51 protein-coding genes and 1 tRNA gene (1 of these 52 cut by a window edge) are annotated in these 57,671 nt (G+C 33.5%); 25 read left to right on the forward strand and 27 right to left on the reverse strand.

What is annotated here, in order from left to right; genetic code table 11:
* Nucleotides 1-10 precede the first annotated feature (10 nt).
* Nucleotides 11-1,396, reverse strand: coding sequence for a class II fumarate hydratase (gene fumC / locus EDB96_RS07155; protein ID WP_134139919.1), 1,386 nt, complete (start codon nt 1,394-1,396; stop codon nt 11-13).
* A 340-nt stretch (nt 1,397-1,736) separates the two neighbouring features.
* Here fumC and EDB96_RS07160 point away from each other — a divergent pair, with 340 nt between their 5' ends.
* Entirely contained in the window at nt 1,737-1,916 is a 180-nt protein-coding gene (locus EDB96_RS07160; protein WP_057116719.1) for a hypothetical protein, read from the forward strand.
* Between the two features lie 259 nt (nt 1,917-2,175).
* On the opposite strand, the gene EDB96_RS07165 is transcribed toward EDB96_RS07160, so the two are convergent.
* A complete protein-coding gene (locus tag EDB96_RS07165) occupies nt 2,176-4,668 on the reverse strand; it encodes a TonB-dependent receptor domain-containing protein (RefSeq protein WP_134139920.1) in 2,493 nt (830 codons plus the stop codon).
* 92 nt (nt 4,669-4,760) lie between these two features.
* Complete coding sequence (arsC, locus tag EDB96_RS07170; protein WP_134139922.1) at nt 4,761-5,105, reverse strand: arsenate reductase (glutaredoxin); 345 nt, start codon at nt 5,103-5,105, stop codon at nt 4,761-4,763.
* A 115-nt stretch (nt 5,106-5,220) separates the two neighbouring features.
* On the opposite strand from arsC, the gene EDB96_RS07175 reads away from it, so the two are divergent.
* Complete coding sequence (locus EDB96_RS07175; protein ID WP_134139923.1) at nt 5,221-6,153, forward strand: CPBP family intramembrane glutamic endopeptidase; 933 nt, start codon at nt 5,221-5,223, stop codon at nt 6,151-6,153.
* Between the two features lie 4 nt (nt 6,154-6,157).
* On the forward strand, nt 6,158-7,201 hold the full coding sequence (locus EDB96_RS07180; protein ID WP_134139924.1) for an AMP-binding protein: 1,044 nt from the start codon (nt 6,158-6,160) through the stop codon (nt 7,199-7,201).
* Nucleotides 7,202-7,411: 210 nt separating this feature from the next.
* On the opposite strand, the gene EDB96_RS07185 is transcribed toward EDB96_RS07180, so the two are convergent.
* From EDB96_RS07185 to EDB96_RS07200, 4 genes are all read right to left on the reverse strand, one after another.
* Nucleotides 7,412-8,626, reverse strand: a complete 1,215-nt coding sequence (locus tag EDB96_RS07185; RefSeq protein WP_057116714.1) for an RsmB/NOP family class I SAM-dependent RNA methyltransferase — start codon at nt 8,624-8,626, stop codon at nt 7,412-7,414.
* A gap of 136 nt (nt 8,627-8,762) precedes the next feature.
* On the reverse strand, nt 8,763-10,736 hold the full coding sequence (locus EDB96_RS07190; protein ID WP_057116713.1) for a KUP/HAK/KT family potassium transporter: 1,974 nt from the start codon (nt 10,734-10,736) through the stop codon (nt 8,763-8,765).
* A 130-nt stretch (nt 10,737-10,866) separates the two neighbouring features.
* Nucleotides 10,867-12,150, reverse strand: coding sequence for a hypothetical protein (locus tag EDB96_RS07195; RefSeq protein WP_134139925.1), 1,284 nt, complete (start codon nt 12,148-12,150; stop codon nt 10,867-10,869).
* A gap of 116 nt (nt 12,151-12,266) precedes the next feature.
* Nucleotides 12,267-12,782: a hypothetical protein gene (locus EDB96_RS07200; RefSeq protein ID WP_134139926.1), complete on the reverse strand. Its 516-nt coding sequence runs from the start codon at nt 12,780-12,782 to the stop codon at nt 12,267-12,269.
* 109 nt (nt 12,783-12,891) lie between these two features.
* Here EDB96_RS07200 and EDB96_RS07205 point away from each other — a divergent pair, with 109 nt between their 5' ends.
* On the forward strand, nt 12,892-13,953 hold the full coding sequence (locus tag EDB96_RS07205) for a hypothetical protein (RefSeq protein ID WP_057116710.1): 1,062 nt from the start codon (nt 12,892-12,894) through the stop codon (nt 13,951-13,953).
* A 74-nt stretch (nt 13,954-14,027) separates the two neighbouring features.
* Here the strand turns inward: EDB96_RS07205 and EDB96_RS07210 are convergent, their stop codons facing one another.
* The 4 genes from EDB96_RS07210 to EDB96_RS07225 form a co-directional block, all read right to left on the reverse strand.
* Entirely contained in the window at nt 14,028-14,486 is a 459-nt protein-coding gene (locus tag EDB96_RS07210) for a hypothetical protein (protein ID WP_057116709.1), read from the reverse strand.
* Between the two features lie 28 nt (nt 14,487-14,514).
* A complete protein-coding gene (locus EDB96_RS07215) occupies nt 14,515-14,934 on the reverse strand; it encodes a hypothetical protein (protein ID WP_134139927.1) in 420 nt (139 codons plus the stop codon).
* 33 nt (nt 14,935-14,967) lie between these two features.
* Nucleotides 14,968-15,510 carry an RNA polymerase sigma factor gene (locus EDB96_RS07220; protein WP_057116707.1) on the reverse strand — a complete coding sequence of 181 codons (543 nt, stop codon included), beginning with the start codon at nt 15,508-15,510 and terminating at the stop codon, nt 14,968-14,970.
* A 76-nt stretch (nt 15,511-15,586) separates the two neighbouring features.
* The gene (locus tag EDB96_RS07225) at nt 15,587-16,741 is read right to left on the reverse strand and encodes an SRPBCC family protein (protein WP_134139928.1); all 1,155 of its coding nucleotides are present in this window, start codon (nt 16,739-16,741) and stop codon (nt 15,587-15,589) included.
* 455 nt (nt 16,742-17,196) lie between these two features.
* Between EDB96_RS07225 and EDB96_RS07235 the strand changes: the two genes are divergently transcribed.
* Nucleotides 17,197-17,577, forward strand: coding sequence for a nucleoside triphosphate pyrophosphohydrolase family protein (locus tag EDB96_RS07235; protein WP_057116704.1), 381 nt, complete (start codon nt 17,197-17,199; stop codon nt 17,575-17,577).
* Nucleotides 17,578-17,804: 227 nt separating this feature from the next.
* Here EDB96_RS07235 and EDB96_RS07240 read toward each other — a convergent pair whose 3' ends face one another.
* Entirely contained in the window at nt 17,805-18,875 is a 1,071-nt protein-coding gene (locus tag EDB96_RS07240) for a branched-chain amino acid aminotransferase (protein ID WP_134139930.1), read from the reverse strand.
* Nucleotides 18,876-19,179: 304 nt separating this feature from the next.
* Between EDB96_RS07240 and mnmD the strand changes: the two genes are divergently transcribed.
* Nucleotides 19,180-19,842, forward strand: a complete 663-nt coding sequence (gene mnmD, locus EDB96_RS07245; protein ID WP_057116702.1) for a tRNA (5-methylaminomethyl-2-thiouridine)(34)-methyltransferase MnmD — start codon at nt 19,180-19,182, stop codon at nt 19,840-19,842.
* Between the two features lie 165 nt (nt 19,843-20,007).
* Nucleotides 20,008-20,205, forward strand: coding sequence for a hypothetical protein (locus EDB96_RS21195; RefSeq protein WP_057116701.1), 198 nt, complete (start codon nt 20,008-20,010; stop codon nt 20,203-20,205).
* 30 nt (nt 20,206-20,235) lie between these two features.
* Here the strand turns inward: EDB96_RS21195 and EDB96_RS07255 are convergent, their stop codons facing one another.
* A complete protein-coding gene (locus EDB96_RS07255; RefSeq protein ID WP_134139931.1) occupies nt 20,236-21,180 on the reverse strand; it encodes a LysR substrate-binding domain-containing protein in 945 nt (314 codons plus the stop codon).
* 106 nt (nt 21,181-21,286) lie between these two features.
* Here EDB96_RS07255 and EDB96_RS07260 point away from each other — a divergent pair, with 106 nt between their 5' ends.
* From EDB96_RS07260 to can, 4 genes are all read left to right on the forward strand, one after another.
* The gene (locus tag EDB96_RS07260; protein ID WP_134139932.1) at nt 21,287-21,766 is read left to right on the forward strand and encodes a Dps family protein; all 480 of its coding nucleotides are present in this window, start codon (nt 21,287-21,289) and stop codon (nt 21,764-21,766) included.
* Between the two features lie 122 nt (nt 21,767-21,888).
* On the forward strand, nt 21,889-22,173 hold the full coding sequence (locus EDB96_RS07265; RefSeq protein WP_241774348.1) for a hypothetical protein: 285 nt from the start codon (nt 21,889-21,891) through the stop codon (nt 22,171-22,173).
* Between the two features lie 86 nt (nt 22,174-22,259).
* On the forward strand, nt 22,260-23,906 hold the full coding sequence (locus EDB96_RS07270) for a SulP family inorganic anion transporter (protein ID WP_134139933.1): 1,647 nt from the start codon (nt 22,260-22,262) through the stop codon (nt 23,904-23,906).
* 112 nt (nt 23,907-24,018) lie between these two features.
* Nucleotides 24,019-24,654: a carbonate dehydratase gene (can, locus tag EDB96_RS07275; RefSeq protein ID WP_057116696.1), complete on the forward strand. Its 636-nt coding sequence runs from the start codon at nt 24,019-24,021 to the stop codon at nt 24,652-24,654.
* Nucleotides 24,655-24,692: 38 nt separating this feature from the next.
* Here the strand turns inward: can and EDB96_RS07280 are convergent, their stop codons facing one another.
* The gene (locus EDB96_RS07280; RefSeq protein WP_057116695.1) at nt 24,693-25,895 is read right to left on the reverse strand and encodes an LETM1-related biofilm-associated protein; all 1,203 of its coding nucleotides are present in this window, start codon (nt 25,893-25,895) and stop codon (nt 24,693-24,695) included.
* Between the two features lie 107 nt (nt 25,896-26,002).
* Nucleotides 26,003-26,530 carry a superoxide dismutase family protein gene (locus EDB96_RS07285; RefSeq protein WP_057116694.1) on the reverse strand — a complete coding sequence of 176 codons (528 nt, stop codon included), beginning with the start codon at nt 26,528-26,530 and terminating at the stop codon, nt 26,003-26,005.
* Between the two features lie 213 nt (nt 26,531-26,743).
* Between EDB96_RS07285 and EDB96_RS07290 the strand changes: the two genes are divergently transcribed.
* The 3 genes from EDB96_RS07290 to EDB96_RS07300 all read left to right on the forward strand — a co-directional run bounded on the left by EDB96_RS07290 (nt 26,744) and on the right by EDB96_RS07300 (nt 28,300).
* Entirely contained in the window at nt 26,744-27,181 is a 438-nt protein-coding gene (locus tag EDB96_RS07290; RefSeq protein WP_134139934.1) for an META domain-containing protein, read from the forward strand.
* A gap of 4 nt (nt 27,182-27,185) precedes the next feature.
* Entirely contained in the window at nt 27,186-27,704 is a 519-nt protein-coding gene (locus tag EDB96_RS07295; RefSeq protein WP_134139935.1) for a DUF4251 domain-containing protein, read from the forward strand.
* Between the two features lie 110 nt (nt 27,705-27,814).
* Complete coding sequence (locus EDB96_RS07300) at nt 27,815-28,300, forward strand: hypothetical protein (RefSeq protein WP_057117011.1); 486 nt, start codon at nt 27,815-27,817, stop codon at nt 28,298-28,300.
* 70 nt (nt 28,301-28,370) lie between these two features.
* On the opposite strand, the gene EDB96_RS07305 is transcribed toward EDB96_RS07300, so the two are convergent.
* The 8 genes from EDB96_RS07305 to EDB96_RS07340 all read right to left on the reverse strand — a co-directional run bounded on the left by EDB96_RS07305 (nt 28,371) and on the right by EDB96_RS07340 (nt 38,167).
* Nucleotides 28,371-29,387 carry a glycoside hydrolase family 18 protein gene (locus EDB96_RS07305; RefSeq protein ID WP_243839316.1) on the reverse strand — a complete coding sequence of 339 codons (1,017 nt, stop codon included), beginning with the start codon at nt 29,385-29,387 and terminating at the stop codon, nt 28,371-28,373.
* 293 nt (nt 29,388-29,680) lie between these two features.
* Nucleotides 29,681-31,486, reverse strand: coding sequence for an acyl-CoA dehydrogenase family protein (locus EDB96_RS07310; protein ID WP_134139937.1), 1,806 nt, complete (start codon nt 31,484-31,486; stop codon nt 29,681-29,683).
* Between the two features lie 46 nt (nt 31,487-31,532).
* Nucleotides 31,533-31,883 (reverse strand): four helix bundle protein, encoded by a 351-nt coding sequence (locus EDB96_RS07315; RefSeq protein WP_134139938.1) that lies wholly within the window; start codon nt 31,881-31,883, stop codon nt 31,533-31,535.
* A gap of 127 nt (nt 31,884-32,010) precedes the next feature.
* Complete coding sequence (locus EDB96_RS07320; RefSeq protein ID WP_134139939.1) at nt 32,011-33,192, reverse strand: thiolase family protein; 1,182 nt, start codon at nt 33,190-33,192, stop codon at nt 32,011-32,013.
* Nucleotides 33,193-33,281: 89 nt separating this feature from the next.
* Complete coding sequence (locus EDB96_RS07325; protein ID WP_134139940.1) at nt 33,282-35,672, reverse strand: 3-hydroxyacyl-CoA dehydrogenase/enoyl-CoA hydratase family protein; 2,391 nt, start codon at nt 35,670-35,672, stop codon at nt 33,282-33,284.
* Between the two features lie 53 nt (nt 35,673-35,725).
* Nucleotides 35,726-36,184, reverse strand: a complete 459-nt coding sequence (locus EDB96_RS07330) for a MarR family winged helix-turn-helix transcriptional regulator (RefSeq protein ID WP_057116687.1) — start codon at nt 36,182-36,184, stop codon at nt 35,726-35,728.
* 221 nt (nt 36,185-36,405) lie between these two features.
* Nucleotides 36,406-37,443 carry a helix-turn-helix transcriptional regulator gene (locus EDB96_RS07335; protein ID WP_134139941.1) on the reverse strand — a complete coding sequence of 346 codons (1,038 nt, stop codon included), beginning with the start codon at nt 37,441-37,443 and terminating at the stop codon, nt 36,406-36,408.
* 109 nt (nt 37,444-37,552) lie between these two features.
* A complete protein-coding gene (locus EDB96_RS07340; RefSeq protein WP_134139942.1) occupies nt 37,553-38,167 on the reverse strand; it encodes a hypothetical protein in 615 nt (204 codons plus the stop codon).
* A 286-nt stretch (nt 38,168-38,453) separates the two neighbouring features.
* On the opposite strand from EDB96_RS07340, the gene EDB96_RS21030 reads away from it, so the two are divergent.
* The 10 genes from EDB96_RS21030 to EDB96_RS07385 all read left to right on the forward strand — a co-directional run bounded on the left by EDB96_RS21030 (nt 38,454) and on the right by EDB96_RS07385 (nt 49,519).
* Nucleotides 38,454-38,571, forward strand: a tRNA-OTHER gene (locus EDB96_RS21030).
* Between the two features lie 234 nt (nt 38,572-38,805).
* Nucleotides 38,806-41,046, forward strand: coding sequence for a hypothetical protein (locus tag EDB96_RS07345; protein ID WP_134139943.1), 2,241 nt, complete (start codon nt 38,806-38,808; stop codon nt 41,044-41,046).
* 414 nt (nt 41,047-41,460) lie between these two features.
* Entirely contained in the window at nt 41,461-42,882 is a 1,422-nt protein-coding gene (locus EDB96_RS07350; RefSeq protein WP_134139944.1) for an RtcB family protein, read from the forward strand.
* Nucleotides 42,883-43,155: 273 nt separating this feature from the next.
* Nucleotides 43,156-43,956 (forward strand): TatD family hydrolase, encoded by an 801-nt coding sequence (locus EDB96_RS07355; RefSeq protein ID WP_134139945.1) that lies wholly within the window; start codon nt 43,156-43,158, stop codon nt 43,954-43,956.
* A 144-nt stretch (nt 43,957-44,100) separates the two neighbouring features.
* The gene (locus EDB96_RS07360; RefSeq protein ID WP_057116680.1) at nt 44,101-44,850 is read left to right on the forward strand and encodes a DNA polymerase beta superfamily protein; all 750 of its coding nucleotides are present in this window, start codon (nt 44,101-44,103) and stop codon (nt 44,848-44,850) included.
* A gap of 29 nt (nt 44,851-44,879) precedes the next feature.
* On the forward strand, nt 44,880-45,449 hold the full coding sequence (locus tag EDB96_RS07365; protein ID WP_057116679.1) for a peptidylprolyl isomerase: 570 nt from the start codon (nt 44,880-44,882) through the stop codon (nt 45,447-45,449).
* Between the two features lie 15 nt (nt 45,450-45,464).
* Entirely contained in the window at nt 45,465-46,523 is a 1,059-nt protein-coding gene (locus EDB96_RS07370) for a DNA polymerase beta superfamily protein (protein ID WP_134139946.1), read from the forward strand.
* A 269-nt stretch (nt 46,524-46,792) separates the two neighbouring features.
* Complete coding sequence (locus tag EDB96_RS07375; protein ID WP_134139947.1) at nt 46,793-47,062, forward strand: hypothetical protein; 270 nt, start codon at nt 46,793-46,795, stop codon at nt 47,060-47,062.
* A gap of 1,277 nt (nt 47,063-48,339) precedes the next feature.
* The gene (locus EDB96_RS07380) at nt 48,340-48,843 is read left to right on the forward strand and encodes a hypothetical protein (protein ID WP_134139948.1); all 504 of its coding nucleotides are present in this window, start codon (nt 48,340-48,342) and stop codon (nt 48,841-48,843) included.
* A 130-nt stretch (nt 48,844-48,973) separates the two neighbouring features.
* Nucleotides 48,974-49,519, forward strand: a complete 546-nt coding sequence (locus EDB96_RS07385; protein ID WP_134139949.1) for a 3'-5' exonuclease — start codon at nt 48,974-48,976, stop codon at nt 49,517-49,519.
* A gap of 55 nt (nt 49,520-49,574) precedes the next feature.
* Here the strand turns inward: EDB96_RS07385 and EDB96_RS07390 are convergent, their stop codons facing one another.
* The 3 genes from EDB96_RS07390 to EDB96_RS07400 form a co-directional block, all read right to left on the reverse strand.
* A complete protein-coding gene (locus EDB96_RS07390) occupies nt 49,575-51,353 on the reverse strand; it encodes an AMP-dependent synthetase/ligase (protein ID WP_057116673.1) in 1,779 nt (592 codons plus the stop codon).
* A gap of 178 nt (nt 51,354-51,531) precedes the next feature.
* Nucleotides 51,532-51,966 (reverse strand): hypothetical protein, encoded by a 435-nt coding sequence (locus EDB96_RS07395; protein ID WP_057116672.1) that lies wholly within the window; start codon nt 51,964-51,966, stop codon nt 51,532-51,534.
* Nucleotides 51,967-52,100: 134 nt separating this feature from the next.
* Nucleotides 52,101-54,512, reverse strand: coding sequence for a TonB-dependent receptor domain-containing protein (locus tag EDB96_RS07400; RefSeq protein ID WP_134139950.1), 2,412 nt, complete (start codon nt 54,510-54,512; stop codon nt 52,101-52,103).
* Nucleotides 54,513-54,755: 243 nt separating this feature from the next.
* Between EDB96_RS07400 and EDB96_RS07405 the strand changes: the two genes are divergently transcribed.
* Entirely contained in the window at nt 54,756-55,037 is a 282-nt protein-coding gene (locus EDB96_RS07405) for a hypothetical protein (protein ID WP_128414959.1), read from the forward strand.
* 221 nt (nt 55,038-55,258) lie between these two features.
* On the opposite strand, the gene purL is transcribed toward EDB96_RS07405, so the two are convergent.
* Nucleotides 55,259-57,671 carry the 3' portion of a phosphoribosylformylglycinamidine synthase gene (purL, locus tag EDB96_RS07410; protein WP_134139952.1) on the reverse strand. 1,241 nt of this gene lie beyond the right edge of the window, so 2,413 of the gene's 3,654 nt are visible here — the last part of the coding sequence; the start codon falls outside the window, past its right edge; it ends in the stop codon at nt 55,259-55,261.

A 57,671-nucleotide genomic window follows, 5' to 3' on the forward strand; every position in this document is an offset into this window, starting at 1 on the left:
CATCAAAAATTTAAACCATCTCCTCAGGTTTCACCCAAGCATCAAAATCTTCTGGAGTTACGTAGCCTAAACGAACTGCTTCATCTTTTAGAGTAGTTCCGTTTTTGTGTGCGGTTTGTGCGATTTCGGCAGCTTTGTAGTAACCGATTTTAGTATTTAAGGCCGTAACCAGCATCAATGAATTGTCTACTAATTCTTTAATGCGTTTGTGATTCGGTTCGATACCTTGTGCACAATGTTCGTCAAAAGAAACACAAGCGTCGCCTAATAATTGTGCCGATTGTAAAAAGTTAGCTGCCATAACAGGTTTGAAAACGTTCAATTCATAATGTCCCTGCATTCCTCCAACGGCAATTGCCATATCATTTCCGATAACTTGTGCGCAAACCATTGTAAGAGCTTCACATTGCGTAGGATTTACTTTTCCGGGCATAATAGAAGAACCTGGCTCATTTTCAGGGATATGGATTTCTCCAATTCCAGAACGTGGACCAGAAGCTAACATTCTTATATCATTCGCAATTTTATTTAAAGAAACGGCTAATTGTTTTAAAGCTCCGTGAGTTTCAACAATTGCATCGTGTGCAGCAAGAGCTTCAAATTTGTTTTCTGCTGTTACAAACGGATGATTCGTAAATTTTGCAATGTATTCTGCAACTTTTACATCGTAGCCTTTTGGTGTGTTTAGTCCTGTTCCAACCGCAGTTCCGCCCAATGCGATTTCAGATAAGTGCGATAAAGTATTTTTTAGAGCTTTTAAGCCAAAAGCTAATTGCGCGGCGTAACCAGAAATTTCCTGGCCTAAGGTTAATGGTGTTGCATCCATTAAATGTGTACGGCCAATTTTTACAACATCTGCAAATTCTGCTGCTTTTTTAGCTAAAGTAGCATGCAGTTTTTCTACACCAGGAATGGTTGTTTCTACAACCATTTTATAGGCTGCGATATGCATTCCGGTTGGGAAAGTATCATTGGATGATTGTGATTTATTTACATCGTCGTTAGCTTTTATGAATTGTTCGCCTTCGCCAATTTCAAAACCTTTGAGAACTTGTGCGCGATTTGCAATGACTTCATTAACGTTCATGTTACTTTGCGTTCCAGAACCTGTCTGCCAGATTACCAGAGGAAATTGATCATCCAGTTTTCCTTCTAGAATTTCATCACAGACAGCAGCAATGGCGTCTCTTTTTTCTATTGGCAGAACTCCTAAATCGTAGTTGGCATAAGCTGCAGCTTTTTTAAGATAAGCAAACCCTTCTATAATTTCTTTTGGCATAGATGCCGATGGTCCGATTTTAAAATTGTTTCTAGAACGTTCTGTTTGTGCACCCCAATATTTATCAGCTGGGACTTGAACTTCGCCCATGGTGTCTTTTTCTATTCTGTATTTCATTTTTTTGTTTGTAAAATGTTATTTGAAAAATGTGAAATGTTATTTATAAAATTGAAACTTCTTTTGAAAATGAGTGACCTAGCCCTGATGGAAGCGGCATCCTTTTTGTTTTTTCTTTAAAAACAAAAAGATACAGCGGACAGCAGGATACAGCTCCTGAAAATTATTATGATTTGAAATGAACTCTTTATTTAAAAGGTTTCACGTTCAAAAAAAAGCTTATTTAAAATGAGTATAAATATACGGATAAATGTTATTTAACGAAAATTGATTTAGATTTTATTGCTGAGAAAAAATATATACCCTACATTTGTCGTAACATTCAAAAATTCCGGAAAACATGTTTGAATTTTCACAGTACTTAGGCTTTTTACTTTTCTTAACCATACTAACTATAGGGTTTTGGTTAATGTTTTTCTTAGTTGGTTTCGTATCTTATTGGGTTACGGGAGCAAGCTGGGAAATGTTCAAAGAAAAGAGAGCTAAAAAAAGACAAGAAGAACAATCTATTAAATACTAGATTGATGTCATAAGAAAAGAACCCTTTTGGGTTCTTTTTTTTTGTTGCACAAAAAAAATAAATTCCAATACTAAAAAATCCAACTTCCAATTTCATTTGGAAAATTCCAATTCTTGAAATTCTAAATTCCAAATATAAAAGGTTAAATAAAAAAAATCCCAAATCCCAATCTTATAAATTGGAATTTGGGATTTTTACTATTATAATTTATCTCAAAGAGATTGGAATTTGGAATTTAAATTTTGGAATTTAACTAATGTTATCCAGGAAATTCTCCACCGCCTTCTCCACCGCCTTCATTGTTTTTTGGTATATTTTTATCTCTTTCACCTTTTGCTTTGTTGAAACGGTAAGTGAATGACAAATTAAATTGACGTTTACGAAATTGGAATTCGCTGTATGAATTTACATTATCCAAATACGTATAAGATCTCATTTTTCTAGAATTAAAGATGTCGCTGATATTGAATGCAATTGTAGCTTTATCTTTTAATACATCTTTGCTTAAAGCAGTATTCATTCCGAACATTCCTAAATTTTTACCTTGAGCTGTTTTTTGTTCGCCATTGTACATAGCTGTCAATTGCCAGTCAATTTTGTATGGAAGCGTTATTTTAGAGTTGATTCTTGCAAACCAAGAATTAGCCTGATTGTCTAAATTTTGAACAATTTCGTTTCCTTGTGTATCGGTATAACTGTTTTCTCCAGTTGTTTTTACGTTGAAAAAGTTGAAATTACTGTTTAATTTCCACCATTTGAATGGAGTATAGTTAAATGTAAATTCGAAACCAAATTTTTGTTCTCTTCCTAAGTTGATAGGAGAACTTTTGATTACGGGAGTACCAATAACTGTTTCACCTGGTGCAGGGGTTACCACTTCACCGTCTGGAGTTACAACGTCACCAGTAGGAGATCTTACAAAACTAAAAACGTCTTTTGTGCTTTCAAAATACGCTGAGGTGTTAAATGTTACTTTATCCCATCTTTTGATATAACCTATGTCATATTTATCTGTTAAAGAAGGATCTAAATCTGGATTTCCTTGAAATATGTTAATGTTACTTGCGTAATTTACAGCTGGATTCATAAAACGTCCTCTTGGTCTGGATAAACGTTTGCTGTAACTTGCAGAGAAATTACTTTGGTCTGAAATTTCGTAACTAACAAAAGCGCTTGGAAATAAATTGTTGTATTTTTTAGTGTTAAAATCGCTGTTATCTAATAAGTTAACCTCAATATTAGTGTCTTCCCATCTTAGACCAAATAAATAAGAGAATTTATTTACTTTGAAACCATATTGCGTATAAAGGGCATTAATGTTTTCTTTATACTCTAATGTGTTTGATAAATTAGGATTTGGAACTGTACCATTTGTAACATCATAAACGTTGTTCAAATCACCAAAACTTCCTTTATAACCTGCTTCAAATTGACTGCCTTCGCCTAATGGCAATACATAATCTGCCTGAAATAAAACTTGTTTTTGTACTTGGTTGTTTAATGTTGTGTCAAAATTTGGTGAATCAGTAATAGTACTATTACTGTCATCTGTATTTCTTGAAACAGAAAGATCTGCAGTAAGTTTGTGTCCTTTATCGTTAAAATTTTTAATTAAGTTTGAAGTAAACTCAATATTTTCGCTCCCAGTATCTGCGTTGTTTAAACGATAAGTTGTTCCTGTAAAATTACGGCCGGCATCATAATTATAATAATTAATCAAATCTCGATCGTCACCAGTGTTCTTTTGATAATTAATGGCGTTTGTCCAGAAAGTCGTTGGAGTAACTGTCCATTCAAATCCAGCTCTTCCGTTAAATCCGTTTCGGGTACGTTTAGTATCACGATCTTCATCCAAGAAACTTTTTGTTGTTCCGTCTGGATTAAGGTATTCTGAATTTGTTTTACCAGCTCCTTCGTTTGTTCTGTAGTTGTACCCCGCAGTTGTGAAGTAGTTTAGTTTTTCAGTTTTATAATTCACATTGGCACTTAAACCATAAGTTTCTGGTAAACCTGTAGAAGCAATTAAAGTTCCGTTAAAACCTTGATTTTTCCCTTTTTTAAGAATAATATTGATAATTCCAGATCCGCCTTCGGCATCATAACGAGCTGATGGATTAGTGATTACTTCAACTTTATCAATTGCATCAGCAGGAAGCTGTCTTAGGGCTTCTGCCATATTTATAGCTTGAGAAGGTCTTCCGTCAATTAAAATACGAATGTTGTCGCTTCCTCTTAAACTTACATTTCCTTCTGTATCAACAGAAACAGATGGAACATTGTCTAAAACATCGCTTACGCTTCCACCTTTTACAATCATATCTTGACCAACGTTGTAGACTTTTTTATCTAATTTTATTTCTACAGATGATTTTTCTGCACGAACTACAACTTCATTTAATTGTGCTGCATCTTCAGATAAATTTACTACGCCCAAATTTGTGTCGTCTTGAATACTCTTCTGCTTGATCTCTGTTGATTTAAAAGAAATAAATTCCACTTTTATGTCGTAAGTTCCAGGCGCAACAGCAACCTCAAATTCTCCTTTTGGATTTGTAATACCACCAGCAATAACTTTAGTGTCATTTGGGGCAGTAATAGAAATTGTAGCATACTCCAAAGGTTGTTTGCTTACTTTTTCATAAACTTTTCCTGTGACTTTAACTTTGTTTTTGCCACCCGGACCTTGCTGAGAGTAATTGTAAAAACTTGTAAGTAAGAATACAAGTAATACGGCAAATTTGATTTTTTTCATTTTTTTTGGTTTCTTTTTCTCTTTAGACGGCAAATGTAGTTTTTGGTTTAAAGCAAGAACTCACAAAAAAATGTTAATAAGGTATTTTAGAATCAATCTAAAAAAGAAGCTACAAGGTCTGGATCCCTGCCAATGATAGCTTTTCCGTCTTTTACAACAATTGGTCTTTCTATCAAAATTGGATTTTCTACCATTGCGTTAATAATTTGATCATCGCTTAAAGTATTGCCTTTAAAATTTTCGATCCAGATTTTTTCTTTGGTTCTAATTAATTGAATAGGCTCAAGATTAAGTTGTTTCAGTAAAGTTTTAAGTTCATCAAAGGATGGAGTTTGTGTTAAATAAGGTATGATTTCAAATTCTTGGTTGGATTGTTCTATAAATGCAAGGCAGTTTCGTGATTTTCCGCATCTCGGATTGTGGTAGATTTGTATCATTTTGTTATATTTAAACGTTTCAATATTCGTAAAATAAAAAAGAGGTATTTTAGCTATACCAAAAGTAAGATTAACTTATCGAATTTGAATTCTCATTTTTTAAAATTTAAAATTTATGTTTTTAGAGCAAGGAATTAAACCTGAAAATAAGTTTTGGAAATATCTTGTAGGATCTGTTTTTATTATTGCAGCTTCTTTCGTCGGACAAATTCCAATTACGGCCGCGGTGTTTTATAAAACTTTTTCAGAGAAAAAAGCTTTTCCAACGACCAATGAAGGAGTTATGAAAATGTTTGAGTCCAATACAACGCTTTTTTTGGTAATGATCTCGTTTATTTTTGCTTTTGCTGGAATTTATTTTGTTGTAAAATATATTCACCACCAAACATTATTGTCAGTAACAACTTCAAGGCCAAAAGTAGATTGGAGCCGAATTTATTTTTCTTTTTTCTTGTGGACATTCTTTTCTTTATTGAGTTTTTTATTTGTTTATCTAAGAGCACCAGAACAGTTTGTATTGAATTTTAAATTAATTCCATTTCTGATTTTAGTTGTTTTGGGTTCTATTTTAATTCCTATTCAGACTAGTACAGAAGAATATGTTTTTCGTGGATATTTGATGCAGGGATTTGCTAATCTGGCTCGAAATAGATGGTTTCCGCTGCTTATGACCTCAGTTATTTTTGGATCAATGCATTGGGCAAATCCAGAAGTGGCTAAAATGGGAAATGTTATAATGATCTATTACATAGGAACAGGACTTTTCTTAGGAATTATCACCTTAATGGATGAAGGCATGGAGCTGGCTCTTGGGTTTCATGCTGCTAATAATCTCGTAGGAGCATTATTGGTTACTTCAGATTGGTCGGTTTTTCAAACACATTCTATATTTAAAGATCTTTCGGAGCCTTCAGCAGGAATTGATGTTATTTTGCCTGTTGTAGTTATTTATCCTATTCTGCTTTTTATTTTCAGTAAAAAGTACGGCTGGACAAATTGGAAAGAAAGATTAACAGGAGATATTAATAAAATTGAAGTAATAAATTAAAATCATGTCAAATTTAACCCATAAAAATGTTCACAATTATTTTAAGTTAAATGGTTATCATTTAAACGCAAAAGATTTGTGTCGTGTCGCTTATAGTTTTATCAAAGAAGGAGATGCTTACGAACAATCAATAGGAGAGTTCTTTTTGGATTGGTTTGATAAAAAAGAATATATCGAAATGACAACTTCAGGAACCACTGGTCTTCCTAAATTAGTTCGACTGCAAAAACAGGCAATGATTCATTCTGCTCTAGCAACAGGTGATTTCTTCGACTTAAAACCTGGAGATAAAGCTTTATTGTGTCTTCCAACTCAATTTATTGCGGGAAAGATGATGCTGGTGCGCAGCCTAATTTTAGGATTAGAACTTGACGTAGTTTCGCCAAGTCTTCATCCGCTGGCTTTAAATTCTAAAACTTATGATTTTGTTGCGATGGTTCCGCTTCAGGTTCAAAATTCGATAAAAGAACTCTCAAAAGTTCGTAAGCTGATAATCGGTGGTGCAAAAATGGATTCTTCTCTTGAGGAACAACTTTTACCGCTTAAAACCGAAATCTACGAAACTTATGGAATGACGGAGACAATTACTCATATTGCAGCAAAACGTCTTGGAGATTCTGTTTTTTCAATTCTGCCAAACGTAAAAATATCTCAAGACGAACGTCAATGTCTAGTAATTAATGTTTCTACAATTTCTGATGAACCGATTGTCACTAATGATCTGGTAGAATTAGTAAATGAACAGCAATTTATTTTTCTAGGAAGAATTGATAATGTAATTAATAGTGGAGGAGTGAAGCTGATTCCAGAACAGATTGAAGCTAAATTGATCGGCAAAATAAATAACAGATTTTTTGTAACTGGACTTCCTGATACTGTTTTAGGAGAGAAATTAGTTTTGGTTATTGAAGGGGAAAAACAAGACTTTCCAGCCGATTTCTTTGATGTTTTGGGAAAATATGAAAAACCGAAAGAAATTGTGTTTGTTTCAAAATTTAAAGAAAACGAAAACGGAAAGTTACTGCGAAAGCCGACCTTGCAATCTTGAAGAAATTCCAAATTAAAAATTCCAAATTTCAATACTTTGAGTTTAGAATTTTGTCAAGTTTTAAACTTTGTCAAAATTAGACAACGAAGTACCAATGTCAGAAATTAAAAAAATCCAAATTCCAAGTTTAAGATTGGAATTTGGATTTTTAAATATTGAGTTATTCCGTAAATAATTGGAATTTGGAATTTAAAAATATTGGAATTTAAATTAAGCTTTACGTTCCAAAAGTGCCATGTAGAATCCGTCAAAACCAGATTCTGAAGCCAGCATTTTACGGTCTTCAACAAAAGTAAATTGTTGTCCGATTTCTGTTTTTAAGAATTTCTCTACCTGCTCCTGATTTTCTGATGGTAATATAGAACAAGTTGCGTAAACTAATTTACCGCCTGGTTTTACAATTTTAGAATAGTTTTCTAAAACTTCACTCTGTACTTTACGAATATTGTCAATAAATTCAGGCTGTAATTTCCATTTAGAATCTGGATTTCTCTTTAAAACTCCTAAACCGCTGCAAGGTGCATCAATTAAAACACGGTCTGCTTTCTCGTGTAGTTTTTTAATCACTTTTGTGCTGTCGATAATACGGTACTCAATATTAAAAGCGCCGTTTCTTTTAGCTCTTAGCTTTAGTTGTTTTAATTTGCTTTCGTATAAGTCCATTGCAATCAACTGACCTTTATTTTCCATTAAAGAAGCCATATGCAATGTTTTTCCTCCAGCTCCAGCACAAGTGTCAACAACACGCATTCCAGGTTTTACATCCAAAAATCCTGCAACTAATTGCGAATTGGCATCTTGAACTTCAAAAAGACCTTGTTTAAAAGCATCTGTTAAAAATACGTTTGCTCTTTCTTTTAAAACAAGAGCTTCTGGCTGATCTTTTAAATATTCTGTTTCAATATTTAAATCCATCAGAGTATTTCTAAGGTTTTCTTTAGTACCTTTTAAAGTATTGGTTCTAAGAATAACTTTTGCCGGCTGATTTTGTGCGGCAATTTCTTTTGCCCACACTTTTTCACCCAATTCTTTAACTCCTAATTCGTCCATCCAATCTGGAATAGATTCTTTTAAAGCTCTATTTTTAGATAATTCGTCAAAACGACCTTTTATTTTTCTTTCAGGAGTTCCTTCCAATTGTCTCCAATCAGGAATTGGATAACCGCGAAGAACAGCCCAAACGGCAAACATCCTCCATAAATTATCTCTGTCATAAGGTTCCTTAACATCTGCAATTTCTGCGTACAATCTTTTCCAACGAACAATTTCGTATATCGTTTCAGCAACAAACTTCCTGTCAGAACTTCCCCAACGTTTGTCTTTTTTTAATGCTCTGGCTACCACTTTGTCTGCATACTCTCCCTCATTGAAAATTGCGTTTAAAGAGTCGATGGTAGTATAAACTAAATTTCTGTGTAATCTCATTTCTAATATTTGAGTTGCAAAGGTACTATTAATTGATTGAAAGTTAAATTTTTAATACTGAATCTTAATTCAGGTTCTCATTAAAAGAAAAAACACTCTAAAAGATAGAGTGTTTTTTTGAATTATTTAAAAGCGTTTATTTAATTATACGCGTTAATCCAATATTTTCTGGCGCATGAAGCACCATTGGGAATTTCTCTATTTTTACAGAACTGCTGTCTAGTCCAAAAGCTCTTTCTTCAGACAAACTCAGTTTTTTAATAAAGAAGTAAGAATTCATGATAATGTTTTCATGCCATCTTAAATCGTTGTCATTTGACAGGAATTTCTCAGATAAAACAAATTTAAAGTCTCCAATAATATTGTTTTTGTTTAAAGATTCGTAACGGCTTGTTATATCCACTTCGCCGCGTTTCACCATGTCTTTGATAACTTCTCTAAACATCAAATTGATTTTAGTAGGTTCTCTAAAACCTAAATTAAAGTCAATTCTATAAATATCGTCTTTAGCGATTTCTGTTACTTTATACTGTGTTTTATAAGGTTCTGTCAAGATATTAACGTGAACAAACCAATAAATATCAGCTCTTTTTGGACGTTTTTGCAGAATAGAATAAATTACTTTTTCCTCCAATTCGTCAACTCGATTTGCATTGGTCATGTAAACTAAGTGTGTCGCATATTTCGGAATAGATAAATCTTGGCTTAGTTCTACTAATACACGTTTGTAGTCATCAATTTTAACTACTTTAGTGTAGTTTTTATTAATTTTCTTAGCTAGGTACCAAATAGTCATTACAGAGATCAGCATACTTGCAATAATCAATGTTACATAACCACCTTCAGCGAATTTCGTGATATTAGCAAAAAGGAAACTAAATTCAATCAAAAGATAAATCGTGATCAATGGAACCATGAAATATAATTTCACACGTTTCATGATTAAGTAATAATTCAACAAAATCGTGGTCATGATCATACATAAAATAATGGCTAGACCATACGCATGCTCCATGTTTCCAGATTTTTCAAAATGTAAAACGATTCCAACACAACCAAAAAACAATAACCAGTTGATTGACGGAATGTATAATTGACCTTTTACTTCTGTTGGATATTTGATTTTTACTTTAGGCCAGAAATTCAAACGCATAGCTTCATTTATCAAAGTAAATGATCCGCTGATAAGCGCTTGAGAAGCAATTACAGCTGCTAATGTTGCTACTACAATTCCGAATGGTAAAAACCAATGCGGCATAATTAAGTAAAACGGATTCCCGTTTTCTCCACCTAGTTGCTGCAACGTACTTCCTTCATGGTGAATTAAATAAGCTGCTTGTCCGAAGTAGTTTAAAACTAAAGTTGTTTTTACAAAAATCCAGCTGATTCTGATGTTTTTTCTTCCACAGTGTCCCATGTCAGAGTATAAAGCTTCAGCTCCAGTTGTACATAAAAATACAAAACCAAGAACAAAGAAACCATCAGGATGAATCGATAATAAATGGTAAGCATAATATGGATTAATGGCTTTAATTACTTCTGGAAAATTAATAACTTGTATAGCTCCTAAAGTTCCCAGCATCGCAAACCATATTAACATCATTGGTGCAAAAAATTTACCAACGAGTTTAGTTCCGAATTGCTGAATCGTAAATAAAACAAATAAGATCGAAATAACAATATAGACAATGGTTTGTGTTTCCATTGTTGGATAAAATGCCCTAATTCCTTCTACAGCAGATGAGATTGAGATCGGCGGTGTTATAATTCCGTCTGCAAGAAGGGCACTTCCTCCAATGATGGCGGGCACAATGAGCCATTGAATTTTTGTTTTCTTGACTAATGCGTATAACGCAAAGATTCCACCTTCACCATGATTGTCTGCACTTAAGGTAATAAGTACATATTTAATTGTAGTTTGTAATGTCAAGGTCCAAAACACACAAGAAATACCTCCTAAAACAATATCGGCATTAATCGTGTGATCGCCCAGAATAGCCTTCATTACGTACAATGGAGATGTTCCAATATCTCCATAAATAATCCCTAAAGTAATCAATAAACCCCCAATAGACAACTTACTATGTAAGTTTTTATGCGATGCGCTCATGTATATTTTTATAAAAGACGGTTGCAAATTTACTGTTTTAAAACAAATTAGAAGCAATTAAAATTAAAAAGATAAAAAAAAGCACAATCGTAAAATTGTGCTTCTATTTTAATGATAAATTGAAATATTGTTAACCTCTTCTTCCGCCGCCTCTTGAATTTGAGCCGCTTTCTCTCTGTGTCTGTCCTCCTCTTGATTCTTGACTAACTCTTGGAGACTCAGAACGCTGAGTGTTTTGAGGTCTTGCAGTGTTTGATCTGCTTTCAGAATAGTTTCTTGAAGGCTCGGTTCTTTGAACTGGAGCAGACTGAGTATTCACTCGATTTGAACTTGCTCTGTTTTCAGAATAATTTCTAGGAGCATCACTTGTTTGTGAAGATTGTCTGTTACTATAACCTCTATTTTCTGAATTTCCTCTTGCAGCAGGAGTAGTAGCCGAATTATTTCTGCCATAATCTGATCTTTGAGTATTTTCAGTTCTTACAGGTGCGTTTACTGTTGCAGTATTGTCTCTGTTAGTATTTGCTGTACGATTTGTGTTGTAACCTCTATCAGAAGCTGTTCTGTTAGTGTTATAATTTGTATTCGTACTTCTGTTTTCTGAATAAACTCTTCCAGTATTCGATCTGTTAGTGTTGTAAGTGTTTGAATTTCTATTAGATTCTCTGCTTGCAATTCTTCTTTGATCTAAATCGTATCTGTTGCTGACATTAGAATGTCTTTGAGCAAAGCTGTAATTTGGTTTCATTCTTTCGTAACCATATGTACGTCTTGTTTCATAAATAGCTGGAGCTCTGTAACTTCTTCTAGTGTTTACGTAGTTGTAGCTGTTGTGAACATTGATACATACATTTATGTTATTTCTGTATCTATACACAGGATAAGGTCTCCATGCAGAATAGTATGTTGGATAATAACCCCAATACCATGTTGAATAGTATGGTCTGTAGTTAGTAACCCAGAAAGAAGTATAAATTACTGGAACAACACTGTAAACAGGCTCATAAATATAGTTGTCGCCATATAAATAAGAGTTTCCAACAACCTGAACACTTACTTTATTATAATTATCTCTTTCAACATCGATAGTAGCAACGTCTTGGTAAACATCACGATCCAAAACAGCTTGAATAATTACAACATGGGTTCTGTCTTCTACAGATTCAATTACACGCAGGTAATCAACTTGGTCGTCGCCATTTAAATCAAGGTTAGAAATTTGATATTTAGGATCGTTTAATCTTCTTTCAAAATCTTGAAGATTTGCAGATTCTCCAAACATAGAAGCTACTGCTCTTAAATCTAAATTATCGCTTATATCTGAATTTTTGGCGTATACAGTAGCTCCAGCTTGTGCTTGACATGAACTGATTGCTAATGCAAATAGGGCTATTATAAGTAATTTCGCTTTCATGACTAAATCATATTAAATTATTTGTATTAGTAGATATCCAATTACTGTGCCACAAAATAATTTTATTGCTTTTAGATTTTATGTTGTTGATAATGAGTGTGATTTTATTGGGTGCTTTATCTTCTAATAGTTAAATAGATATTTAGTGCTGTGTACATAAACGGAAGTATGATGTCTTTAGCACGTAAACCTGAGTCATTATAATATGAACTTCGTTCTCTATCTGCATTCCTGTTTGGATTTATATTTTGACGATCTGTGCGGATAGCCGAGTTTGCACTTCTATTTTGATTCTTTAATATAATATTGATAGATGCTACATCTTGATATATATTGGGACTTATTTCAGATTGAATTTTTATTATTTGAATGTTGTTCTCGATTTTATCTGAAACTTTTAAGTAATCAACTTTTCCATCATCATTTAAATCAAGATTTGAAATTCGATCTTGGGGATAATTTATTTTTTTCTCAAAGTCTGCGAGATCTGCAGATTCTTCAAATAGTAAGCCTACAGCATTTAAATCTAAATTTTCTTGTACGTAAGAACTGTTAGGATATACGTTAACTTTTTGTGAATGAGCTGAATTCATAAATAATAGTAAGATTCCAGTTAAAATTATAATTCTCATATTTTATTTTTACAATTGTAAGAAATATACTTCAATTATTATGCCAGAAAAAATCATTTGAATTGTTAGAAATAATCGTATTTTAGCATTAACCAAATTTTGAATTCTTATGAAAAAACTCGCTTTATTTTGTGGTATTTTTATTTTATTGATGTCTTTTAAAACATTTAATTATAAAACTAAAGTTTGCTACAGCGGCGGTTTTACATCAATGACTGTAGATACCTTATTTAAAGATAGAATTAGTATAAGAGCAATTCTAATTGATAAAAATAAAGTTTGGTATGGTGCTGATAATTCGCGTTTTGGATATTATGACCTAGATAAGAAAGAGAAATTTGAAGAGCATATTTACCGAGATACGCTTAAATTAGAATTTAGAAGTATTGCTCAAACTTCTAAAGATATATTTCTACTGAGCGTCGCAAATCCAGCTTTACTTTATTCTGTATCAAAAAAAGATCGTAAAGTTAAATTGGTTTATAAAGAAGTTAATCCCAAAGTTTTTTATGATAGCATGCAGTTTTGGAACGATAAAGAAGGAATTGCAATTGGTGACCCAACAGAAGATACTTTTTCTGTTATTGTTACTCGCGATGGAGGAGAAACTTGGACTAAATTATTATCTGATAAATTACCAACAAATGCTACCGGAGAAGCTGCTTTTGCTGCCAGTAATACGAATATTGTAATAAAAGGAAATGATACTTGGCTGGTTTCTGGAGGAAAAAAATCACGTGTTTTCTATTCGCCAGATAAAGCAAAAACATGGAAAGTAATTGAAACTCCAATTGTGCAGGGAAAGGAAATGACAGGAATTTTTACGGCCGATTTTTACGATTCTAAACAAGGATTTATTGCTGGTGGAGATTATGAATTTCCGAATAAAAAACTAGATAATAAAGCTTTTACAAAAGACGGAGGAAAAACTTGGGAATTAATTGGCCAGAATCTAGGATTTGGCTATGCATCATGTGTGCAATATGTTCCAGGAGGAAGCGGCAGAGAAATTATTTGTGTAGGTTCTGAAGGAATACAATATTCTCAAAATGGAGGTGAAAACTGGACACAGCTTTCTACAGATTCAAAACTTTTTACCATCCGATTTGTCAATCGTAATACTGCAATTGCTGCGGGACACAATAAAGTAGTTCGACTTAACTTTAAATAAAAAAATAAGAACCCTAAATAATAAAGTAAGTATTATTATATAGGGTTCCTATCACTGTTGTCTCGTATTTGAATTTAATCTTTACCAGCTTTATCTCTATATTGCTGTAGTAATTTTCGATTAAAGTCGTCTTCAGATTTTTTAAGCTTTAGTATTTTTTTTGCTGAAAGCACTTTCTTTAAGCTTGTCATATATTTTTCTCGAAGTACATACAATTCCTTATCTGTACTTTCTATTTGAGATAATAATGTTACTGCATCTTTGTCCGAAAGATTATTGATGTTGTCATCATTTAATTTTCGCAGATAAGTTTTCATTTTCAAATGCTTTAAGTCGAATTGCTTGTCGTCGTAAGCATTGTAAATTGGCCAGAATTTTTCGGCTTCTGTAGAAGTCAGTTCTAATTCTGTTGTTAAAAAAGAAACTTTAAAAGCTTTAATTTTTTCACGCTTTTCGTCAATTTTTCCATTTTGTGCAAAAAATGAAAAACTGGTCAGAAAGAGCAGAAGCGGTAAAATATTTTTTATTTTCATTGTTAAGTTAAGTTGAGTTAAGTTTAATTTAGTTTTGTTCTGAAATTAAATGTTCTATGTTCGGACTGGTCGATAAAATATCTTCTATGGTTTCATCTTCTAAAGTAATGTCATTGTTTATTTTTTCGATATCGCTGTCATCTAATTTTTGAATTAAATCGTATTGATTCAAATTAGATTGATACGATAAATAGGTTTCTAAAGTAGCTTCGTCAAGATCATTTGATGTTGCTCTATAATTGTTCACAATTGGAATCATTAAGGCAAAACCTACTACCGCTGCCGCTACTAGAGAGAATGTTTTTTTACGTTTGTAAAAAGGAATTACTTTTACTTCTTTTTCGTTTAATTGCTGTAAAACTTTCTCTGAAAAATCATCAAAATAATGCTCTGGAGTTTTAAATCCAGATTTTATTTTTGGTTCGTTTTCTAATTTAAATGTTTTCATAATACCTATAAGATAGTTTTAGTTACAAAAGGTTTAATTTGATGTAACATATAATTCGATTTTTTTTACTGCATGATGATAAGACGCCTTCAAAGCTCCCACAGAAGTACCTAAGATTTCTGCGATTTCTTCGTATTTTAATTCTTCAAAATATTTCATTTTGAAAACCAGCTGTTGTTTTTCTGGAAGTGTTACAATTGCTTTTTGAAGTTTGATTTGAATTTCATCCCCATCAAAATAAAGATCTGCTTTTAGGTTGTCAATTGTTTTATTCTGCAGATCTTCGGATGAAATACCGCTTAATTTTGCTTTTTGAGATAAAAAAGTCAAAGCTTCGTTTGTAGCAATACGATACATCCATGAAAAAAGTTTACTTTCACCTTTAAAGTTTTTAAGATATTGAAAGACTTTTACAAAAGTATTCTGCAAGACATCATCGGCATCATCATGATTCAAAACAATGTTTCGAATATGAGAATACAAAGGTCTCTGATAATCAGATAGGAGTTTTTGAAACGCTGCATTTTGCGTTTCAGGGTTTAATAATTGTTTTATAAATTCCTTCTCGTCTATCAAACTTTTTGTTTTGTAAACCTTCTTAATATAACTTAGACTGAATTTAAAACAAAAGGTTTAATCAACACCTTTAAGTTTAGAATTCTGACTGTTCTTCTTCTTTAGCAGGAGTTGTTGCAGCTGGGGCTGGAGTAGCAGCAGGTTTTTTCTGTGCTGGTTCCGCTTGGGTTTCTGGTGAATAAACTGGTGTAGTTACTATAGGTTCTTCTACTTTAGGTTTAACTGGGAAATAAATTTCAGTAACTAATTTAGACGAGCCTTTAACATCCAATTTACTTAGTGTCCAAATTTCAAGATGCGACCAGCTTAATTCTGGAGTAATCTTTTCTTTGTTTATAAAGGCTGTTGTTTTGGCAATAGCTTCATTTCTATGAGAGTAATCTCCAGTAAGCGTAGTTTTTACAGCATCGAATCCGTTAAGTTTTCCAGAAAGAATGTCACTTCCAGAACTAATAGAAATTTCTTTATTAATAGGTAAACAGATAGAGATTTTAGCTAAACCTGTTTTAGTGTCGTACGTATGATAAATAATAAAAGGCTTTCCGCTTGCAGATAATCCGTTTGTTTCGCTAAAGTGAATAAGCTTCGGAATTACAATTCGGGCATTTTTGTTTACTTTTTCTATCTCACTTGTAAAAGTTTGTTTTATATATGGAGTTTCAGTTTTTTTAACCAATCCATCAACTTTAACAGCATAAGTTTTTGTTTCGTAATCAAGGTTTTTATCAATATTGGCTAAACTTTTTTCATAAATAGTACCAATAACTCTGTCAGAACCTCCATGTAATGCAGTGTAGATTTTGAAAAGAAAACTCATAGTTCCTTTTCCTTTCCAGGTAACTTTAGTTTTTCCGTTCAAGGTATCTTTTAAAGTCCAGCTCACATCTGCTTCTGTACCTTCATATTTCATTTTTTGCTCAATGCTTTCACCATCTTTTGTTTTAAGTATGATTGCATTTCCTTTTCCTTCAACTCCGTCCCAATAAAAAGAAGCCCCGCTTCCGCTTGTTTTGTTCGGAAAAGTCATTTGTATTGAAGGATCTTCAACCGACCAAGATTCAAAATCTTCGTAATTTCTAAAATCATTAAGATAATTGTAAACCGTTGCACGAGGCGAATTGATTACTTTGCTTCTTTCTACATCAAAAATTCCTTTTTGTGTAGCAACAAAAACGGTAAGGGCAACAAGACTTAATAACGCAAAAAGAAATAAATACTTAAGAATTTTCATTGGTAGATTGTTTGGTTTCGTAAAGTTATAAATTTTATTGTGAGTCTTACTAATAACCAATAATTATTAGGTTTTATTTTGCTGCGATGTACTTTTTTATCGAAAAAAGACCCTTTTAACTTTGAGGATAATTATCTTTTAAAGAAAATTTTAATCAAAAATAAAATTGTGATGAATAGTAAAAAAACAAGTAATACTTTATAATTTCCTTTGTAAAAGATTTTATGTAATGCTAAATCTTTTCGATAAGCAAATATCATTACGATTACAAAAGCAATAAAAAAACACACCCCAAATATTAATTGTCCTTGACTAAACATAGCTTTAAAATTATTTTTGGCAAATTTAGAGAATTGCAGACGATTTGCTGCTAAATTGCCTTTTGATTTAATTCAGTTTTATTGCTAGATTTATATCGAAGTAGTTTAAATTAGCAAAAAAAAAGAAACAACTATATGAAAAAACAACTTGACGCCGTAACAGAATTTCACACCGCTTTTAAAATTGGCCACAGCGCAACACCAATTGCCGATGTTGGAGCTGAGAAAAAATTACTTCGTTACAATTTAATGAAAGAGGAAAATGAAGAATATTATGAGGCAGTTCAAAATAATGATTTAGTTGAAATTGCAGACGCACTTGGAGACATGATGTATATTTTGTGCGGTACAATTATAGAACATGGTCTACAAGATAAAATTGAAGCTGTTTTTGATGAAATTCAGCGTAGTAATATGAGTAAGCTTGGCGAAGATGGAAAACCAATTTACCGTGAGGATGGAAAAGTAATGAAGGGGCCAAATTATTTTAAACCTGATTTTTCGAAGCTTTTGTAAAAAAAAATGCCCTGCTATTTGAGTATAGGTTGTCATTTCGACGAAGGAGAAATCCCAGCGAGAAGCTCGATAAAGATTGAATTCTCGTTGTGGAGTTACTTGCGGGGATTTCTCCTTCGTCGAAATGACAATATTGTGTTTAAATAGTTATACGATAATAGAGTAAAATACAAAACCCGACAGATTTTTTAAAATTTGTCGGGTTTGTTTTTATAAATATCTTTTGATTATTGAACTTTAACTGTCCATCCGTAAGTGTCTTCAGAAAGTTTGTTTTGAAGACTTGTTAGTTTTTCTTTTAAGAAAGAAGCGTATGAATTCTCGATTGGAGCCATTTCATAATATTCATCTTGATAAGAGAAGCCTTTAATTACGCTGATAACTGCAGCAGTTCCAGCTCCAAAAATTTCTTTTAAAGATCCGTTTTTAGCAGCTTCAACTAATTCTGAAACAATTACTGGACGAACTTCTACTTTAGGACCTTCTTTTTCAGCCATTGCGATCAAACTTTTTCTAGTAACACCATCCAAAATTCTTTCGCTTGTTGGAGCAGTCAATAAAGTATCGTTGATTCTGAAGAAAACATTCATTGTTCCAGCTTCTTCTAATTTTGTGTGCGTTGCATCATCAGTCCAGATAACTTGTTGAAAACCATCTTTGTTTGCCAAGTTAGTTGGGTAAAATTGCGCAGCGTAATTTCCAGCAGCTTTCGCGGCACCAATTCCGCCATTTGCAGCTCTACTGTAATGTTCAGCAATAATTACTTTTACTTCACCTCCGTAATAAGCTTTTGCAGGAGAAAGTAAAATCATGAATTTATATTCGTCAGAAGGATTGGCGATAACTCCAGGTCCTGTAGCAATCATAAACGGACGGATATACATACTTGCTCCGTTTCCTCTCTGAATCCAGTCTTTGTCTAATTTCAATAATTCATTTAAACCATCCATAAAAATAGATTCTGGAATTTCTGGCATTGCCATTCTTACTGCAGAACTATTAAAACGTTTGTAGTTTTCATCCGGTCTAAACAACCAAACATCATTATTGTCATCTTTATAAGCTTTCATTCCTTCAAAAATAGCTTGACCATAATGGAAGACTTTTGAAGATGGATCCATCAAAATAGGAGCATAAGGTTTAATGACAGGATTTTGCCATTGTCCGTTTTTAAAATCGCATTCGAATAAATGGTCTGTAAATACAGCACCAAAACTTAAGTTGTCAAAATCTACTTCGTTTATTTTTGTAGAAGTAGCTTTTATGATTTCAATTTTGCTTGTTTGAGTTGTACTCATAGTTATGTAAGTTTTTTGTGAGATATTTCACGGTCGAGAATCTAACGTGATGATATCATGTAAAATAGAATTTATTGAATGCAAAATTAAGTAAAATAATGTAAAAAGCTTAGTGAAAATTCATTATTTACTGCTTTTGATTGAGATTTATTTATCCTATAATAAACTCAAATATTTAATTCGTTTTTATAAAGATTTTATGAAAAAACTATCGATTTTTAAGGCTTTACGCATTAGTTTTGACTAATTTTGAATATTAAAATGGCTTGAAAATCAATAAAAAGCTATTACAAATTTCGAAAAAATGAAAAGGGAAATAATTAAAACGCTAGACGGCTCAACTACAATTCGTTTGCCAGAATGGGATGAATGTTACCATTCGAAGCATGGTGCAATTCAAGAAGCTAAACATGTATTTATTAAAAACGGACTTGATTTATTTGAACAGCCAATAAGTATATTAGAAATAGGTTTTGGAACAGGTTTAAATGCCTTTATTACTTTTTTAGAAGCTGTCCGTAAAAAACAGAATATTGATTACGTTGGAGTAGAAGCTTATCCCGTTGATGCAAATGAAATTCTGGAGATGAATTATGCCGAAGAGCTGGAAGCATTGGAATTTGAGAACATTTTTGAAAAAATGCATAAAACTGAATGGGATAAAAAGGTAGAAATTTGCGATCTGTTCTCGTTAACCAAAAGGAAACAATTTTTTCACGAAATAAATGACTTTGAAATTTTTGATTTGATTTACTTTGATGCCTTCGGATATAGAGTACAACCGGAGCTTTGGAGTACAGAAATTTTTCAGAAAATGTACAATAGTTTAAAGCCAAACGGTGTTCTTGTAACTTATGCAGCGCGCGGAGTTGTTAAAAGAAGTATGATCGAAGTTGGGTTTACAGTAGAAAAATTGGCAGGCCCTCCAGGGAAAAGAGAAATGTTTCGAGCTTTTAAAAAGGTTTAAATGAACTATTTAGAATTATTCTAGATTGATTTATATGTTTTAAGAAAACGTATTCGTTGCTAAATTTTTTAAAAAAATAAGTTAAAAGTAGTATTTATGTTGGATATTTGATTAAATTTGCTCGAGTTTAAAAAAATAGATAACCCCCGAAAATCTTATTTTATTATGTCAAAAATGATGTTTGATTACACGAAATCAATACTTGAAAGAGTAAGTTTCGACCCGGTACTTTTCTGCAAGGAGTTAGAAAAAGCTATCAAAACACTGTTACCTTACGAAATGGAACAATTGCAAGAATGGTTATTAAATTTCATTATTGAAAAACCAGAATTAAAACAGAGTCTACAGCTAATTAAAGTATAAGAGAAAAGGAGCCAAAATAGGCTCCTTTTTTTATGCTTTCTTTTGTAAAGGACTAATGATTTGAACATTCTGAAAAACAATTGCTCCTTTTACAACGCCGGCAATTGTAGATCTGATCGCATCAATGATTTGCATTTTTAATTCGCTTTTTGGGTAAATTAAACTTACCTCACGAGCAGGTTTTGGTTCCTTAAAATTACGTAGTTTCAGTTTGTCGGAATCTTTTAAGTCTAAGGTGTGCAAGTACGGAAGTAACGTTGTGCCAAGGCCTTCGTCTGCTAATTTAATCAGGGTTTCAAAACTGCCGCTTTGAATCTGAAAATTAGTCTGATCGATGTCGGAACCATTTTTGCATAAATTAAGAATTCCGTCTCTAAAGCAGTGTCCGTCTTGTAAAAGAAGGATTTCATTTAAATTTAAATCAGAAACTTCTATTTCCTGCTTTTGAAAACTAGCATGATGCTCAGGAATATAAGCCACAAATGGTTCGAAGTATAAAACTATTTCTTTGATTTTTTCATCTTCCAGCGGCGTTGCGGCAATCGCGGCGTCCAAATGTCCATTTTTTAACTTTACAATAATTTCGTCTGTGTTAAGCTCTTCAATTAAGAGTTTTACCTTTGGATATTTTTTAATGAAATTATTTAAAAACATCGGTAAAAGCGTCGGCATAATGGTTGGAATTATTCCTAAGCGGAATTCTCCTCCTATAAAACCTTTTTGCTGCTCTACAATGTCTTTTATTCGATCGGCTTCGTTTACAATGTTTTTTGCCTGGTTCACTATTTTTTGACCAATGTCAGTAAGTTGAATAGGTTTTTTGCTTCTGTCGAAAATTAATATATTAAGTTCTTCTTCAATCTTTTGTATCTGCATACTCAAGGTTGGCTGAGTTACAAAGCATTTTTCAGCAGCTAGAGTGAAATTTTTATGCTCAGCAACTGCTAACACATATTGTAATTGAGTTATAGTCATATTGATAGTAAATTTTGATGCAAAAATAAGAAAATATAATTTTTATTTATATAAAATTCATGAAACTTACTTTAAATTTGTAGTAAATTAGTGTAAAAATTAAATTATGAAAACAAATATTTTAGGATTACCTGTAAAAGAATCAGAAGAATTAGTAAAAGAGTTGAATGTATTATTATCAAACTTTCAGGTATATTATCAAAACTTGAGAGGGATTCACTGGAACATTCGAGGAAAACGTTTTTTTGATTTACACGTAAAATTTGAAGAATTATATACAGATGCACAATTAAAAATTGATATGATAGCCGAAAGAGTTTTGACAATTGGGGGAACTCCGCTGCATACTTTTGATGACTATATTAAAAATAACAAATTAACTGTTGGAAAAAATATTTCTAATGATGAAAAAGCTGTTCAGTTAATTGTTCATTCGTTATCAGATTTGTTAAAAATTGAAAGAGAGATATTAAACAAATCTGACGAAATTAACGATGAAGGTACTAATTCTATGATGAGTGACTTTATTGCTGAGCAGGAAAAAACAATTTGGATGATGAATGCTTGGTTAGAAGAAACTCTTTAAAATATTGTTTGTTAACGATTTAAAAGCAGAACAGCATAAAAATTGCGTTCTGCTTTTTTGTTTATGTTAAATTTCTATAAAAATCTCTTTGATTTTATTTGTTTAACGCTATTTTTGCTTCAATGAAATTAGTTGCTCGCATATTATTATTCATTTTTATTGCCTTCTTATCGACCCCGACAATTGTTCAGGCGATAAAGAAAGGGAATAATACAGTTGTATCTTTTAGTATAGCTGAAGAAGAAGTACATAAAGAGCTGAAAAATGTTATGCATCATCCATCAATTTTGGAGCATGAAGTTATAATTCCGGTTTACATCGAGAAAAAAACAATCATATCTGAAAATATTGTAAAACTTGACAATATTTCTCCGAGCATATTTGCTCCACCTCCCAATTTAGTATAATACTTCCGATTATTTGATCTTTAGCCGCATTTGAATTTAAGCAAATGGGGTAAATCTTTAATGAATAATTTTTTTAGTATTGTATTATGACAAAAAAAATCAATCTTTTTGCCAACCTTAAGTCTGATTTTGCGTCAGGTTTAGTGGTTTTCTTGGTGGCTCTTCCATTGTGTTTAGGTATTGCAATGGCTTCTGGGGCGCCGTTATTTTCTGGAATTATTGCTGGTGTTGTAGGCGGTATTGTGGTAGGTTATTTAAGCCAGTCACATATTAGTGTATCGGGTCCAGCTGCTGGGTTGACAGCTATTATTTTAACCGCAATTACCGATTTTGGAGCTTTCGATGTATTTTTAATGTCTGTTTTTATTGCAGGATTAATTCAATTAGCATTAGGATTTTTAAAAGCCGGAAGTATATCCAACTATTTCCCAACAAATGTAATTGAAGGAATGTTAGCTGGTATAGGAATCATCATCATCTTAAAACAAATCCCTCATGCTTTTGGTTATGATGCTGATTTTGAAGGGGATCAAGCCTTTATACAAAATGATGGAAGTAATTCTTTTTCGTTTTTGTTTGATCTTTTAAATCACATTCAATTAGGAGCCGTAGTAGTTTCTTTAGTCTCACTGGTAATCTTGCTTTCGTGGGAGAAAGTACCATTTCTAAAAAGAATAAAATTAGTTCCAGGAGCACTAGTTGCAGTTATTGCTGGGGTTGTTTTAAACGAAATATTTGTATCAACAGGAAGCGCTTTGGCAATTGGAAAAGAACATTTGGTTTCTTTGCCAGTTCCAAAATCTTTTGATGAATTTAAATCAATTATAATTACGCCAAACTTTGCTGCTGTTTCAAATCCGCAGGTTTGGGTAGTTGCTGTTACAATTGCCATTGTTGCTTCTATTGAAACACTTTTATGTATTGAAGCCTCAGATAGAATGGATGCTCAAAAACGATACACAAACACAAATGTTGAATTAAAAGCGCAAGGTCTGGGCAATATAATAAGTTCTCTTTTAGGAGGACTTCCTATGACATCTGTTGTAGTGCGTTCGTCAGCTAATAATAATGCTGGTGCAAAATCTAAAATGTCTACTATTATTCATGGTGTACTTTTGTTAATAAGTGTATTATCGATTCCAGCAATTTTAAACAAAATTCCGTTGGCAACATTGGCAACAGTTTTAATTTTAGTGGGTTATAAATTAGCAAAACCAGCAACTTTTATGCATTTCTGGGAAAAGGGGAAATACCAGTTTGTCCCTTTTATTGCAACTTTGGTCTTTGTCGTTGCGACAGATTTGCTAAAAGGTGTTGCGTTGGGAATTATTATTAGTATCATTTTTGTTTTAAGAGGAAACTTAAAAAGAGCTTATATCTTCAAAAAAGAAGAATATGAAGACGGTGATATCATTCACATCGATTTAGCGCAGGAAGTTTCATTTTTAAACAAAGCTGCGATCAAACAAACGCTGAATGAAATTCCTGAAAATTCAAAAGTAATTATCAATGCTCATGATACAGAGTATATTGCACATGATGTTTTAGATTTGATTCGTGAATTTAAAGAAACAAGGGCAATTGATGATAACATTAAAGTCAAACTTAAAGGCTTTAAAGAAGCATACGAATTAGAAAATACACCAGATAATAACAATCACGTTACTATTGAACATTATTATGATGTAGCAAAAAGGGAAGTGGTTAAAAAAGAAGTTGTTAAAGGAGAATAATTAAAATAAGGTGTTTTTAAGGAGGAAGAAATCTTAAAATTTAGGTAACTTTACCTCAAGTTCTTTTTTGAGAAGATTATAACTTAAAAATTACCACAAAAAAAATAAAAAAATGAGAAAGTTTTATGAGCAGTTATTAGAAAACAATAAAAAGTGGGTAGAGAATTCATTGGCATTAGATCCAAATTATTTTGCTGATTTAGCAAAAGGTCAGTCGCCGCCATTATTATGGATTGGATGTTCTGACAGCCGTGTTCCTGCAAACGAAATTGTTGGTGCAAAACCAGGTGAAGTTTTTGTTCACCGTAATATCGCAAATATGGTTGTGCATTCTGATATGAATATGCTTAGTGTTCTAGATTATGCTGTAAATGTATTAAAAGTAAAACACGTTATCGTATGCGGACATTATGGGTGCGGAGGTGTAAAAGCTGCAATGGGACACCAATCTGTTGGAATTATTGATAACTGGCTGCGTCACATAAAAGATGAATACCGTCTACACGATAAATACTTAAACTCAATTGAGGACGAAACAGAACGTTTTAATGCTTTTGTTGAAATCAATGCAAAAGAGCAGGTTTACAATTTAGCTAAGACTTCTATTGTACAAAATGCATGGAAAAATGGTCAGGATTTAATGCTTCACGGATGGGTTTACGGATTAAATTCAGGTTTTGTAACCGATTTAAATGTAAATATCGCGTCGAATGATGAACTAGACGAAGTTTATCAATTAGATCTTTAATAGATTAAAAAATCGCCCTTTTTGAGGGCGATTTTTTTTTATTCATTTTCATCTAAGTTTTCGTTAAATGCAGATGGAAGCATTGTTGGGATAAACTTGATTAATATTGGTAATAACAAACTTCCTCCTGGAAGTAAAAATATCGTAAGCGATGGAATTGTTTTACAAATGTCCAAAAGCTGTTTTTTGACTTTCTTTTTTTCCTTTGCATCCAAATCTCTTGTTGTAGAATAAGCTAATAAAACAACGAGTTCTTTACTCTGCATAATTTCTCTTACCAATCGGTTTTTGTTTCTTGTGATCAATTTTATAACGCTGTGCGTCATTTGATCGTAAAAATGCTTAACAGGGTTCGAGTAATTAAAATACGGAATTTTACTTTTATGAGTTGTGATAAAAGCGTTTGTTGTTGCAATACTTTGGGCTGTAAATTCATCTGTAACACCCATCATTGATCCTAAAGAATATAAAAAATAAGCTTCTTCATTTTCAACAACACCATCACTCCAAAGTGCCATTCCAGCCATATCAATTAAATAATATTGCTCTAATTTGTTGCTGAAATAATCTAACTGCAAGGTTTCTAAAGTATCTACAGTAACTTTAGAGAATTTAGAATAACGAATAGAAGCTTCGAATAATTTAATCAATAAATCATCGTGCTGTGATTTTACCGTTTTAGTTTTTAGCGCTAAACCCACAATACCAAGAACTGTTTCTTCAATACGTTTTAGATATTTTTCTGGAATTTCGCCATGAGCCAAATATTGTCTAAAAGCTAAAACATCAATAAACAATAAAGCATTGGTTACCAAATGCGAAAAGTTTTTGCTGATGATGCTGTCATTCGTCTGAACCCTTTGGTCAATAATGCTTTCCAGAGAGAGGGAAGGAGTATCTTTTGGAAGTAAAATTTTAAACAAGTTAAATCCTTCTGGATTCATTTGTTTGTAAAACTTTAAAACTTCTGAGATGAAATTTTTAGGTTCCGAGTTTCTTTTCTCTAAACAAAAAACATGATAGAGTGTATTAAGTAAAGCTACTTTAGAAATTTCGGTTTTAAACCAGCCTTTTATCGGAATCGGAATCTGAGAATCTATAGCAATAATATGACCATAAATAAATCCCGTTTCTCTTACTTTATAGTAAAACGATTCTACTGTTTCAAAAGGAATTGCTTCTGAAAACTTCTGTTCACTAAAAAACTTATCTATCCAGCCGTGTGCTGATGGGTTAATCATTGACTTAATTTTGCTAATGCAAAGCTATGTCTTTTTCTTGTTTTAGGATTCATTTTAAAATGAAATAACCACTAGATTTTGTTAAAAATAGTGGTTATTGTATTTTCTTATTTGATGATTCCTGCACAAGCAACTCTTCCGCCGGCATTTCCTGTAGGCTGGGTTGTAAAATCATCTGTTCCTGCATGAACGATTAAACCTTTGCCAAGAACATCTTTGTTAGAATCTCCACATCCAACGCACCATTCGTCAGTAGTTAAAGTGATCGATCCATTACCTTTTGCATCTGCAGTAAAGTTTCCGATATCACCTTTATGATATTCGCCAACTCCCCATTTTCCGTGTTTTTTAAAAGTTGGATTCCAGTGTCCTCCAGCAGAGCTTCCGTCTGCAGCACTACAATCTGCTTTTTCATGGATATGTATAGCGTGAACTCCTGGTTCTAATCCAGTCATTTTTGCAGTAAAAGTAACTTTTCCATTTTTCTCTGTAAAAACAGCAGTTCCAGTAACCTTACTGTTGCTTTTTGGTTCTAATGCAACTGTTAATGTTTTTGCATCACTTGATTTTGTATTTGTCTTACAGCCAATGATTACGGCTGTAATTATAGCGAAAGAAACGATTAGTTTTTTCATATATATGGGCATTTTAGTTAAATATTAAGTAAATTTAACATAAAATAACGGAATGGCTTAACTCTAAAAGTTAAAAAAAAGTCAAACTATTCGTTATAATTTAATATCGATTGAGCACATAACACGGAAATATTGCGTAATTTCGTATGGTTTTAACGAATAATTTCTGAGATAATCCTGCTCTAATTCGCTCATATTTAATTCTTAACTATTATGATTAAAAAGATTTTTACTCTCGTTTTTCTTAGTTCAATATTGCTTTCCTGCAATATTTTTAAATGTAAAAAAAGTGATGCAGTTTCAAAACTCGACGGAACTTGGGAACTGAATTATATCACTGGTCCAAAGATTACTTTTGATGGTCTATACCCAAATAAGAAACCTACAATAATTTTCAATACAAAAGAAAACCAAGTTTCGGGCAATAACAGCTGTAATTCTTATACGGGAAAATTGGTTGTAAATGGAAATAAAATTGATTTTACCCAGCCAATGGCAGTTACCAAAATGATGTGTCTGGACGGACAACAAGGTGAACAAACTTATATGTCTACACTGCAAAAAATTACTTCATACGATATTACGGATGATGGTAAAACTTTAAATTTTATTTCTGGAGATATTGCAATGATGCGTTTTACTAAAAAATAATGCTATGAAAGCTAAAATATCTGTTATGTTCCTGATTTTTTCACTCTTAAGCTTTTCAGTTTCGGCACAGGAAAAAACAAAAAAAGAATTAAAAGAAGAAAGAGAACTAAAAAAGCAAAATGAAATTCAAGCACTTTTAGATGCCAAGAATTTTGTTTTTGAAGCACAAAAGGTTACACCGCAAGGTGGAAGATTAATTCAGCTGGATTACAATACTTATTTCTTGAACTTTAATACAGAAAACACAACTTGCGATCTTCCTTTTTTTGGACGCGGATTTAATGTTGCGTATAATGGTGACGGCGGAATTAAATTTGAAGGAAAACCTGAGAATATCAAAATTGAAAAGAAAAAGAAAAATACCATTTTAAAAGCAACAGTTCGAGGAAAAAACGATGTTTATGATCTAATGTTTAGTATTTTTTCTAATGGAACAGCTACGCTTAATGTAAATAGTAACAATAGAGCGCCAATTAGTTATGATGGAATAATTAGTGCTCCAAAGACATCGGTGAATAAATAATAGTTTTACCTATTTAAGATATAGATATACTGTTTTGGGTTTTAAAGTTTTAATAATCAGTATATTTTACTATGCATATTATTTTTAAAAACAAATTTAAAATTGAAACTATGAAAAAATTAAGTCTTATTCTTATTCTGGCTGTTGCCTCATTTTCATCTTATGCACAATCTTCTTTTAAAGAAGATGTAGATGTTTTGCAAAGTGTTTACGGGAAATCTAAAAGTGATTTAGTAAAACAATACATGAACTTGTCAGATGCTCAAGCAGCAGCTTTTACAAAGGTGTATGATGAGTACGAAACAAAACGTAAAGCGCTTGGTCAAACCAAATTTCAATTAATAAATGATTATGCAGCTAATTATGAAACTTTGACAGATGCCAAAGCCGATGAATTAGCAAAAGGTACTTTAAAAAATCATATTGATTATGAAAAACTTTACTCTAAAACCTATAGTCAAGCCAAAAAAGCGATTGGAGCTATAAATGCGGCTAAATTTATTCAGTTGGAAGTGTATCTGCAAACGATTATTCGCAGTGAAATTTTAGAATCTATTCCTTTTATCGGAGAATTGGATAAATCAAAAGTTCAATAAGGTTTTTGTAACTATAAAACAAAAAGGCAGTTATTTAGATAACTGCCTTTTTTTATTCTTTTAAACAAAATTATTTTGCTGTTTTTACTTTGTAAATTTCATTTACCATTCCGTCACGGAAACTATCTAACGTAAGTTCCCAAAACATAATTCCTCCTAATTTCTTCGCTTTTACGTATTCTGCTTTTGCTTTTATAGATTTAAGATCATCAGATGTTGCAAAAGTTTTGGTTGAAGCGTTATACCAATATGGTGCTTTTGCTTTATCATCCCAAAAGTATTTCCATCCATTTGCTTCAGTATAAGTTGTAGCAAAGTTTTTAAAATCGATGCCTTGAATATGTTCTCCAGCTTGATAAAGACCATTATTTACGTTTTCTACATTTTTCCAAGTTCTTGAGTAAAAAGCACCGCCAATAACTAGTTTCTCTGCAGGAACGCCTTGTTTCAATAAAAATTCAACAGCTCTATTCGTAGATTCTTCATTAGCATTTGTACTGTATAATGGAGAATGATGACCAGTAACTTTAGAATACCCGTTTACTAAATCATAACTCATAATATTGATGCGGTTTACCAACGGAGTTACAGCTTTCCAGTCAATAGATTCGTCTAAATATTTTTGGAAACCTCCTGCAGCGAAACTCAATTCGTATTTTTTACCTAATGTAGAACGTAATATTTTTACCAGTTCAGTAAAGTTAGGTTTGTCAACAGCCTGATACAAATGACCTGGAAGTCCTTCGATTGCTGGATATTCCCAATCTAGATCTAAACCGTCAACTTTATAAGAATCGCTTATTTCTTTTACAGATTTAGCAAACTTTAAACGACCTTCTGGAGTAGAGAAAGCAGCAGAACAAGGTTCGCAGCCACCCCAGCCGCCAAGTGATAAAATAATTTTTAGCTGCGGATTTTTTGCTTTTAGAGAAACTAAGTGTTTGATTGTAGTTGAATCTTTAGGAGAATCAACACTTAATTTTCCATCTTTTAAATGGCAGAAACTGAAAATAATTTGATTTAATTTGCCAACTTCGTATTCATCAATAAGTTTTGAATCGCCAGTGTAATAAGCGATTATGTCCATTTTTTTGTTCTTTTGAGCAAAGGTCGTCGTGATACCAAAGCACAACAAAAAAGAAGCGATTAGAGTAATTTGTTTCATTATTTTGTTTTTAGCGTTTTTAGAACGTTAAATATAAAGTAATACATTGGATATTTAACTATTGTAATTCACTTTGAAAGTTAATTTTAACGAAAATTTTGCAAATCGTTGCAAAAATATTGCGAAGAAAGATCTGGAAAATAACAAAAATAAACCCGCGCAGTTTCGGACTTGCGCGGGTTTAAACAAATTAAAAGCTAAAAACTATTGTAATATTAGAAGCAGTATGAATTTTCTGCAACTAATTTTTCTGCAATTTTTTCTCTCAACGCCACAACATTTGGCAGATTAGTGTATTTTGTAAAACGTTTCAATCCCATCAACATCATACGCTGTTCGTCACCTTCAGAGAAAGAAGCAATTCCTTCTTTTCCTCTTAAGTTTACAATATCTACAGCTTTGTACAAGTATAATTTTGCCATAGCAATTTGCTCTTGAACTTTATCTTCACCTTCTTTTTTAGCTAATTTCTCAGTTCTAAGAATTGTACTTTCAGCCATATAAATTTCGATTAAGATATCTGCAGCAGCCATTAATAATTGTTGGTGAGAATCTAATTCTGGACCATATTTTTGAACAGCGCTTCCAGCAACCATCAAGAAAACTTTTTTCAAGTTAGCTACGATTGTTTTTTCTTCTGCAAATAATTCAGAGAAATCCGGAGTATCAAAAGAAGGAATTCCCATTAATTCTTCTTGAACTTTCATTGCTGGTCCAAGTAAATCAACGTGCCCTTTCATTGCTTTTTTGATCAGCATACCTACAGAAAGCATTCTGTTGATTTCGTTAGTTCCTTCGTAGATACGTGCGATACGAGCATCTCTCCAAGCACTTTCCATTGGAGTATCTTCAGAGAATCCCATTCCGCCAAAAACCTGAATTCCTTCGTCAGAACAGTTTTGAACGTCTTCAGAAACCGCTACTTTCAAGATCGAACACTCGATAGCATATTCTTCAACACCTTTCAATTCAGCTTCCTGATGAGAAGTTCCTTCCGCTTCACGAGCAGCAATTCTGTCTTCGATGTCTTTTGCAGCACGGTAAGAAGCACTTTCTCCCGCGTAAGCGCTAGTTGCCATTTCAGCTAATTTAGAACGGATAGCTCCAAAAGATGAAATAGGAGTATTGAACTGAATTCTTTCGTTAGCATATTTTACAGCTCCAGTTGTTACTCTTCTTTGAGCATCTAAACATGCAGCAGCCAATTTAATACGACCAACGTTCAAAGCATTCATCGCAATTTTGAAACCGTTTCCTCTTTCAGACAACATGTTTTCAACCGGAACTTTTGTTTCGTTGAAGAAAACCTGACGAGTAGAAGAAGCACGAATTCCTAATTTATGCTCTTCTTCATTCATAGAAATTCCGTTTGACGGATCATTTTCTACGATGAAACCTGTAATATTTTTATCATCTCCAATACGAGCAAAAACGATGAAAACGCTGCAGAAACCTGCATTCGAAATCCACATTTTTTGTCCTGTAATTTTATAATGTGTTCCGTCTTCTGATAAAACTGCTTTAGTTTTTCCTGAGTTAGCATCAGATCCAGCGCCTGGCTCAGTTAAGCAGTAAGCTCCAAACCATTCTCCAGAAGCCAATTTAGGAACGTATTTTTTCTTTTGCTCTTCAGATCCGTAAAGTGTAATTGGCATTGTTCCAATTCCAGTATGCGCACCAAAAGCAGTTGAGAAAGAACCAGTTGCTCCAGAAATGTAGTCACAAACCAACATTGTAGAAACAAATCCCATTCCTAATCCGCCGTATTCTTCAGGTACTGCAACTCCAAGAAGTCCTAGTTCACCAGCTTTACGCATAGAAGCTTCTGTATAAGCGTAATCTTTTTTCTCAAAACGATCTTTATGCGCCCATAATTCTTTGTCAACGAACTCTTTTACAGAGTCGCGCATCATTAACTGCTCTTCCGAGAAATCTTCTGGAGTAAAGATGTCCTCGCATTTTGTTTCTTTAACTAAAAACTGACCACCACGAGTCACGTTTTTTTCGATTGTATCTGCCATTGCTTATGTTTTTAGGTAAAAGATGAAAGAAGCAATAAGCAAGATTTTAATTTAACTTGCTAATAAAGCCTGTGGTCATCTTTTGAAATTCAATTATTTTGTTTTCTAATTTTTCTGTTTTTTCCTTTGTTACATAGTCATTTTGACAAGCTATTAACAATTGTGTTTGCAATTCAAATGACGAACCTAAACTAATATTCAAATAATGTTGAAAATGTTTATTGCCTCTGTTTGAGCCCTCAGCAATATTAGAAGGCATGGAAACAGAACATCTATTCATTTGATTTACCAAACTATAAATTTCTGATTTGGGAAAAGTGGCGGTTAGTCTATAGATGTCATTTGTAATTTCCATAGCTAAAATCCAAATTTTCAAATTCTTAAAATTGTGTCTCATGTTTTTTTGAGGCAAGATAAGAAGAAAAATTAAATGTAGGTTTTTTACTACTTTTTAAAATGTTTACTCTCAGAATATTTTCATTCCAAAAATCAAGTCTTGCTTCTTGCTTCTTTCCTCTTAAAAACTACAACACTTCGTAAATCCCAGCACTTCCTTGCCCAGTCCCCACACACATAGAAACGATTCCGTATTTATTACCTCTGCGTTTCATTTCATCAAATAACTGAACAGAAAGTTTTGCTCCTGTACAACCTAGAGGGTGTCCTAAAGCAATAGCTCCACCGTTTACGTTTACGATATCTGGATTTAGACCTAATTCTCGAATTACAGCCAAAGACTGAGAAGCAAAAGCTTCGTTTAATTCAACTAAGTCAATATCTTTTAATTCTAAACCAGCTTGTTTTAAGGCTTTTGGAATTGCTTTTACTGGACCAATACCCATAATTCTTGGTTCAACACCAGAAGAAGCGAAGTTTACCAAACGTGCAATTGGCTCAAGGTTTAATTCTTTTACCATTTCTTCGCTCATGATTAAAACGAATGCAGCACCGTCGCTCATTTGAGAAGAGTTACCTGCAGTTACACTTCCGTCAGCAGCAAAAACAGGTTTTAATCCAGATAACGCAGCGATAGAAGTTCCAGCTCTCGGTCCTTCGTCTTGTTTTACAACGTATGATTTAGTTTCTTTTTTACCATTTTCATTGATGAAAGTCTGCTCAACAGTAATTGGAACGATTTGTTTGTCGAATTTTCCTTCTGCCTGAGCTTTCAAAGCTTTCATGTGTGAGTTGTATGCAAACTCATCTTGATCTTCTCTTGAAATTTTATATTGATTGGCAACGGCTTCAGCAGTTAAACCCATTCCCCAGTAGTAATCTTCGTGACCTGCAGCAGCAACTTTATAATCCGGAGTTGGTTTGTAACCTCCCATCGGAATAAAACTCATGCTTTCTGCACCACCTGCAATGATACAATCTGCCATTCCTGATTGGATTTTAGCAGTCGCCATTCCGATAGTTTCTAATCCAGATGCGCAGTAACGGTTTACGGTTACACCAGGAACATCTTCAACTTTTAATCCCATTAGAGAAATCAAACGTCCAACGTTCAAACCTTGTTCTGCTTCCGGCATGGCATTTCCTACCATAACGTCGTCGATACGCTTTTTATCGAAATTAGGCAGTTCGTCCATCATAAACTGAATGGTTTCTGCAGCTAATTCGTCAGGTCTTTTAAATCTAAAAACACCTTTTGGAGCTTTTCCAACTGCTGTTCTATATGCTTTTACTATATATGCTGTTTTCATTTGTTTTTGTTTTTTTAAGATTTATTAGAAGAAAGAGGCAAGATGCAAGATTTTCTAAAGTCTTGCATCTTGTTTCTTGCATCTATTCTCTAATTACGAAGCGGTTTTCCTTTAGTTAACATATATTGAATTCTCTCTAATGTCTTTCTCTCTGTACATAAACTCAAGAAAGCTTCACGTTCGATATCTAATAAATATTGTTCAGATACTAAAGTCGCTTCAGACAAATCACCACCAGCCATTACATAAGCCAGTTTGTTAGCGATTTTCTTGTCGTGTTCAGAAATGTATTTTCCAGCTTCCATTTGATCGGTTCCAACTAAGAACATTCCAAGTGCTTGTTTTCCTAATACTTTCACATCAGTTCTTCTTATAGGCTGTGTATAACCTGCTTCTGCTAATAACAATGCATGTTTTTTAGCTTCAGCAATCTGACGATCTTTGTTTACTACGATAACATCTTTACCATGTTGAAGAAGTCCAGTGTCGAAAGCTTCATAACCAGAAGTCGAAACTTTTGCCATTGCGATTGTCAAGAAATATTCCTGAAGAACATTTAATTCCACATCATTTTTACGGAATAAATCTGAAGCTCTTAAAGTCATTTCTTTAGAACCACCACCACCAGGGATAACTCCAACACCAAATTCAACTAATCCCATGTAAGTTTCTGCAGCGGCTACCACTTTATCAGCGTGTAAGCTCATTTCGCATCCACCGCCGAAAGTCATTCCGTGAGGCGCTACAACAACTGGAATAGAAGAATAACGAACGCGCATCATCGTGTCTTGGAACAATTTGATCGCCATGTTTAATTCGTCATATTCCTGCTCAACTGCCATCATGAAAATCATTCCGATATTAGCTCCAACAGAGAAATTCGCTGCTTGGTTTCCAATAACTAAACCTTGATATTCCTTTTCAGATAAGTCGATTGCTTTATTGATGGCTTGAAGTACATCTCCACCAATTGTATTCATTTTAGATTGGAATTCTAAATTCAAAATTCCGTCTCCTAAATCCTGAATGATTGCACCGCTGTTGCTCCAAACTTTTTTGCTTTCGCGGATGTTGTTCAGAATAATGAATGAATCTTGTCCAGGAACTTTTACTTGTGATTTTGTTGGAATGTTATAGAAATAAGTTGCTCCTTCTTTTACAGTATAAAAACTTTCACTTCCAGAAGCCAGCATTTCAGTAACCCATGAAGCAGGCTCTAAGCCTTCGGCTTTCATGATTTCGATTCCTTTGGCAACACCAATGGCATCCCAGATTTCGAATGGACCATTTTCCCATCCAAAACCAGCTTTCATGGCGTCGTCAATTTTATATAATTCGTCTGAGATTTCAGGAATTCTGTTTGATACATAAGCAAACATTCCCGCGAAACTCTTACGGTAGAATTCTCCCGCTTTATCAGTACCTTTTACTAAAACTTTAAAACGATTGATCGGTTTATCGATAGTTTTTGTCAGTTCAAGCGTAGCAAAATTTGCTTTTTTCGCAGCGCGGTATTCTAATGTATCTAAATCTAAAGAAAGAATATCTTTATCTACTTTTTTATAAAAACCTTGTCCTGTTTTGCTTCCCAGCCAATTGTTTTCCATCATTTTGGTAACAAATTCTGGAAGTTTGAACAATTCGTGTTGTTCATCTTTTGGGCAGTTTTCATAAATACCATTAGCAACATGTACCAAAGTATCCAATCCAACAACGTCAACCGTACGGAAAGTAGCTGATTTTGGACGACCAATTACCGGACCAGTCAATTTATCAACTTCTTCAATCGTTAATCCCATTTCTTTTACCAAATGGAATAAACTCTGGATTCCGTAAATACCAATTCTGTTTCCAATAAAAGCTGGAGTATCTTTAGCAACAACCGAAGTTTTTCCTAAAAATTTAGATCCGTATTCGTTTAAGAAATCCAACACTTCAGTTGAAGTTTTCGGACCAGGAATAATTTCAAATAATTTTAAGTAACGCGCAGGGTTAAAAAAGTGAGTTCCGCAGAAGTGTTGTTGAAAATCTTCGCTTCTTCCTTCACTCATAAAGTGAATTGGAATACCAGAAGTGTTAGAAGTGACTAAAGTTCCAGGCTTGCGGAATTTCTCAATTTGTTCAAAAACTAATTTTTTGATATCCAAACGTTCTACTACAACTTCGATAATCCAGTCAACATTGGCAATTTTTGCCATATCATCAGTCGTATTTCCAGTTGTGATTCGGTTTGCGAATTTTTGACTGTAAATAGGAGAGGGTTTCGATTTTAATGAATTCGCCAAATGTTCGTTTACCACACGGTTGCGAACGGCTTTACTTTCAAGTGTTAATCCTTTTTTAGCTTCAGCTTCTGTCAGTTCGCGCGGGATAATGTCAAGAAGTAAAACTTCAACACCAATGTTAGCAAAATGACAAGCTATACCTGAACCCATAATTCCGGATCCAATTACAGCAACTTTTTTAATTGTGCGTTTCATATTTGTAAAATTTGTTTTTTTGGGTAGAATTTGAATTTTCTCTTTAAAGGAGATTATTCATTTTCTGAGTTTTCTGTATGATTGAAAATATTTTTGTCCTGAATTAATTCGTTGATAATTTCAGAAACTTCTATAAAATGCTGCAGCTTTTCGTCTGAGACATGTTTTCTAACGGTTTCATTAAATTTCAGAACTGTATTTTTAGATAAATCTCTTTTTTCTTTTCCAAATTCGGTTAGGTATATTAAAACACCTCTGCCGTCGCTTGGATTTTTTTTGCGAACAATTAAACCTTTCTCTTCCATAGATTTAAGTGTTCTTGTTAAGCTGGTTGCTTCCATGCCCATTCTCGGGCCTAAAGCGGTTGATGGAGTTCCTTCTTCCTTGTCCATACTTAAAAGAGCAAATCCTGTTGCCATTGTAGCATCATATTTGGCAGCCTCTTCATTATACATTCTTGAAACAGCCTGCCACGTCGCTCTCAAAATATAATCTATCGTTTTGTCTTTCATAGGTAACTATATCGATTTCAAATATAATTAAAAAATACTATGCATGCATATAATTTTTTAATAAATTTTTGGTTAGTTAAAAAATATCACTGATTTAGTGTGATTTGGTGGTTTATTTATAGGGAAATATACTATTCTTTTTTTAGATTTTAACATTTTCCATGCTGTAAAAATGTCTTTTTGGTTTTTAAATCGGATTTAATTCGATATTCTTTAAAAAATTATGCATTTATTTCAGTTGAATTTTCAGAATCGTAGCGAGAAATGGCATCTTGAAGTATCTTTTTCATACGATTTCTCAGACTTTCTGGTCTTAAAATCTCCATACAACTTCCAAAACCTAGAAGAAGTCTTTCCATTTCATAATTTGGTATCACATATAAATGGACAATAATGCTTCCGTCTTCATTTTCCTTAATTAACCGCTGAGAATTGTGTAAAGGTTTTGTCAATACATAAGGTGCATTTGACGCATCTACCCAAAGTTCAATTCGCCTGGCTTTTAATCCCGAATTAACCGTAACTCCAATTACATCTTTATAATACATATCGGCATCAAAATCTTCGTCTAGGTAAGGATGATTAAAATCATAATCAATTGCAATGATTCTGTCCAAAGCCAAATTGGTAATAGGCTGTGATGCTTTTTTCTTTCCGATTAAAAACCAGCGGTTATTGAATTCTTTTAATATAAAAGGATGAAAATGAAATTTTGTTTCTTCTGCAGATTTAAAAGATTTGTACGTAATTATCAGAACCATTTTCTTTATGATAGCCTGATATATTTCATCCAGATAATGCAGCCCTTTTAGATTCTCATTTTTATCCAGATAAATTACGGGCTTGGTATGTGATTTTTCAGAATAGATTTTATCCTCTAAACGCTGTAAAATATCGGATACATCATTAAAAAGGGAGAAATCTTTAAACTGTTTCAACATCGAAACGGTTTCAGTCAAAACATTCATATCCGTTTCCGTAAGCGGAATATCGGTTATCGAAAAATCATCATCTTCATATTTATAATACTTTTTATCGTAAACGACAATTGGCGCATTATAACCCAGTTTTTCACTTCGCATCAGCTGAATATCCATTTGAATAGTTCGCTTGCTGATTGGATTTTGGCGTCCTTCGTATTCAAATAATGCTTCAGAACATTCTTCGATTAAATCTTCTAAAGTCCATTGTCTGTATTTATTTTGGAGGCATTTGTCAATGGTTTTATAACGTATTAAGGCGTTTTTGTTTTGTGACATAAAAATGTTTGTTTTTCGGTTTGTATTGTAGAGACTCACCGCAGTGCGTCTAACGTATTGTGGATATTCGTTGCGTAGACGCACTGCGGTGCGTCTCTACAGATATACTTTATGTTAATATTGAAATTTCCTTTTCGATATTTTGTCTCGCTTTCTCTTCATGCAAATTCCTGAATTCCTCAGTTTGAAAAATAAACTCATTTTCCAGAAAATGTTTCAAAGCTTTTGCACGTCCTGGTTTGTATAGAAGATCAGGATAAATGCTGTATTCTTTTCTAATCTGTTCAAAATAGATTTTATAATCGTCCCAATCTTTCGCAAGGATTTTCAAATCAAAATCGATTAACCAATTGATATCTTCAATTTTATTATGCTGATGTTGTTGTGTAGCGCAGATGGCATCAAAAACCAATTGTTTATTTAAGTTGACATTTTGAGGTAAAATTGCCAAACCATATTCGGCACTTTTGAGTTCGTTGTCTTTTTTGGAAGCCGAATAAACAAAATCATGATAAAAAATAGAAAATAATATTTCATTCGGATTTTGAAGCCGATTAGAATATTTTTCAAAGCTTTCTATCATTTCTTTTAAATGTGTGAGATTATGATAATGCCTTGATTTCTTGGAATATGCCTTTTCTAAATCCGTCCAGTTCTGCTGAATTTCATTTGCTGAAAAGCCAATATTTGAGAGTAATTCAGAATATATTTTCTCTAAATTCATGTTGTTTTTTACTCAAATTTAAAATTCTTTTTTTACTGCGCAAAATAATTGCGTAGTGGTTTTGAAATCTTTGTTCAAGAAATAAAACGAATACTATTTCTCAACAATTAAAACAAAATTTTTACTACGCAAAATAACTGCGCACTAATTTTAAAATCTTTGTTCAGAAATAAAAACAAACGTTCATAGAAATAAAGAAAGAATAAAACAGGTCAAGTTTGAGTTACTTCGAAACACTTTCCACGTACACACTTCAACCATTACCTTTTTATTCTACTATTATATTGGGACAGTAGCTCAGCGGTTAGAGCAGGTAGTTTTGAAATTATCATTCAAAGGTCAACCAAAACTTACTTCGTACACTTTTAATGTCCGGGTCGTGGGTTCGAATCCCACCTGTTCCACTATTAATGGTCAATTAAAACTTACTTCAGAAAATTGGTACTCCGGTTCGAGTCCGGCAAGTTTTAAAATCATCATTAATAAAAATAGAGGGTCAAGATTAACTTACTTCTTCCAATCCGATAATTTGTTAGTTAATCCATTACACTCCAATTTCAGGTCAAGTGTTTCTTACTTCAAAATCTTTTAGGTAGAACTCAGAAACGCAATTATCTAAATTTTAAAAATTAAAAAAAATGAAATCAACAGCATTATTAAAAATCAGTTTACGTCAAAATGCCATTTTCATTCCATCAGAAATGATTTCGAATGATATTAAAAATTTATCAGGAACTACTTCAGTTTTGTTAGCCAATGTTTCTAAACTCGGATTTACATTTTCTGAATCGTTATTACACGCTTTAAACAACGTAAACCCAAATTATAAAGTAGAAGTTTTAGAAGTGCTGAGAGAAGTCTTAGGGACAGATAAAAACTGGATGCCTTTAGTGAAAGAATGGAATATCCCAACGGGAGAATCTGTTGTAGATCATATTATCACGTATTTTGGAAATGTTTTTAAAACCAAAAACGGAACAACTTTACAATGCGGTCATATTATCCCAGATAATACTTTTCCATTAGAAAGATACAACGGTTGCCCGTTCTGTGGAACTCCGCTTGAATTTGGTAAAATCGAAAAATTTGGTCAGGGAAGCAAATTGAAAGTGCTTGAATTGTGGACAGAAAAAGATTTAAACGATTTCTATATCTCATTATTGCAATCAAAAACGGCTTTAGACGCTACTCAGGTAGATAGTTTAAAAATGGCGATGCAAAATTTGCCTTTGCCAAAAGTGGATGTTGCAATTAAGGAAACTTTAATGCTGGTTATCGATCTTTTGATTGAAAACGGTAAAGAAGCTGAAGCATCTCAATTTTTAAAAACACCAACTGATATCTTAAGATATTTATGGTATAAAAATACTGGAATGCTGCAGATTATCGAACCAAAAACGATTGTGAAAAGAGCGACTAAAAATGGCCAGCATTTTCATAATTCTTTGGATACAAGTGCGCAGGCTAGAATTGCATCTCAAAAAGATTTGAAACTTAAATATTCAAGAAAAGAATGTTTAATGGTGGCAAACTGGTTAAACAATATGGATATGGATGTTGAGACCATGTGCGAAATTATGCATCCAAAAAGAGGAATGTGGGTTCGTTTTATACGAGCGCTTCGTTTGGCCGAATACAGCAAAAGAAAAGGATTTGAGAAATTAATTGCTTTAATGGATGTATTTTACAATAAGGTTTATGATGTTTGGCAAAGTGAAGTGAATGCTTCAAGATTGAAATTTGATGCCGATAAAACATTTGCGTTATTAAAACAGCGTCCAGGATTGTTTGCACGTTCGTTATTTTCGAATATGTTATGGTTTGGTGCAGAAGAAACGATTGCCCATTTTGAAGAAATCATCGATAAAGTTCCGGCTCGATTGGTGTTTACTTTAAATATGTATGCTCAAAATTACTTTGATAAAAACATACAAAGAAGTGTGAAACCTTTGGGTGGCACAAACAAAAGAATCGAACCAAACGGTTTATTGAAATTGTATGATGATGTTCAGTTGGAAGCAATGAAAAACCAGATCGAAGAATTGTGTCTTTTGGCCATGAAAAAACGATTTGCAAAAATGGCGAACACTAACAAAACAATCTATATCGATCCGCAGTTGTTTAATATTCCGGTTTCTATAGGAGATCGAAGCGAAACCGTTCAAGATTTGCCGGTTGCTTTAATGGGAACACGTTTCCCAGTTGAAGGAAACGAAGTGCGATTGTTTATGCAATGGGGTAAAGATTTGCCAGCACAGCATTTAGATATGGATTTGAGCTGTCATATCGCATACGAAAACAGTTCAGATATTTGTTCTTTCAGCCGATTGACTACAACTGGTTGTCAGCATAGCGGTGATATCCGAAGTATTCCGAATAAAATTGGAACGGCCGAATATATCAACATCAACATTGACGAATTGGCGAAAGCCAAAGCAAAATTTGTAACTTTTACCTGTAATGCTTACAGCAACGGAAGTATTACGCCAAATTTAATTGTTGGTTGGATGAACAGTAAATACCCGATGAAAATTTCAGAGAAAACCGGTGTAGCATACGATCCGTCGTGTGTAGATCATCAGGTTCGTGTGACGCAGAATGTTGCCAAAGGTTTGGTTTTTGGAGTTTTGGATGTAGCCAAAAGAGAAATCGTTTGGTTAGAGATGACTTTCGGAGGTCAGGTTGTAGGCGGTTTGGATTTCAAAGGCGTTCAGGCGTTGTTGTCAAAATTAAACAGCAAATTAAATATTGGTAGTTTGTTACAGCTTAAAGCGGAAGCTCAAGGCTTAACAATCACCGAAGATCAAAATGCCGATGAGGTGTATACAGCGCAATGGGCAATGAATCCAGCGGTTGTGACGCAATTATTAGTGGATTAGGTTTAATTAGGTACAAAGAGGCAGAGGTTCAGAGGGACAAAGGTTTTATAGAGGCGCACTGCAGTGCGTCTCCGCAAAGATTGGTAAATTTAATCTCGCAGAGGCGCAGAGTTTGTCATTTCGATCCCGAGGCTTCGGGAGAGAAATCTCCACAAGAAGCTCGACAAAGATTGGACTCACGTTGCGGAGTTGCTTGCGAAGATTTCTCTCCCGAAGCCTCGGGATCGAAATGACAAAAAATGACAAAAAAATCATTTTAATCGTTTAATCTATGGGTAACTAAACCTTTGTTCCTTTGTCCCCTTGCAACTTTGTCCCTTTAAAAAAAAAAACTACGCAAAATAACTGCGCACTTATATAAAACCTTTGCACCTATGAACCTCTGGACCTTTGTCCCTTAAAAAATAATAAACAATGAAAACACAAATAAACGGTACAGATATATTAGAATTAGGCTTTCCAGAAGGAAAAATAATTGGGATTGCCTTAAAAATAAACAGTAAAAGAAACGGATTTACAAGAGACGAAATGATTGCCAATTTCAAAAACGTCTTAGAAACTCCGGAGAATTATATAGACGATAAAATCTTCAGCAAACTGGCTGTCGCTTTAATCGAAAAATCAAATGAAAAACCAGAAGATTTTATCGCTTTAAATCAGAATCCGAATGCGTATTCGGCTTATGGATTAGATCATATCGAAGACGGAGCCAGAAAACAAATGGAAGTTGCCATGAAATTGCCAGTGACAGTTGCAGGAGCTTTAATGCCAGACGCGCACCAAGGTTACGGACTGCCGATTGGCGGAGTTTTAGCCACAAAAAATTCCATTATTCCGTATGGTGTCGGGGTTGATATTGGGTGTAGAATGGCGTTATCAGTTTATGATATTCCTGAAGCTTTTTACTTTGAAAACGAAGCCAAATTCAAAAGAGAGTTAATTGCTAATTCGATTTTTGGAGCGGGTCACGGATTTCACGGTCAGTACAAATCAGATCATGCGGTTTTGGAGAACGATACATTTAATATGAATCCGTTTGTGAAGAATTTGAAAGATAAAGCCTGGTCGCAATTAGGATCTTCTGGTGGTGGAAATCACTTTGTGGAATTCGGAATCATGGAATTTGCGCAAGACGATGCGGTTTTGAAAATCCCAAAAGGAAAATATGTCGCTTTGTTAACGCATTCTGGTTCACGCGGAATGGGTGCCACAATTGCGGGACATTACACTAAAATTGCGAAAGACGAATGTAAACTTCCAGAAGTGGCCAAAAACTTAGCGTATCTGGATATGAACTCACAATTGGGTCAGGAATACTGGATGGCGATGAATTTGGCGGGGGATTACGCTTCGGCTTGTCACGAGATTATTCATAACAAAATGGAACGCGCTCTAGGTGCGACGATTTTAGCCAAAGTCGAAAACCACCATAATTTTGCGTGGAAAGAAATCTGGAAAGGCGAAGAAGTGATCGTGCATAGAAAAGGAGCAACTCCAGCCGGAAAAGGCGTTATGGGAATCATTCCGGGAAGTATGACTGCACCAGGATTTTTGGTGAGAGGAAAAGGCGAGGAGAACGCCATTAATTCGGCTTCACACGGAGCAGGACGACAAATGAGCCGAACTCAAGCCATAAAAAACATTACGAAAACGGAGATGAAATCCATCCTGCAAGATCATGGCGTTACGCTTATTGGTGCAGGTCTGGACGAAGCCCCAATGGCGTATAAAGATATCAACCAAGTGATGGAAGCACAACAGGATTTAGTTGATGTTGTGGCAAAGTTCACGCCGAAGTTGGTAAGAATGGCAGATGATGGGAGTCGTGAGGACTAGTATTTTTGAGATACTGAGGTTCTAAGATGCTAAGATTCTAAGTTTTCTCATCACAGCGATTTCTCTCATTTTATGTCATTTCGATCCCGAGGCTTCGGGAGAGAAATCTCCACGAGAAACTCTACAAAGATTAAACTCACGTTGCGGAGCTACTTGTGGAGATTTCTCCTTCGTCGAAATGACAAATATTACGCTTAAAAAATAATAATAACCACACCAAAGAATGAAAAAAACTTTGTGCCTTAGCGCCTTCGTGGCAAAAACAAAAAAGAAATGAAAACATACATAGATATCGGAATTAATTTAACCAACAAACAATTCCAAAACGACATAGACGATGTCGTACAAGACGCGCTCGACGCCGACGTATCGCAGATGATACTCACGGGCACAAGCGTACGAAACAGCGAAGCTTCATTAGAAATCGCAAAACAATATCCGGGAATATTATATTCGACGGCTGGAATTCATCCGCATGATGCGAAGAGTTTTGATGAAAAAAGCATTTCACGACTGCGGAATTTATTAAAACAGAAACAAGTCGTTTCGGTAGGGGAATGCGGACTCGATTTTGATCGTGATTTTTCGCCCAGAAAGAAACAGGAAGAATGTTATAAAGCCCAATTAGAATTGGCGATCGAAGTTCAGAAACCTTTGTTTTTGCATGAAAGAGCCGCTTTTGAAAGCTTTATGAATATCACCAAAGACTATTTACCGCAATTGCCAAAAGCCGTTGTGCATTGTTTTACTGGAACGTTGCAAGAAGCAAAAACCTATCTCGATAACGGATTTTATCTCGGTTTTACGGGAGCGATTTCAGATGCTAAACGTTTCAGTCATTTAAAAGAAGTCATTCAGTACGTACCGCTCGACCGAATGATGATTGAAACCGATGCACCGTTTATGCTTCCTAAAAATGTGCCTAACAGCCTTTTGAAAAAATACCACGAACGCCGTTGCGAACCTGCTTTTCTGCCGTATGTTGCCGGAACAATTGCGCAGTTCAAAGGAATTGCTTTGGATAAAGTTGCGGAGGAAACGACTAGGAATGCTAAGGATTTTTTTAAGATTTAGCATTTTTGCCACGAAGATACAAAGGCACAATGTTAAAAGTAAAAAAAACTTTGTATCCTAGTGCCTTAGCGGCAAAAAAGTTGGCTTTTAAATCAGGTATATTTACTGAGTTTAAAGGCTTTTAATTTATATTTGATAACAATCATGAAAGAAAAAATACTTCAAAAATTAAAAGAAATAGAAATACAGAAAAATGTAGAAATACTTTTTGCTGTAGAATCAGGAAGTCGTGCATGGGGATTTGCTTCTCCGGACAGCGATTATGATATCCGTTTTATATACAAACACAAACCTGAATATTATTTATCACTTTGGGAAAAACCTGATGTAATAGAGTTTATGACTGAAGATGATCTTGACGGCTCTGGCTGGGACTTACGGAAATCTGTAAAGTTATTAGCAAAATCTAATGCACCTTTGATCGAGTGGTTGTTTTCACCAATAGTGTATTTCCAAAATGATGATTTTGTAAAACAAATGCAGAAATTGGCTTTAGAATGTTTCTCGCCAATAGCGGTTTTACATCACTATTTAGGAACGACAAAAAACTTTATGGAAGTATGCGAAATTCACGAAGTAAAACTTAAAAGTTATTTTTACGCTTTAAGAACTGCTTTAGCTGGAAAATGGATTATAGAAAATAATACTTTTCCGCCAATAGTTTTTACAGATTTATTGCCAATTGCACCGAAAAATATACAAGAAAAAATATTGGAACTGCAAGAAATAAAAGTCACTCACGATGAAAAATATCTACATCGAAAAGAAAACTTGATTACTGATTTTTTATTGGAAACGGTAAAATTTAATCAAGAAAATGCATATAAACTACGAAGTGGAAATAAATTGAGTGAGGAGTTAGATTTGTTTTTTAGAAGAGAAATTTTAAATTAAAATCATTGTTTTTAAATATCCATTGTGTTATGTTAAAGTATTTACTATTACCAATTAGTTTTCTTTGTTTAACAACTGTTTCTTCTCAAAGTTTAAAAGAAATAAATTCTATTGAAGAGGCAGAGAATTTTGTTAAATTGAATCCAAAAGCTGAAATTACTACTTTCGAAATTAGTACTGATAGTCTCGATTATTATAAAAATAGATTTCTAGAAAAAGATATGATACATAAAGATCGAATTGTAAAAACAGAATCTATTGTTTCAATGAGAGTGAGTTATATTTATTTAGATGGCAGTAAGTTAAATGTTAATGTTATTAATAAAAAAAGGCAAGAGATTATCAAATCGTATAAAAACGGCAAATCGTTTGGAGAACTAGCTGTTATTTACAATATGGATGGTAATATTAATAAAGGTGATTTAGGATGGTTTAATGAAGGAATTATGCATAAGACTTTTGAAGATGCAATTAAAAATCATAAAAAAAATGATCTGTTTGAAGTCGATATTCCTGAAAATAAATGGTACTATGTTGTTTTGAAGACCTATAATGATTATCCTAAATCAATTCTTTACATTTTGAGCTTAACTGAATAAAATAATAAATAATCTATGATTATCCAAGATATAAAATCTCAAAACCTTATCCTTTTCGAAGTTATTTCAGGAAGCAAGTCTTTTGGGTTAAATACGCCAACATCGGATACAGATATTAAAGGTGTTTATTATCTTCCTAAAGAAAAATTCTTTGGATTAAATTATATTCCGCAGATTAGTAACGAGACTAATGATGAGGTTTATTATGAAATTGGTCGTTTTGTAGAATTATTGCTTAAAAATAATCCAAATATCTTGGAGATTTTGGCTTCGCCTGATGATTGTATTTTATACAAACATCCTTTAATGGAGAAATTAAAGATAGAAGATTTTCTTTCGAAACTCTGTAAAGATTCTTTTGCGGGTTATGCTGTAACACAAATAAAAAAGGCAAGAGGTTTGAACAAAAAAATTGTAAATCCGTTACCAAAAGAAAAGAAAAGGCTTTTGGATTTTTGTTATGTTTTAAAGGGTTATGAAACTATTCCACTATTAGAGTTTCTACAAGAAAACAATTGGAATCAGGAACAGATTGGTTTAGTAAATCTTCCTAATTCAAGAGGAATGTTTGCCATGTTTTATGACGAAAAGAAGTCTTTAGGTTATAAAGGAATTATTCAGAAAACAAATTCTAATGAAGTTTCACTTTCATCAATTCCAAAAAACGAAAAGCTGATTGGTTATTTGTCTTGCAATCAAGATGGTTATTCAAAATATTGCAAAGAATACACTGAATATTGGAACTGGATTGAAAAAAGAAACGATGATCGTTATAACACGAATCAGCAGCACGGAAAGAATTATGACAGTAAAAATATGATGCATACAATTCGCCTTTTGCAAACTGCTGAACAAATTCTTTCCACAGGAAAATTGAATATTCGTGTTTCAAATCGGGCTGATTTATTAGATATAAAAGCTGGAAATAAAGAATATGATGATTTACTTGAAATGGCAGACAATTTAATTGCTTCAATAGAAAGTCATTATCTAACTTCCAATCTTCCTGATAAACCAGATCAAGATATGGTACTTCAAAGCTTAATTGAAATTAGAGAACAATTATATCAGTAATTTCTATCTTTGTTTTCAAACTTTGATTCAGTATTATAATCTAAACAACAATAAAAAAAGTAAGTTTTTTCTTTCTTTTAAAATAAACTCATATCTTTGTTCTCGACAAAACATTTTATCGGCAATCGAGAACTTTGAAACTTTATAAGTTAACATAAGCGAGGCCCTCATTCACGTTGCTGGAGCTAGTGATAGCCCTAATCTCATTCGATAAGAATGTTTTGTCACAACCGAAGATGAGGGTTTCGTGCGTTTAATATTTTCAGAAAATGACAAAAGAAAATCAAAAACCAACACATCGTGATGTAGTGCCATCCGTAATTAATTTCCTTTCAGACGAATTGTTTGAGGGAGATTACAAAGAACAACCCATGTATTTGCAGGAAATCTTCGAGCTTTTAATGCATACAGAGTTTGGCGACGACATCAATTTAAGGCAAAAAATACTGAGCTGTTTAAGAACCAGCCGAAATCTGGCAGAAACTTTATCGCCATTTTCAGAAAAGCAGATTTATAAGGCTTGTACCAGTAATAGATAGTAACATAAAAATCAAAACTCTGCAAATCGGTATTTGTGGGGTCTTTTGTTATAAAAAATATATTTTCAGTATATTTTGTTAAATTAATCTAAAATATACTACATTTGTATCTGTAATTAATAAACAGAAAAATACATATGATACTTTCAATTAAATCAAGTTTTGAACTTTTAGCAGGAGATTTTCCCGCTGAGATGGCAGGACGCTATATGTATTTTTATGAAAGTGAAATGTAATTTTAGAGTGTAACTCATCATAAAATATAAAAAGCGTCCTAATTCGGGACGCTTTTTTTGTTTAAAAGCATTTCTCTCGAAGTCTCAGGAAGCTCAGTGTGATAAAAGAGAACAACAAAATGATAAAGAAAACAAACCAGAACTAAAAAAAACTAAAAAAATAATTAACCAATATGTTTAATGATTAATCAAAATAGAGAGATATAGTCTTGGAAAGTAATCTGATGAGTAACAGTCATTTGATGTAAAATAGAGATCTGCACCAGTTTGCGGACAGGAATTTCTTTGTCTTAATTTTTGATGTAACTAATTGATAGTCAGAAAAATAATCTTAAAAAATATTTGGAAATATGATTTTTTCCATCATATCTTTGCCAGACAAAATCGAAACAATGAGTTTCAGAAAAACAACAACAACAACAATTAAAAAATAAATAAAATGAGTTTTAATTTATACATACAAAACCCGGGATTAGTAGCCGCGCCTTCGGAGCGTGAATACTTTTACATGTCGGTGCATCAATATAGGCAATAAGATAGTTATATCGTATTTGTTATGAAGCACCTTTAATTGGGTGCTTTTTTTTGTTGAGGTGCAAAGGTTCAAAGGTACAGAGGTACAAAGGTTTGAAAACTTAGCAACTCAGTCCCGAAACTTCGGGATAGAAACTTAGAGAAGTACGCAAAATAAATGCGCAGGGCGATTGTAATATTTGTTCGTAAAGAAATCGTCGCGACGTAAAAAATTTAGTTTAATAATAAAAATTTAAGGATGAATCAAAAAAGTGGACTTAGGTCGGATCATAGTGATCAAACAGAAACAGTGGAGTTTAGCGAGTCGTCATATGCCTCAAGTAAAAAAATGGATTTGAAACTGATTAACCTATGGAATGAAAGGGTGAATTTTAGGGAGATTATATATATCATTTAGAGATATTTCTCTGGTAGAGCAAGGGTGCTTTTAACTTTTGTGATATTGGATTTCCCAGAAAAACCTTCGATTTCCTGAGATTCCCAAGAATTGCAAAAAAAAAAAATACCATGCAAAACAATACATTAGAAAAATACAAAAAAGCAATTAGAAAAAAATACGAGACCGAAAAAGAAGGTAAATACTTTGATTATTTGTACAAACCTTCTCGTGGACAACTTCGTGATTTGTGCTGGCTGATTTTCGAAAATAACCCAACAAAAGATGATTTGAATGTTTTCAGTAATCTATTGGGCTTAGATTTCGATCATAGTAAAAAGAATAAGTTTAAGGAGAAGAAAGATAAGTTTAGACCTATCGAGACTTTCTTTAAAGGTGAAACAGATCCGTCAAACATTGATGCTATAAATATGGCGGCAATTTTGGTTGATTTCGAACCGCGTCCTTTCAAAAAGTTTTACGAAAATTCTAAAACTGAGGAAATAAAACCAGTGAAACGAATGGAGAAAGCTAAAGAAGTTTTGAAAAAGAAAGGTGCTGCGAAAAAAGAGAAGCATGAAAAAAAGTCTAAGAAAAGAAGTTTCTTTCTAGATTTTAAAAGCATGTTCTTCTAAGTTTCTAGCCACTCCCGATAGCTATCGGGATAAAGGATTAAAAAGATTATACAAAATCTGATAAATCTGCGTGAAATTAATCTTAGCGTTCTTAGCGGTTAAAAAAAACAATTATTTAAAAATTAAAAAAATGAAAACAACAGATAAAATTATTATTATCGATTTAGAAGCCACATGCTGGCAGAGTGCAGTCCCACAAGGACAGGAAAATGAAATTATCGAAATCGGGTTAGCGGTTTTAGATACGCAAACGGGAGAAATTACGAAGAATCAAGGGATTTTGATTAGGCCCCAGCGTTCGAGTGTGAGTCTGTTTTGTACAGAATTAACCACTATAACTCAAGATTTGCTGGATAAAAATGGAGTTCTTTTTGAGGAAGCCGTGAATCAGTTAATCGACCAATACAGCCCCGATTTATATACTTGGGCAAGTTACGGTCAGTACGACTTAAATATGCTTAAAAAGCAGTGTAAATCGTTTGGAGTGCCGTATCCGATGGCTGATGAACATATTAATGTGAAAACCCATTTTGCCGAAAAGTTTGGATTAGTAAAACCAACCGGAATGAATGGTGCACTTGAATTACTGAATATTCCGCTGGAAGGAACCCACCACCGCGGTATTGATGATGCCAAAAACATCGCGAAGATTTTGCGTTGGTGTCTTCAAAATTAAAAACGGCTGTCAAAATTATCGACAGCCGTTTTCTTTTTGGTTATATTATTCTGATTTAATTCTGACCATAAATTTTAGCATACAGATCTTTATAAATCTCTTTAATGATTTTACGTTTTAATTTCAGCGTAGGAGTCAATTGTCCGCCGTCGATCGACCAAACATCTGGTGTAAGTTCAAAACGTTTGATTTGTTCCCAGTGTCCGAATTTTTTATTGATTTCTTCCACTTCGCTATCAATACGTTTAATTACTTCCGGATTTTCGCTGATTTCTTTATCTGTGCTTCCTAAAGTAATTTTATGAATTTTAGCCCATTCTTTTACAAATTCAAAGTTTGGCTGAATAAAAGCAGCAGGCATTTTTTCGCCTTCACCAACAACCATAATCTGCTCAATGAAACGAGATTGTTTCATGGCATTTTCGATCATTTGCGGTGCAATATATTTACCTCCAGAAGTTTTGAACATTTCTTTCTTACGATCGGTAATTTTTAAGAAACCTTCGCTGTCAATTTCGCCGATATCTCCTGTGTGGAAATAACCGTCTTGTAAAGCTTCAGCCGTTTTTTCGGGATCTTTGAAATAGCCTAACATTACGTTTGGTCCTTTGCAAAGAATTTCTCCGTCTTCGGCAATTTTAACTTCTATATTGCGGATTGGTTTTCCAACCGTTCCAATTTTAAAACCTTTGTTTCTTTGATCGTTTACAGCAATTACCGGAGAAGTTTCAGATAAACCGTAACCTTCCATAACCGGAATTTCTGCTGCAGCAAAAACTCTTGTTAAACGAGGCTGTAAAGCCGCACTTCCAGAAACCATTAAATCCAGGTTTCCGCCCAAACCTTCTTTCCATTTACTGAAAATAAGTTTGCGGGCAATTTTTAATTGGAATTCATACCAAAATCCGTTTGCTCCGTATGGCTCATATTTTAAACCTAAATCAATAGCCCAGAAAAATAGTTTTTTCTTAATGCCGGTTAATTCAGCACCTTTAGCATAAATTTTATCGTAAACTTTTTCCAAAAGTCTTGGAACAGCTGTAATAACTGTTGGACGAACTTCTTTTAAGTTATCACTAATTTTATCAATAGATTCGCCAAAATAAACCGAAACACCATAATATTGATAGATGTACAAAATCATTCTTTCAAAAATATGGCAGATTGGTAAGAAGCTTAATGCGGTGCTTTTTCCGGCATCAAAAGGAATTCTTGGCGCACTGTCTAAAACATTTGAAACAATATTTTTGTGCGAAAGCATAACACCTTTTGGTTTTCCTGTCGTTCCAGAAGTATAAATAATAGTCGCTAAATCGTCTGTTTTAATGCTGTCTTTTATAGCTTCAACTTCGTTTTGGTTGCTTTCGTCTTCTCCTGCTAATAATAAATCAGACCAATGTTTGCAGCCTGGAATTTCATTAAAAGAATAAACCTCTTTTAAAGTTGGTACATTCGCTCTAATAGCCTGTACTTTTTGATATACTTCATCATCAGAAACAAAGCAGTAAATACTGCCGCTGTGGTTTAAAATATATTCGTAATCTTCCTCAGCAATAGTTGGATAAATAGGAACATTCTGAGCACCGGTCTGCAAAATACCAATATCCATGATATTCCACTCGGTTCTATTATTTGAAGTAATTAAGGCAATTTTATCATCTTTCTTAACGCCCATGCGCAATAATGCTCTTGAAACAGCATTTGCTTTTGCAATATATTCCTGGCTAGATGTTTTTTCCCAGACTCCATTTTTTTTGGTTGCAAGAGCAACTGGGAGGTTGTAAGTTTCTTGTTGATAATAGGGAAAATCAAAAAGGCGTGTGATTGAAACCATGTTTAATATATTGAATTTTACTGCAAATTAAATAAAATTTAGGTATAATTTTTTATTTTATGAAATTTTATGGGAAAATTTATAGAGACTATCAAAATTCAACGAAAACGTTTTCTTTTTTGTAGTAAACTTTCATAAAAACCAAGAAAAATTTAATAGCAGGACTATTTTTTACAGATTATTGAACATTGTAATCTTCATATTCTTTAACTCGCTCTCCCATTAAGAACATTTTTTTCTTGGCAAAATGAATCGAGAATTGCGAGTAATACCATTCTTCACTATCATTTGGTCTGTACCAAAAGGTGTAAGAGGCGCTATTAAAGCCTTCTTTAAAAACAGGAACTCCTTCTTCTGTGCACTCAATTCCCCAATTGATCTTTTGTTTGCTCAAATCATCAGCCTGAATAAAACCAGTTCCGTCTGGATTTAAAACCGTAATAGGCTGCTTTTGTCCAATTGGCGCATAAGTTCCAGAAACAGGATAATTGATTGTAGTAGTAATAAAACGATCTTTAGAATTGTGCGTAATTTGATCTACGTGAACTTGTGAATGTGATGTTGTGGCAGCAAAAAATAAGCTGAAAATAAAAAGTAATTTTAAAAATTTCATTCTATGTAGGTTTAATGTTTTTGGGCTTAAAAAATCTAGCGGCTGATTTTTTTCTGAGCGAATATAATCCATTTTTTTAATAGAATGGAAGCTTAAAAATACAAGAATGAAATTATTTATTTTTGGTCAGTTTTTTACTCTGTAGAAAACTGATTTTCGAGTAATTTTTCTTTAAAATCAGATTTAAAAGTATAAGCAAAAGTCAGCATCAAAGCTCGAGTATCAGATTTAGAAGTTCTATTGTTTCTAAACAATAAAGTGCTGTTTTTATAACCGCTTTCTAAAGTGTTAAGCATATCAGTAACTACCAAACCCAATCTGGCATTTCCTTTTCCTAATTTCTGCTGAAAACCCATATCTACATTGTAAATCGGAATTCGTTTTCCCTGCGGAGTTGCAACGGCAGAATTATAGTTGCCAATAACCTGAAGTTTTCCGCCCTTCCAAGGCGTAAAATTATTAATCATTTTTCCGTACCAGCTGAAAGCGCTGCTGACAATATCTTGAACTTGTGCTAAATTATCGGCATTGATATTTTGTTCAAAAGCGGTTAAACTAATATTGGCATCATAAAAAGAAAGCGGTTTAAAACTGAAAATCGTTTCGAGTCCGTAAGTAACGGTGTTTCCTATGTTTTGAGGCTGTAATAAAACCACTCCGTTGTCTTGTAAAATGGCATATTGTCTAATCGTATTATTGGCATTTCTATAAAAAGCATTTCCAGAAAGAGAAGAATTATTCCACTCTTTATTATAATGCAATTCGACAATATGAATAATTTCTGGTTTCAAATACGGATTTCCTCCATGCGGATTCAATGCATCTGTAATATCTATAAACGGATTCAAATCATCTAAATCTGGACGATTAATACGTTTGCTGTAGCCGAATTTTAAAGACTCATCCGATTTTAAATTTAATTGAATTGATCCCGAAGGAAAAAGTTTTAAATAATCATTATTAAAGCGGTCACTATTGTTTTGTGTTGCTCCATTGTTTGAAACATTTTCTGCGCGTAAACCTAAATTGTATTTCCATTTCGGATTCTCTTTAGAACCTGAATAAGAATTTAAAAGTCCGTACACAGCATTTATTTGCTCATTAAAATCAAAAATATTACTGGCTAGCGGATTAATTACGTATTCGTTATTAATTTCATCAGCACTTTGAAAATCAGAATTAAAGAATCTAAAAGTTCCTTTATACCCAGTTTCAATAATAGTTTTTTCTGAAATAGGGAATGCGTAATTTAAAATGGCATTTGAGATATTTTCTTTTTCGTAATTATGAGTTCTCTGCCAAAAAGTGTCGCCAATTTGTATCTGATTTTCATCATAATTATCAGTATCAATATCGGTGTTTTCTCTATCAAAATTAAACGAAGTCGTAATGTTGGCGTTTAAACTTTTTCTATCATCAGAAAATTTTCGATCATAATTAAAAGCAAATTCTGCGACTTTTGAACGCTCTAATTCTAACGAATGACGTTTGTTACTAGAGTAAAATTCATTTGAACTCTTAAAAATAGCTGTTCTTAATGTTTCATCATTATCTTGATTTTCAATGTTTCCGAGTGCTTCAAACGAAAAAGTATTTCTTTCATTTGGAGAAAAATCTACATTAAACTTTAAATTTTGCAAACCTTCAGTTCGCTGGTCGCTTCTATTTTGATTGATAAAATGTTCATCATCAATAAAATAATTCGTTCTTTCACCTTTTATTCTTTTAGTTCTTCCAGCAAAACGATTGTCATAGGCAAGACCCACATTCCATTTATCAGTTTTATGATTTAAAAGAACCGAACTATTAATTCTGCCTTTTGCACCAAAACCGCTTCCTAGAACCGCTGCACCGTTTATTCCGTTTGAATTATTTTTCTTGAGTTTTATGTTAATAATACCGCTCTCTGCACTAGCATCGTATTTTGCAGTTGGACTTGTAATAATTTCAATACTTTCGATACTGCTTGCTGGAATCTGATTCATATTGGTAATAGCAGAATTTTTTCCGTTAATTAAAATCAATGGTGTTTTTCCTCTTAACGAAATAGCATCATCTGCATCAACAGCCACAGTCGGAATGTTTTTTAGCATATCAATTGCAGTTCCGCCTGATTGAGAAATATTAGAAACGGCATTAAATACAAAACCTTCGGCCGTTTTCTCAATTTGCTTTTTTTCTGATTTTACAACAACTGTGTTCAATAAATTGGCATCTTCCTGTAAAACGATATTTCCGAGAGCAATAGAAGAACCTGAATATTTTATTTTCTGACTAGCTGTTTTAAAACCAATTAATCTAAATTTTAAAACATAATCGGCAGGATTTATATTTTCAATAATGAATTTTCCAGAAGCATCAGTAACGGCATAAGCTGCAGTTTTGGTTGTATCAGTAACTGGTTTTAAAACTACGTCGACAAATTCGATTGGAGCTTTTCCATCTGAAATAGTTCCATTTATAGCATTTGTTTTTTGGCTAAAAGAATATTGGCTTAAGGCAAATAAGATAATTGCGGCAGCTAAATTTTGTTTCCATTTTTTCATACCGCAAAGTTATTTATCAACTGAAATACCAAAGAAGAAAGCATCTTAAGATATTATTAAGTTAGTCTTAGTATAGACTAATGGTTCCTTAATGAAACTCCAAATTTTAAAAAAAAGGTGTTTTTCCCCTTTTAAAAACAGGAAATTTCATTGACTTTTTAAAAATTTCTAATCCTACTTTTATCCCGTCAAAATGCGGAAGCCGAAAAGCAAACGAGTAGGCAACACATAAAAACTAATATTATGGAAACTGCTTTTTTCTTAGCGATGGGCTGGTGCGGAACTAAATATCCGGGCTGGTGGAGAAGATTTTTGAAAAAACCGCCAATTCCTGAACCAGAACCTTGGTGGATTATTTCGACAATTGGTTTAGGTTTAATTGCCGGACTGGCTGGCGGAACAATTTTTAGTGCTGTAATTCGCGAAAGTCAATTTTTCTCTGGACAAGCCGCAATTGCTTCTGGATTATTTGCCTTTGGAACAGCGAATATTGTTACCGGAATTGCATCAGCTTTTAAGGAATGAAATATGAAATGCTTCGGCTTATTTGGGGATAGTGCCGAGGTTTTTTTGCCGCGAATTGCACGAATTAGTTTCAATTTATTAGGATGAGCGATGAATAAAAATCCTTCTATCCTTAATCTGTTGCTATTTTTTAGACTAATAATTAATTAGTGGAAATTCGTGTAATTCGTGGCTATAAAAAAAAACGCCCGATAAATTCGGGCGCTTTTAAAATATATTTTTTAGTTTTTCTCAATCCATTTTCTGGCATTAACAAAAGCTTCATGCCAAGGCGAAACATCGTCATTTCTGTCTTTTGGATAATGCGCCCAGTTCCATTGGAAAGTCGAACGCTCAATATGAGGCATCATAACCAAATGTCTTCCAGTTTTGTCACACATCATTGCGGTGTTATAATCAGAACCGTTAGGGTTTGCAGGATAACCTTCGTAAGCGTATTTAGAAACAATGTTGTATTGATCTTCTGCATAAGGCAATTTGAATTTACCTTCTCCGTGAGAAACCCAAACTCCTAAAGTACTTCCAGCCAATGTCGATAACATAACCGAATTGTTTTCCTGAACTTTTACAGAAGTAAAGATACTTTCGTGTTTCTGGCTTTCGTTATGAAGCATTTTTCCGTGAACTTCATGCTCTGGATTAATCACTTCCAATTCCATAAACAACTGGCATCCGTTACAAATTCCGACAGATAAGGTATCTTCTCTTTTGAAGAAATTATCCAAAGCTGTTTTTGCTTTTTCGTTGTATAAGAAAGCTCCAGCCCAGCCTTTAGCAGAACCTAAAACATCTGAGTTAGAGAATCCTCCAACTGCACCAATAAACTGAATGTCTTCTAAAGTTTCACGACCAGAAATTAAATCAGTCATGTGAACGTCTTTTACATCAAAGCCGGCTAAGTACATAGCATTTGCCATTTCACGCTCAGAATTACTTCCTTTCTCGCGGATAATTGCTGCTTTTGGTCTTGGTTTAGAATTGTCGATTTCTGGTTTTTTTCCTGTAAAGTGTGCAGGGAAAGTATAATTTAAAACCTGATTTTTATAGTTTTCAAAACGTGCCTGAGCTCTTCCGTTTTTAGATTGTTTTTGATCTAATAAATAAGAAGTCTCGAACCAAACATCTCTGTAAGTTGGAATATCCAATTTGTAATCTGCAAATTCTAAAGTGGCAGTTTCTTGAACTGAACCAATTTTGAAGAATTCGATATTATTCGCGTTTAATTTAGCTTCGACAGCTGCATCTGATTTAGCTTGGAAAACGATTCCGATGTTTTCTGCGAAAAGGATTTTTAATAAGTCTTTTTCCGCGAATGCTGAGAAATCAATTTTTGCTCCAAGATTCACATCAGCAAAACACAATTCTAATAAAGTAGTAATTAAACCACCGCTTCCGATATCGTGACCTGCTAAAATCTGGCTTTCGCCGATTAATTCCTGAATGGTATTAAATGCATTTTTGAAGAAAGAAGCGTCTTTAATAGTAGAAGTTTCGTTTCCGATTGAGTTTCTAATTTGTGCAAAAGATGAACCTCCTAATTTGAAATCATCTTGAGACAAATTGATATAATAAATAGAATCTCCGTTTTTCTGTAAAACTGGCTCCACTACTTTTCTAATGTCTGTACAGTTTCCACCTGCTGAAATAATAACCGTTCCCGGCGCGATTACTTCGTCGTTTGGATATTTTTGTTTCATCGAAAGTGAATCTTTTCCTGTCGGAATGTTGATTCCCAATTCGATTGCAAAATCTGAACAACCTTCAACAGCGGCATATAAACGAGCGTCTTCACCTTCGTTTTTACAAGCCCACATCCAGTTTGCAGAAAGTGAAATTCCTTTTAAACCATCTTTAATTGGTGCCCAGATAATGTTTGATAACGATTCTGCAATAGCATTTCTAGAACCCGCAACCGGATCAATCAAAGCTGCAATAGGAGCGTGTCCAATAGAAGTGGCAATTCCTTCTTTACCTAAATAATCCAAAGCCATAACTCCAACATTATTCAAAGGCAATTGTAATGGACCTGCATTTTGCTGTTTAGCCACTTTTCCGCCCACACAACGGTCCACTTTGTTTGTTAACCAGTCTTTTGAGGCAACAGCTTCTAAACGTAAAACGTCTTTTAAATAACTTTCGAAATCATTTGCTGAATACGAAACGTCAGCATATTTTCTATCGATAGTTTTATCTGTCATAACCGTTTTTGGAGAACTTCCGAAGAAATCTTCTAAAGCATAATCCATCGGTTTTGAACCATTTGAGTGTGATTGGAAAGTAAAACGGTGATCTCCCGTTACATCTCCAACCTGATACATTGGCGAACGCTCTCTGTCGGCAATTCTTTGCAACGTATCAATATCTTTTTGACCAATAACCAATCCCATTCTTTCCTGAGATTCGTTACCAATAATTTCTTTTGCAGAAAGTGTTGGATCTCCAACTGGCAATTTGTCTAAATCGATCAAACCTCCAGTTTCTTCAACCAATTCCGAAAGACAGTTTAAGTGTCCACCTGCACCGTGATCGTGAATAGAAACAATTGGGTTATTGTCGCTTTCTACTAAACCACGAATGGCATTGGCTGCACGTTTTTGCATTTCAGGGTTAGAACGCTGAATCGCATTCAATTCG

This window comes from Flavobacterium sp. S87F.05.LMB.W.Kidney.N (assembly GCF_004366435.1).
GTDB lineage: Bacteria > Bacteroidota > Bacteroidia > Flavobacteriales > Flavobacteriaceae > Flavobacterium.

What these genes read in the sequence shown, in the direction of transcription:
- fumC (WP_134139919.1), bottom strand. Translation starts at nt 1,396, where the DNA reads ATGAAATACAGAATAGAAAAAGACACCATGGGCGAAGTTCAAGTCCCA.
- EDB96_RS07160 (WP_057116719.1), top strand. Translation starts at nt 1,737, where the DNA reads ATGTTTGAATTTTCACAGTACTTAGGCTTTTTACTTTTCTTAACCATA.
- EDB96_RS07165 (WP_134139920.1), bottom strand. Translation starts at nt 4,668, where the DNA reads ATGAAAAAAATCAAATTTGCCGTATTACTTGTATTCTTACTTACAAGT.
- arsC (WP_134139922.1), bottom strand. Translation starts at nt 5,105, where the DNA reads ATGATACAAATCTACCACAATCCGAGATGCGGAAAATCACGAAACTGC.
- EDB96_RS07175 (WP_134139923.1), top strand. Translation starts at nt 5,221, where the DNA reads ATGTTTTTAGAGCAAGGAATTAAACCTGAAAATAAGTTTTGGAAATAT.
- EDB96_RS07180 (WP_134139924.1), top strand. Translation starts at nt 6,158, where the DNA reads ATGTCAAATTTAACCCATAAAAATGTTCACAATTATTTTAAGTTAAAT.
- EDB96_RS07185 (WP_057116714.1), bottom strand. Translation starts at nt 8,626, where the DNA reads ATGAGATTACACAGAAATTTAGTTTATACTACCATCGACTCTTTAAAC.
- EDB96_RS07190 (WP_057116713.1), bottom strand. Translation starts at nt 10,736, where the DNA reads ATGAGCGCATCGCATAAAAACTTACATAGTAAGTTGTCTATTGGGGGT.
- EDB96_RS07195 (WP_134139925.1), bottom strand. Translation starts at nt 12,150, where the DNA reads ATGAAAGCGAAATTACTTATAATAGCCCTATTTGCATTAGCAATCAGT.
- EDB96_RS07200 (WP_134139926.1), bottom strand. Translation starts at nt 12,782, where the DNA reads ATGAGAATTATAATTTTAACTGGAATCTTACTATTATTTATGAATTCA.
- EDB96_RS07205 (WP_057116710.1), top strand. Translation starts at nt 12,892, where the DNA reads ATGAAAAAACTCGCTTTATTTTGTGGTATTTTTATTTTATTGATGTCT.
- EDB96_RS07210 (WP_057116709.1), bottom strand. Translation starts at nt 14,486, where the DNA reads ATGAAAATAAAAAATATTTTACCGCTTCTGCTCTTTCTGACCAGTTTT.
- EDB96_RS07215 (WP_134139927.1), bottom strand. Translation starts at nt 14,934, where the DNA reads ATGAAAACATTTAAATTAGAAAACGAACCAAAAATAAAATCTGGATTT.
- EDB96_RS07225 (WP_134139928.1), bottom strand. Translation starts at nt 16,741, where the DNA reads ATGAAAATTCTTAAGTATTTATTTCTTTTTGCGTTATTAAGTCTTGTT.
- EDB96_RS07235 (WP_057116704.1), top strand. Translation starts at nt 17,197, where the DNA reads ATGAAAAAACAACTTGACGCCGTAACAGAATTTCACACCGCTTTTAAA.
- EDB96_RS07240 (WP_134139930.1), bottom strand. Translation starts at nt 18,875, where the DNA reads ATGAGTACAACTCAAACAAGCAAAATTGAAATCATAAAAGCTACTTCT.
- mnmD (WP_057116702.1), top strand. Translation starts at nt 19,180, where the DNA reads ATGAAAAGGGAAATAATTAAAACGCTAGACGGCTCAACTACAATTCGT.
- EDB96_RS21195 (WP_057116701.1), top strand. Translation starts at nt 20,008, where the DNA reads ATGTCAAAAATGATGTTTGATTACACGAAATCAATACTTGAAAGAGTA.
- EDB96_RS07255 (WP_134139931.1), bottom strand. Translation starts at nt 21,180, where the DNA reads ATGACTATAACTCAATTACAATATGTGTTAGCAGTTGCTGAGCATAAA.
- EDB96_RS07260 (WP_134139932.1), top strand. Translation starts at nt 21,287, where the DNA reads ATGAAAACAAATATTTTAGGATTACCTGTAAAAGAATCAGAAGAATTA.
- EDB96_RS07265 (WP_241774348.1), top strand. Translation starts at nt 21,889, where the DNA reads ATGAAATTAGTTGCTCGCATATTATTATTCATTTTTATTGCCTTCTTA.
- EDB96_RS07270 (WP_134139933.1), top strand. Translation starts at nt 22,260, where the DNA reads ATGACAAAAAAAATCAATCTTTTTGCCAACCTTAAGTCTGATTTTGCG.
- can (WP_057116696.1), top strand. Translation starts at nt 24,019, where the DNA reads ATGAGAAAGTTTTATGAGCAGTTATTAGAAAACAATAAAAAGTGGGTA.
- EDB96_RS07280 (WP_057116695.1), bottom strand. Translation starts at nt 25,895, where the DNA reads ATGATTAACCCATCAGCACACGGCTGGATAGATAAGTTTTTTAGTGAA.
- EDB96_RS07285 (WP_057116694.1), bottom strand. Translation starts at nt 26,530, where the DNA reads ATGAAAAAACTAATCGTTTCTTTCGCTATAATTACAGCCGTAATCATT.
- EDB96_RS07290 (WP_134139934.1), top strand. Translation starts at nt 26,744, where the DNA reads ATGATTAAAAAGATTTTTACTCTCGTTTTTCTTAGTTCAATATTGCTT.
- EDB96_RS07295 (WP_134139935.1), top strand. Translation starts at nt 27,186, where the DNA reads ATGAAAGCTAAAATATCTGTTATGTTCCTGATTTTTTCACTCTTAAGC.
- EDB96_RS07300 (WP_057117011.1), top strand. Translation starts at nt 27,815, where the DNA reads ATGAAAAAATTAAGTCTTATTCTTATTCTGGCTGTTGCCTCATTTTCA.
- EDB96_RS07305 (WP_243839316.1), bottom strand. Translation starts at nt 29,387, where the DNA reads ATGGACATAATCGCTTATTACACTGGCGATTCAAAACTTATTGATGAA.
- EDB96_RS07310 (WP_134139937.1), bottom strand. Translation starts at nt 31,486, where the DNA reads ATGGCAGATACAATCGAAAAAAACGTGACTCGTGGTGGTCAGTTTTTA.
- EDB96_RS07315 (WP_134139938.1), bottom strand. Translation starts at nt 31,883, where the DNA reads ATGAGACACAATTTTAAGAATTTGAAAATTTGGATTTTAGCTATGGAA.
- EDB96_RS07320 (WP_134139939.1), bottom strand. Translation starts at nt 33,192, where the DNA reads ATGAAAACAGCATATATAGTAAAAGCATATAGAACAGCAGTTGGAAAA.
- EDB96_RS07325 (WP_134139940.1), bottom strand. Translation starts at nt 35,672, where the DNA reads ATGAAACGCACAATTAAAAAAGTTGCTGTAATTGGATCCGGAATTATG.
- EDB96_RS07330 (WP_057116687.1), bottom strand. Translation starts at nt 36,184, where the DNA reads ATGAAAGACAAAACGATAGATTATATTTTGAGAGCGACGTGGCAGGCT.
- EDB96_RS07335 (WP_134139941.1), bottom strand. Translation starts at nt 37,443, where the DNA reads ATGTCACAAAACAAAAACGCCTTAATACGTTATAAAACCATTGACAAA.
- EDB96_RS07340 (WP_134139942.1), bottom strand. Translation starts at nt 38,167, where the DNA reads ATGAATTTAGAGAAAATATATTCTGAATTACTCTCAAATATTGGCTTT.
- EDB96_RS07345 (WP_134139943.1), top strand. Translation starts at nt 38,806, where the DNA reads ATGAAATCAACAGCATTATTAAAAATCAGTTTACGTCAAAATGCCATT.
- EDB96_RS07350 (WP_134139944.1), top strand. Translation starts at nt 41,461, where the DNA reads ATGAAAACACAAATAAACGGTACAGATATATTAGAATTAGGCTTTCCA.
- EDB96_RS07355 (WP_134139945.1), top strand. Translation starts at nt 43,156, where the DNA reads ATGAAAACATACATAGATATCGGAATTAATTTAACCAACAAACAATTC.
- EDB96_RS07360 (WP_057116680.1), top strand. Translation starts at nt 44,101, where the DNA reads ATGAAAGAAAAAATACTTCAAAAATTAAAAGAAATAGAAATACAGAAA.
- EDB96_RS07365 (WP_057116679.1), top strand. Translation starts at nt 44,880, where the DNA reads ATGTTAAAGTATTTACTATTACCAATTAGTTTTCTTTGTTTAACAACT.
- EDB96_RS07370 (WP_134139946.1), top strand. Translation starts at nt 45,465, where the DNA reads ATGATTATCCAAGATATAAAATCTCAAAACCTTATCCTTTTCGAAGTT.
- EDB96_RS07375 (WP_134139947.1), top strand. Translation starts at nt 46,793, where the DNA reads ATGACAAAAGAAAATCAAAAACCAACACATCGTGATGTAGTGCCATCC.
- EDB96_RS07380 (WP_134139948.1), top strand. Translation starts at nt 48,340, where the DNA reads ATGCAAAACAATACATTAGAAAAATACAAAAAAGCAATTAGAAAAAAA.
- EDB96_RS07385 (WP_134139949.1), top strand. Translation starts at nt 48,974, where the DNA reads ATGAAAACAACAGATAAAATTATTATTATCGATTTAGAAGCCACATGC.
- EDB96_RS07390 (WP_057116673.1), bottom strand. Translation starts at nt 51,353, where the DNA reads ATGGTTTCAATCACACGCCTTTTTGATTTTCCCTATTATCAACAAGAA.
- EDB96_RS07395 (WP_057116672.1), bottom strand. Translation starts at nt 51,966, where the DNA reads ATGAAATTTTTAAAATTACTTTTTATTTTCAGCTTATTTTTTGCTGCC.
- EDB96_RS07400 (WP_134139950.1), bottom strand. Translation starts at nt 54,512, where the DNA reads ATGAAAAAATGGAAACAAAATTTAGCTGCCGCAATTATCTTATTTGCC.
- EDB96_RS07405 (WP_128414959.1), top strand. Translation starts at nt 54,756, where the DNA reads ATGGAAACTGCTTTTTTCTTAGCGATGGGCTGGTGCGGAACTAAATAT.